49 protein-coding genes and 1 pseudogene (2 of these 50 running past the window's edge) are annotated in these 57479 nt (G+C 63.9%); 17 read left to right on the forward strand and 33 right to left on the reverse strand.

Features of this window, described 5'->3' with window-relative positions; genetic code table 11:
• A protein-coding gene (locus tag QQL24_RS15075; RefSeq protein WP_284313063.1) for a glycoside hydrolase family 3 N-terminal domain-containing protein crosses the window boundary here: on the reverse strand, positions 1-1921 show its 5' portion. The gene continues 209 nt to the left of window position 1, outside the view; the window shows 1921 of its 2130 coding nt (coding positions 1-1921); it begins with the start codon at positions 1919-1921; its stop codon lies off the left edge, out of view.
• Between the two features lie 149 nt (positions 1922-2070).
• On the opposite strand from QQL24_RS15075, the gene QQL24_RS15080 reads away from it, so the two are divergent.
• Positions 2071-3384: a glycoside hydrolase family 15 protein gene (locus QQL24_RS15080; RefSeq protein ID WP_284313064.1), complete on the forward strand. Its 1314-nt coding sequence runs from the start codon at positions 2071-2073 to the stop codon at positions 3382-3384.
• Positions 3385-3619: 235 nt separating this feature from the next.
• Here the strand turns inward: QQL24_RS15080 and QQL24_RS15085 are convergent.
• From QQL24_RS15085 to QQL24_RS15095, 3 genes and pseudogenes are all read right to left on the reverse strand, one after another.
• Positions 3620-5077 (reverse strand): annotated as a pseudogene (locus QQL24_RS15085) (DHA2 family efflux MFS transporter permease subunit); the annotation flags it as partial.
• A 105-nt stretch (positions 5078-5182) separates the two neighbouring features.
• Positions 5183-6400, reverse strand: a complete 1218-nt coding sequence (locus tag QQL24_RS15090) for an HlyD family secretion protein (RefSeq protein WP_431310690.1) — start codon at positions 6398-6400, stop codon at positions 5183-5185.
• Positions 6393-6857: a MarR family winged helix-turn-helix transcriptional regulator gene (locus QQL24_RS15095; RefSeq protein WP_284313067.1), complete on the reverse strand. Its 465-nt coding sequence runs from the start codon at positions 6855-6857 to the stop codon at positions 6393-6395. Before QQL24_RS15095 ends, QQL24_RS15090 begins: the two co-directional genes overlap by 8 nt.
• A 35-nt stretch (positions 6858-6892) precedes the next feature.
• Here QQL24_RS15095 and QQL24_RS15100 point away from each other — a divergent pair, with 35 nt between their 5' ends.
• Together QQL24_RS15100 and QQL24_RS15105 are read left to right on the forward strand one after the other, a co-directional pair.
• Positions 6893-7321: a hypothetical protein gene (locus QQL24_RS15100; protein ID WP_284313068.1), complete on the forward strand. Its 429-nt coding sequence runs from the start codon at positions 6893-6895 to the stop codon at positions 7319-7321.
• A gap of 223 nt (positions 7322-7544) precedes the next feature.
• Positions 7545-10208 (forward strand): caspase family protein, encoded by a 2664-nt coding sequence (locus tag QQL24_RS15105; RefSeq protein WP_284313069.1) that lies wholly within the window; start codon positions 7545-7547, stop codon positions 10206-10208.
• A gap of 59 nt (positions 10209-10267) precedes the next feature.
• Here the strand turns inward: QQL24_RS15105 and QQL24_RS15110 are convergent, their stop codons facing one another.
• The 5 genes from QQL24_RS15110 to QQL24_RS15130 form a co-directional block, all read right to left on the reverse strand.
• Positions 10268-10831, reverse strand: coding sequence for a cytochrome b (locus tag QQL24_RS15110; protein WP_284313070.1), 564 nt, complete (start codon positions 10829-10831; stop codon positions 10268-10270).
• Positions 10832-11047: 216 nt separating this feature from the next.
• On the reverse strand, positions 11048-12295 hold the full coding sequence (locus QQL24_RS15115) for a L,D-transpeptidase family protein (protein ID WP_284313071.1): 1248 nt from the start codon (positions 12293-12295) through the stop codon (positions 11048-11050).
• Between the two features lie 404 nt (positions 12296-12699).
• Positions 12700-13491, reverse strand: a complete 792-nt coding sequence (locus QQL24_RS15120; RefSeq protein ID WP_284313072.1) for an SDR family NAD(P)-dependent oxidoreductase — start codon at positions 13489-13491, stop codon at positions 12700-12702.
• 18 nt (positions 13492-13509) lie between these two features.
• A complete protein-coding gene (locus QQL24_RS15125) occupies positions 13510-14268 on the reverse strand; it encodes an SDR family NAD(P)-dependent oxidoreductase (protein WP_284313073.1) in 759 nt (252 codons plus the stop codon).
• A 50-nt stretch (positions 14269-14318) separates the two neighbouring features.
• Positions 14319-15827: a xylulokinase gene (locus tag QQL24_RS15130; protein ID WP_284313074.1), complete on the reverse strand. Its 1509-nt coding sequence runs from the start codon at positions 15825-15827 to the stop codon at positions 14319-14321.
• Between the two features lie 259 nt (positions 15828-16086).
• On the opposite strand from QQL24_RS15130, the gene QQL24_RS15135 reads away from it, so the two are divergent.
• The 6 genes from QQL24_RS15135 (at position 16087) to QQL24_RS15160 (ending at position 22335) form a co-directional block, all read left to right on the forward strand.
• Complete coding sequence (locus QQL24_RS15135; RefSeq protein WP_284313075.1) at positions 16087-16743, forward strand: bifunctional 4-hydroxy-2-oxoglutarate aldolase/2-dehydro-3-deoxy-phosphogluconate aldolase; 657 nt, start codon at positions 16087-16089, stop codon at positions 16741-16743.
• Positions 16740-17693, forward strand: a complete 954-nt coding sequence (locus QQL24_RS15140) for a shikimate dehydrogenase family protein (protein WP_284313076.1) — start codon at positions 16740-16742, stop codon at positions 17691-17693. Before QQL24_RS15135 ends, QQL24_RS15140 begins: the two co-directional genes overlap by 4 nt.
• 3 nt (positions 17694-17696) lie before the next feature.
• On the forward strand, positions 17697-18632 hold the full coding sequence (locus tag QQL24_RS15145) for an NAD(P)-dependent oxidoreductase (protein WP_284313077.1): 936 nt from the start codon (positions 17697-17699) through the stop codon (positions 18630-18632).
• A gap of 195 nt (positions 18633-18827) precedes the next feature.
• Positions 18828-19682 carry an MBL fold metallo-hydrolase gene (locus QQL24_RS15150; protein WP_284313078.1) on the forward strand — a complete coding sequence of 285 codons (855 nt, stop codon included), beginning with the start codon at positions 18828-18830 and terminating at the stop codon, positions 19680-19682.
• 56 nt (positions 19683-19738) lie between these two features.
• Positions 19739-20647 (forward strand): SIS domain-containing protein, encoded by a 909-nt coding sequence (locus QQL24_RS15155; RefSeq protein ID WP_284313080.1) that lies wholly within the window; start codon positions 19739-19741, stop codon positions 20645-20647.
• A 170-nt stretch (positions 20648-20817) separates the two neighbouring features.
• The gene (locus tag QQL24_RS15160) at positions 20818-22335 is read left to right on the forward strand and encodes a helicase HerA domain-containing protein (RefSeq protein ID WP_284313081.1); all 1518 of its coding nucleotides are present in this window, start codon (positions 20818-20820) and stop codon (positions 22333-22335) included.
• Positions 22336-22636: 301 nt separating this feature from the next.
• On the opposite strand, the gene QQL24_RS15165 is transcribed toward QQL24_RS15160, so the two are convergent.
• Complete coding sequence (locus QQL24_RS15165) at positions 22637-23203, reverse strand: methyltransferase family protein (protein WP_284313082.1); 567 nt, start codon at positions 23201-23203, stop codon at positions 22637-22639.
• A 230-nt stretch (positions 23204-23433) separates the two neighbouring features.
• Between QQL24_RS15165 and QQL24_RS15170 the strand changes: the two genes are divergently transcribed.
• Positions 23434-24855, forward strand: a complete 1422-nt coding sequence (locus tag QQL24_RS15170) for a mannose-1-phosphate guanylyltransferase/mannose-6-phosphate isomerase (protein WP_284313083.1) — start codon at positions 23434-23436, stop codon at positions 24853-24855.
• A gap of 175 nt (positions 24856-25030) precedes the next feature.
• On the opposite strand, the gene QQL24_RS15175 is transcribed toward QQL24_RS15170, so the two are convergent.
• Positions 25031-25813, reverse strand: coding sequence for an SDR family NAD(P)-dependent oxidoreductase (locus QQL24_RS15175; protein ID WP_284313084.1), 783 nt, complete (start codon positions 25811-25813; stop codon positions 25031-25033).
• A gap of 348 nt (positions 25814-26161) precedes the next feature.
• Here QQL24_RS15175 and QQL24_RS15180 point away from each other — a divergent pair, with 348 nt between their 5' ends.
• Positions 26162-26548, forward strand: coding sequence for a YkvA family protein (locus QQL24_RS15180; protein ID WP_284313085.1), 387 nt, complete (start codon positions 26162-26164; stop codon positions 26546-26548).
• 4 nt (positions 26549-26552) lie between these two features.
• Here the strand turns inward: QQL24_RS15180 and QQL24_RS15185 are convergent, their stop codons facing one another.
• The 8 genes from QQL24_RS15185 to QQL24_RS15220 form a co-directional block, all read right to left on the reverse strand.
• Complete coding sequence (locus QQL24_RS15185; RefSeq protein WP_284313193.1) at positions 26553-27335, reverse strand: SDR family NAD(P)-dependent oxidoreductase; 783 nt, start codon at positions 27333-27335, stop codon at positions 26553-26555.
• A 159-nt stretch (positions 27336-27494) separates the two neighbouring features.
• Positions 27495-28496, reverse strand: a complete 1002-nt coding sequence (locus tag QQL24_RS15190) for an ABC transporter ATP-binding protein (RefSeq protein WP_284313087.1) — start codon at positions 28494-28496, stop codon at positions 27495-27497.
• A 36-nt stretch (positions 28497-28532) separates the two neighbouring features.
• Positions 28533-29363: a carbohydrate ABC transporter permease gene (locus QQL24_RS15195; protein WP_284313089.1), complete on the reverse strand. Its 831-nt coding sequence runs from the start codon at positions 29361-29363 to the stop codon at positions 28533-28535.
• A 3-nt stretch (positions 29364-29366) separates the two neighbouring features.
• Positions 29367-30233 carry a carbohydrate ABC transporter permease gene (locus tag QQL24_RS15200; RefSeq protein WP_284313091.1) on the reverse strand — a complete coding sequence of 289 codons (867 nt, stop codon included), beginning with the start codon at positions 30231-30233 and terminating at the stop codon, positions 29367-29369.
• 133 nt (positions 30234-30366) lie between these two features.
• A complete protein-coding gene (locus QQL24_RS15205; RefSeq protein WP_284313194.1) occupies positions 30367-31641 on the reverse strand; it encodes an ABC transporter substrate-binding protein in 1275 nt (424 codons plus the stop codon).
• A 301-nt stretch (positions 31642-31942) separates the two neighbouring features.
• On the reverse strand, positions 31943-32899 hold the full coding sequence (locus QQL24_RS15210; protein WP_284313092.1) for a sugar-binding transcriptional regulator: 957 nt from the start codon (positions 32897-32899) through the stop codon (positions 31943-31945).
• A gap of 195 nt (positions 32900-33094) precedes the next feature.
• Complete coding sequence (locus QQL24_RS15215) at positions 33095-33541, reverse strand: MarR family winged helix-turn-helix transcriptional regulator (RefSeq protein ID WP_284313094.1); 447 nt, start codon at positions 33539-33541, stop codon at positions 33095-33097.
• Positions 33542-33863: 322 nt separating this feature from the next.
• Positions 33864-34637 carry a ferredoxin--NADP reductase gene (locus tag QQL24_RS15220; protein ID WP_284313095.1) on the reverse strand — a complete coding sequence of 258 codons (774 nt, stop codon included), beginning with the start codon at positions 34635-34637 and terminating at the stop codon, positions 33864-33866.
• A gap of 421 nt (positions 34638-35058) precedes the next feature.
• Here QQL24_RS15220 and QQL24_RS15225 point away from each other — a divergent pair, with 421 nt between their 5' ends.
• The gene (locus QQL24_RS15225; RefSeq protein WP_284313096.1) at positions 35059-36543 is read left to right on the forward strand and encodes a mannitol dehydrogenase family protein; all 1485 of its coding nucleotides are present in this window, start codon (positions 35059-35061) and stop codon (positions 36541-36543) included.
• A gap of 193 nt (positions 36544-36736) precedes the next feature.
• Here the strand turns inward: QQL24_RS15225 and QQL24_RS15230 are convergent, their stop codons facing one another.
• A complete protein-coding gene (locus QQL24_RS15230; RefSeq protein ID WP_348536457.1) occupies positions 36737-37594 on the reverse strand; it encodes a type 1 glutamine amidotransferase in 858 nt (285 codons plus the stop codon).
• A gap of 100 nt (positions 37595-37694) precedes the next feature.
• On the opposite strand from QQL24_RS15230, the gene QQL24_RS15235 reads away from it, so the two are divergent.
• Positions 37695-37937 carry a hypothetical protein gene (locus QQL24_RS15235; protein ID WP_284313100.1) on the forward strand — a complete coding sequence of 81 codons (243 nt, stop codon included), beginning with the start codon at positions 37695-37697 and terminating at the stop codon, positions 37935-37937.
• A gap of 326 nt (positions 37938-38263) precedes the next feature.
• Here the strand turns inward: QQL24_RS15235 and serA are convergent, their stop codons facing one another.
• From serA to QQL24_RS15270, 7 genes are all read right to left on the reverse strand, one after another.
• Positions 38264-39853 carry a phosphoglycerate dehydrogenase gene (gene serA / locus QQL24_RS15240; protein ID WP_284313101.1) on the reverse strand — a complete coding sequence of 530 codons (1590 nt, stop codon included), beginning with the start codon at positions 39851-39853 and terminating at the stop codon, positions 38264-38266.
• 97 nt (positions 39854-39950) lie between these two features.
• The gene (locus tag QQL24_RS15245; protein WP_284313102.1) at positions 39951-41147 is read right to left on the reverse strand and encodes a phosphoserine transaminase; all 1197 of its coding nucleotides are present in this window, start codon (positions 41145-41147) and stop codon (positions 39951-39953) included.
• 276 nt (positions 41148-41423) lie between these two features.
• A complete protein-coding gene (locus QQL24_RS15250) occupies positions 41424-42350 on the reverse strand; it encodes a carbohydrate ABC transporter permease (protein ID WP_284313103.1) in 927 nt (308 codons plus the stop codon).
• Positions 42351-42366: 16 nt separating this feature from the next.
• Positions 42367-43485 (reverse strand): carbohydrate ABC transporter permease, encoded by a 1119-nt coding sequence (locus tag QQL24_RS15255; RefSeq protein ID WP_431310691.1) that lies wholly within the window; start codon positions 43483-43485, stop codon positions 42367-42369.
• Between the two features lie 147 nt (positions 43486-43632).
• Positions 43633-45303, reverse strand: a complete 1671-nt coding sequence (locus tag QQL24_RS15260) for a type 2 periplasmic-binding domain-containing protein (protein WP_284313104.1) — start codon at positions 45301-45303, stop codon at positions 43633-43635.
• A 479-nt stretch (positions 45304-45782) separates the two neighbouring features.
• Complete coding sequence (locus tag QQL24_RS15265) at positions 45783-46844, reverse strand: ABC transporter ATP-binding protein (protein ID WP_284313105.1); 1062 nt, start codon at positions 46842-46844, stop codon at positions 45783-45785.
• A 212-nt stretch (positions 46845-47056) separates the two neighbouring features.
• Positions 47057-47797 (reverse strand): outer membrane protein, encoded by a 741-nt coding sequence (locus QQL24_RS15270; protein ID WP_284313107.1) that lies wholly within the window; start codon positions 47795-47797, stop codon positions 47057-47059.
• A gap of 152 nt (positions 47798-47949) precedes the next feature.
• Here QQL24_RS15270 and QQL24_RS15275 point away from each other — a divergent pair, with 152 nt between their 5' ends.
• A complete protein-coding gene (locus QQL24_RS15275) occupies positions 47950-48900 on the forward strand; it encodes an ABC transporter ATP-binding protein (protein ID WP_284313108.1) in 951 nt (316 codons plus the stop codon).
• Complete coding sequence (locus tag QQL24_RS15280) at positions 48900-49661, forward strand: ABC transporter permease (RefSeq protein ID WP_284313109.1); 762 nt, start codon at positions 48900-48902, stop codon at positions 49659-49661. Before QQL24_RS15275 ends, QQL24_RS15280 begins: the two co-directional genes overlap by 1 nt.
• A gap of 75 nt (positions 49662-49736) precedes the next feature.
• On the opposite strand, the gene QQL24_RS15285 is transcribed toward QQL24_RS15280, so the two are convergent.
• Complete coding sequence (locus QQL24_RS15285; RefSeq protein ID WP_284313111.1) at positions 49737-50213, reverse strand: hypothetical protein; 477 nt, start codon at positions 50211-50213, stop codon at positions 49737-49739.
• Between the two features lie 123 nt (positions 50214-50336).
• On the opposite strand from QQL24_RS15285, the gene QQL24_RS15290 reads away from it, so the two are divergent.
• Positions 50337-51125: a 2-keto-4-pentenoate hydratase gene (locus tag QQL24_RS15290; RefSeq protein WP_284313112.1), complete on the forward strand. Its 789-nt coding sequence runs from the start codon at positions 50337-50339 to the stop codon at positions 51123-51125.
• Positions 51126-51280: 155 nt separating this feature from the next.
• Here the strand turns inward: QQL24_RS15290 and glmM are convergent, their stop codons facing one another.
• The 5 genes from glmM to mnmA form a co-directional block, all read right to left on the reverse strand.
• The gene (glmM, locus tag QQL24_RS15295) at positions 51281-52621 is read right to left on the reverse strand and encodes a phosphoglucosamine mutase (RefSeq protein WP_284313114.1); all 1341 of its coding nucleotides are present in this window, start codon (positions 52619-52621) and stop codon (positions 51281-51283) included.
• A gap of 135 nt (positions 52622-52756) precedes the next feature.
• The gene (locus QQL24_RS15300) at positions 52757-53242 is read right to left on the reverse strand and encodes a GNAT family N-acetyltransferase (protein ID WP_284313115.1); all 486 of its coding nucleotides are present in this window, start codon (positions 53240-53242) and stop codon (positions 52757-52759) included.
• A complete protein-coding gene (locus QQL24_RS15305) occupies positions 53239-54276 on the reverse strand; it encodes a peptidoglycan -binding protein (RefSeq protein WP_284313116.1) in 1038 nt (345 codons plus the stop codon). Before QQL24_RS15305 ends, QQL24_RS15300 begins: the two co-directional genes overlap by 4 nt.
• Complete coding sequence (locus QQL24_RS15310; protein ID WP_284313117.1) at positions 54276-55265, reverse strand: flagellar motor protein MotA; 990 nt, start codon at positions 55263-55265, stop codon at positions 54276-54278. The genes QQL24_RS15305 and QQL24_RS15310 overlap by 1 nt, the downstream gene beginning before the upstream one ends.
• Before the next feature lie 386 nt (positions 55266-55651).
• Positions 55652-56815, reverse strand: coding sequence for a tRNA 2-thiouridine(34) synthase MnmA (mnmA, locus tag QQL24_RS15315; RefSeq protein ID WP_284313118.1), 1164 nt, complete (start codon positions 56813-56815; stop codon positions 55652-55654).
• Between the two features lie 305 nt (positions 56816-57120).
• On the opposite strand from mnmA, the gene QQL24_RS15320 reads away from it, so the two are divergent.
• Positions 57121-57479 carry the 5' portion of an outer membrane protein gene (locus QQL24_RS15320; RefSeq protein ID WP_284313120.1) on the forward strand. The gene runs 418 nt beyond the window's last position, so only the first 359 of its 777 coding nucleotides appear in the window; the start codon lies at positions 57121-57123; the stop codon falls past the right edge of the window.

Raw genomic sequence — 57479 nt, forward strand, 5'->3', positions numbered from 1 at the left:
GGGAGACGCTGGCGACGAGGTCGTGAGTGAAGAGGAAGACGGTCTCCTCCGCTTTGGCCTTGCCCGTATTCGTCACTGTTACGGTCACCTCGATCGTGTCGGTGGGGCCGAAGACCGGCTTGCTCACCGCCAGCCTCGACAGCGCGAACTCCCCATATGTCAGGCCATGGCCGAACGGGAAGTCCGGCGCATTGGGCGCGTCGATATATTTCGAGGTGTAGTGATCGTTCGGATTGAAGGGGCGGCCCGAGGGATATTGCGAATAGAAGAGCGGCGCCTGGCCCACGGCATTCGGCCAGCTCACTGGCAGGCGTCCCGAGGGGGAGACCTTGCCGGTCAACAGGTCAGCGAGCGCAGGGCCCGCCTGTTCGCCCGGAAACCAGGCCATCAGCACGGCCGAGGCCTTGGGGAAGAGCCAGGGCACGGCGAGAGGACGGCCGGCAAAGAGCACGACGATGACCTTCTTGTCCAGGGCCAGGATCGCCTCGGCAAGCTCACGCTGCTTGCCCGGCAGGTCCGGATGGGCGCGGCTTGCGGCCTCGCCGCTCATCGGCGCGGATTCGCCGAGACAGAGCACGATGGTATCCGCGCCCCGTGCCGTCTCGACGGCGGCTGCGATGCCGGAGGTGTCATTGCCGTCGATGCTGACGCCGGCGGCATGGCTGACGCTGCCCACCGCTTCGCTGAGGCCTTTCAGCACGGTGATGCTGTCCTCGGCCACCGACGCGCCGCCCCAGGGACCGCGCATGTCGGCCTGCGCTTCGGCGAGCGGGCCGATCAATGCGACGCGCTCATGGGCAGCGAGCGGCAGCGCGTCGTTGTAATTGGTGAGCAGCACGCAGGATTTGCGCGCCGCATCGCGGGCCACCTCATGGTGGTCGATCTTGCCGGCCAAGGCTGCCAGCGGGGCGGCGCCGCGCCGATAGGGCGCATCGAACAGGCCGAGCCTTTCCTTCAGCACCAGCACCCGGCGCACGCAGGCGTCGATCTCGTCCATGGTGACCAGGCCACGCGAGAGCGCTTCCGGCAGATGGTTGCGATAGGCGTTCGAGACCATGTCGATGTCGACGCCGGCCCGGATGGCGAGAGCCGCGGCTTCGGCAAGATCGGCTGCCACGCCGTGGTGGAGCAGTTCGGCAACGGCGTTGTAGTCGCTGATGATGACACCGTCGAAGCCGAGCTTGCCGCGCAGATAGTCCTTGAGCAGGGGCTCATGCACGGTCATGGGAATGCCGTCGAAGCTGGTGAAGGCAGGCATGATGGCGGCGACGCCGGCCTGCACCGCCGCTTCGAAGGGCGGCAGGTAGATTTCGTGGAGGCTGCGCTCGGAGACGTCCACGCTGGCATATTCGCGCCCGGCCAGCACGGCGCCATAGGCACAGAAATGCTTGGCGGTGGCAGCGAGCGACCCAACGGTCGAGAGGTCGGAGCCCTGGAAGCCCTTGATCTTGGCGGTCGCCATCTGCTGGTTGAGCCAGGGATCCTCGCCCGCGCTCTCGATGATGCGGCCCCAGCGGAAATCCCTGGAGACGTCGAGCATGGGCGCGAAGGTCAGCGCCACGCCGTCATTCCAGGCCTCGACTGCGGCGACGCGCGCCGTGCGGGCCCAGGCCACGGGGTCGAACATCGCCGCCTCCGCCAGCGGCACCGGGAAGGCGGTCTTGTGTCCGTGGATGATGTCGAAGCCGAGCAACAACGGGATGCCCAGGCGCGATTCCTCCACGGCGATGCGCTGGACCTCGTTGACATGTTCGGGGCCTACCATGTTGAGCAGGTTGCCGATATCGCCGGAGCGGATGGCATCGGGCGAATCGCCGCCGAGCAAGGGGCCGGTCACCGCATAGCCGGAGGCGACCATGTTGAGCTGGCCAAGCTTTTCGCGCAGCGTCATCTTGGCAAGAAGAGTATCGATCCGGCTCATGGGTTGTCCTTGCGCGTTGGTTCCTGGGACCGCAGGCGCTCCGCCTGCGGCCGCGGGAACGAAACTCTTCTTCCTGCATAACGCCTCATGTCTTCTGTTCAAGTCACGCTTGCGATAATCCTGCAGCCAGCCTGAATCGGAGAGACGCGATGAGCGAGACAGAAAGCCTGGAGCGCTGGATCGAGCGGCAATATCCCATCGCCGTCGCCAATATGCTGCGCAGCATTTCTGCGACTGGTATCACCAAGCCGCGCCCCGGCTTCGGCCAGACCGTCGTGCCGGCGAGAGGCTCTGTGGTGGCTTCGCCCGTGCCCGCCTCCTACGATCCCGACCCCGATTATTTCTTCCACTGGTACCGTGATTCGGCCGTGGTGATGGATGCGCTCAGGCTGGTGGAGACCGAGGAGGCCAGCGAGCATTTCTGCGATTTCGTGAATTTCAGCCTCAACCTGAACGAGCTGCGCGGCGCCGATCTCGTCGATGACAAGAGCTGGCGCGACGGCGTTGCCGAGGATTTCCGGCAGTTCGTGCGCGAGGACCATGACCTCGCCGCCGTATCGGTGCGGGGCGAGACCCGCGTCAATCCCGATGGTTCGCTCGACATCTCGCGCTGGAACCGGCCGCAATATGACGGCATTGCCGCGCGCGTGCTGACGGTGCTGCGCTGGGCCAGGAGCCGCGGCCCGTTCGGCGGCCTGAAAGACGATGCCGTTTCCGAACTGCTGGATGAGGATATCCGCTTCGTGCTCGCCCATTGGCGCGAGCCAAGCTACGACATCTGGGAAGAGGAGAAGGCGCATCACTACTATACGCTGCGCCTCCAATGCGCCGCGCTGGAAGAAGGGGCGGCCTGGCTGGCGGGGCAGGGCGATCCGGAGGCGGCGCACCAGGCCCGCGCGGCGGCCCTCGATATCCGTGGGCGGCTTGACCATTACTGGCAGCACGAGCCCGGTTATTACCGCTCCCGCCTCACCGAGGACGGCAAGCCGACGCCGAAGGATCTCGACATCGCCGTGATCCTCGCCGCCATCCACGCCGCCGATGCCTCGCCCGCGCATTCGCCGGCCGATGCCAAGGTGGAGAGGACGCTCGACGCGCTCGATGCCATCTTCGAGGCCGACTACGACATCAATCATGACAGGCCGGCGCGGCGCGGCCCGGCGCTCGGTCGCTACCGGGGCGACGAGTATTACTCGGGGGGTGCCTATTATTTCTCCACCCACGCCGCGGCCGAGTTCTGCTATCTGCGCGCCGCCGTGCTGAAGGCCGAGGATCCCGAAGCCGCCGCCCGTCTCAAGGCCCGGGGCGATGGCTATCTCGAAACCATCCGAGCCTTTACGCCGGAGGATGGCGAGATGTCCGAGCAGTTCGACCGCAAGACGGGCGAGCACACCTCGGCCAAGCATCTCGCCTGGAGCTATGCGGGCTTCATCAGCGCCGTGGAGGCGCGGGCGGCAGTTTAATTCCCGGGTGCGCGGACGTCTCGTCCGCATCTTCCCCTCCCGCAACCGTTGCAGTTCAAGATGCGGACGAGACGTCCGCGCACCCGGGATTCTGCCCGAGACGTCCGCGCTCCCAGCACTACTCCATCACTGCGCTGTGGTCCATCTTCGGCACCTGCTTGGCTTTCTTCAGCAGGAAGACCAGCGGCATCACCGCCAGCGACATGATCATCATCAGCTTGAAGTCATCGATGAAGGCGATGACGGTCGCTTGCTGGGTGATCATGCCGTCGATTGCGGTCAGGCCGCTGGTCGAGAAGGGATGCATGGCGTGGGTCGACGCCATTTCGCGCATGGCGGGGTTGTAGCGCGTGACATAGGTGGCGAGGTTGGCGTGGTTGACCTGCGTGTTCTCGGTCAGCAATGCCGAAACCACCGAGATGCCGACGCTCGAGCCGATATTGCGCGAGAGATTGTAGAGCCCGGTGCCGTCGCCGCGGAGCGACGCGTTGAGGGTCTCGAAAGTCACGGTGGTCAAGGGCACGAACAGGAAGCCGAGGCCGGCGCCTTGCACGAAGCCGGTGACGACGATGCGGGTCTGCGACACATCGGGCGTCCAGGCCGTCATGTCGTACATGGCCCAGGCCGTCAGCCCCAGGCCGATCAGCAAGAGTATACGTGTGTCGACCTTGCCGATCAGGCGGCCCATCAGGAACATGCAGATCATGGTGCCGACGCCGCGTGGGCCCATGACCAGGCCGGCGGTGACGACGGGATAGCCCATCAGCGTCTGCAGATAGGGCGTCATCAGCGCCATCGAGGCGAGATAGGTCACGCCTACGACGAAGATGAAGAGCATGCCGACCGAGAAGTTGCGGTCGAGGAACAGGCGCGGTTTGACGAAGGTGTTCTCGCCCGTGAAGGTGTGCACCAGGAAGATATAAAAGGCGCAGGCGGCGATCAGCGCCTCGATCTGGATCTCACCCGATGAGAACCAGTCCTTCTGCTCGCCGCGGTCGAGGAACATCTGCAAGGCGGCGATGGCGACCGAGAGCATGCCGAAGCCGAGCCAGTCGAGCCTGGCGAGCATGTTGCTCTTGGTCTCGGTCACGAAGGCCATCACGCCCAGCATGGCGGCAAGGCCGATCGGCAGGTTGATGTAGAACACCCAGCGCCAGGAAATATTGTCGGTGAGCCAGCCGCCAATCACGGGGCCGAGCACCGGTCCGACCATGACCGAGACGCCGAACAGCGCCATGGCCGAGCCGCGTTCCTCGGGCGCGTAGATGTCGAGCAGGATCGATTGCGACAGCGGCACCAGCGAGGCACCGAAGAAGCCTTGCAGCAGGCGGAAGCCAACGATCTGGTTGAGCGACTGCGCCATGCCGCAGAGCATGGAGGCGACCACGAAGCCGATGATGGCCGACAGCAGCACGCGCTTGCGTCCGAACCGGGCGGCCAGGAAGCCCGATGGCGGCGTCATGATCGCGGCGGCGACGATATAGGAGGTCAGCACCCAGTTGATCTGGTCGGCGCTGGCAGCGACGTCGCCCTGGATATGGGGCAGGGCGACATTGGCGATTGTGGTGTCCAGCGCCTGCATGATCACCGCGAGGATGACGCAGGCCGTGATGGCGCCGCGATTGGCGACCGGCACAAAGGCGGGGATCGCGAGCGGCGCCCTGCCGGGGGCGGCGGTAGCGGACGCACTCATGGCGGGCTGTCCTTGAAAAGATCTTTTAGAAAAAGGGTTTGTCCGTAAAACCTACTGTAAAATGTCATGGATGCGCGAGGCGGCAGAATCGCTCCGCGCCGCCTTTCAGCCCTTGGCGGGCTCGGTCTTCTTGCCTTGCCAGCGGTCGATGAGGCCCTGCACGAAGTCGGGCAGGCCGCGGGCATGGCCGGTGTCGACACTGACTTCGGCGCTCATGCCCACGCGCAGCGGCGGCTTGTTCGGATCATTCTCGATCGTCACCCGCATCGGGATGCGCTGCACCACCTTCACCCAGTTGCCGGTGGTGTTCTGCGCCGGCAGCAGCGAGAAGCTGGAGCTGGAGGCCGGGCTGATCGTCTGCACCTTGCCCTTCCATTCGACGCCCGGATAGGTATCGACGGCGATGGTCACCTCCTGGTCGGGCTTGACATAGGTCAGCTCGGTCTCCTTCGGGCTGGCATCGATCCACATGTCGGTGGTCGAGACCAGGTTGAAGGCCTGCTGCGAGGCCTGGAGATAGGCGCCGACCTGCAGGCTGTCGACATTGGTGACGATGCCGTCGAACGGCGCCTTCACCACGGTGTCGTTGAGGTCGCGCTGGGCATTGTCGACCGCCGATTTCGCCTGCAGGTAGAAGGGGTTCTGCTCTACCGTCTGCGAGGCGTCGCCGCCGAGCTGGGCCAGCATCGCCTGGGCCTGGGCCTGCGCCACCAGCACCTTCTGGTTGGCGGCGTCGAGGTCATGCCTGGCCGAGTCGAAAAGGGCCTTGGAGGCCGCCGAACTCGATTGCAGATCCTGCTGGCGTTTGTATTGCGCCTCGAAGAAGGGAATGTCCGCCTTGGCCTGCTCGATCTGGGCGAGAGCCAGCGTGTAGCTCGCCTGCAGCGTCACCACCTGGTTGCGCACCGTGCCGAGCTGGGCCTGCGCGCCGGCGAGCGCGATCTTGTAGGTGTCCGGACGCAGGCGATAGAGCAGATCGCCCTTCTTCACCGTCTGGTTGTTGTGCACGTCGATCTCGATCACCGTCCCGGCGACATCGGTGGAGACTCCCACGGTGGCCGCGCCGACATAGGCATTGTCGGTCTCCATCACCTGGCCGCCCGTGACGTAATAATAGCCGCCCGCCACCACGGCGACCGGCAGGAGCAGGAACAGGAGCGGACGCAGCAGCGAGCGCTTCTTCTTAGGGGCCGGAGTGGCGGCCGGCGCCGCAGGAGCCGGCGCCTGGGAAGCGGGGGTGGCTTCGCCGGGCTGCTCTACTGCGGGTTTGTCGGGGGCGACGCGATTTTCGATACGCGTAACATTGTTACTTCCGTCAGCCATGACTTGCCTCTTTGCCATCGACCGGTAAGCGGCAGGCCTCCAGCAGATTGGACTTCATAATTGTTAAGGTGTTGAGCAATTGAACACGTTCCTGGTCCGATATGCCGGCCAGGGCCTCTCCACGGGTTACCTCGCCGATACCCCGGATTTCGGTGAGAAGGGGGTAGGCTTCGGGCGTCAGAAAAAGCAGCCAGATCCGCCGGTCAGCCGCATGCTGGCGCCGCTCGACCAGGCCGCGTGCCTCCAGTTTGTCGAGGATGCGCACCAGCGTGATGGGCTCGATTTCCATAATATCGGCGAGCCCGCCCTGATGGATGCCTTCATTCTGCGACAGATAAGCGAGAGTCTGCCATTGCGAACGGGTCAGCCCGAGGTCGCGCGCCCTTTGCTCGAAACGCTTGCGCAGGAGGCGGGCCACGTCATGCAGTACAAAGCCAAGGGTTGGTTGTGTGAGCATGATCAGGACAGACCGTGTTGATAATGAGGTTGCTTATGATCCATGTTATCTATAACAAGGTAGCCGGGATTGCAATCGCTGAAATGGCTCGGGTGAAGGAAATGGGCCGCTATCACATGAAATTTGATCACCAAATGATGTTTTTCGCCGTTGGGGCCGCCTCGGCGCTTGCCGGTTTCATGGCACTGGGGGCGGAAACGGCTCGCGCGGCGCCCAGTTTCGTAAGCTGCGGTGGGGCTGCCATGCTGGGCGGTGCCCAGCTCAACTGCAGCCATCTCGCGCCGAAGAAGCCGGCGCAATTGTGCAATTTCAGCTGGAGCCTGCTCCTGCCGAACAATGTCCCGCAGGTGGTGAGCGGATCGTTCCTGCTGCCGCAGGGCGCCAATAATGCGATCGTGTACCAGGGCACTGGCTTTGTGGGTTCCCTGACCGCACCTGTCATCCTGTGTGCCGATCAGCATTGAGTGCCCTTTCGTAATCCTTTGGGCCTCTGCTGAGATTTCCACAAAAGCTTTGCGGTATGGCCGCAAAGCTGCCTCTTTTCGTTCAGCCTTTATACAAGCAAGGCGCGTTATCCATGTCGGTAGCGTGCAGAAATTGGCTGGGAGCCGCATCGCCTGCTGTATGTGCCACCTGGCGCGCAGGCGAGCCCGGTAAGGAAACGAGGGCCAGGATATGATCGCAAGAATGAGGGCTGCCATCGGAACGTTGCTTGTTCTGATGGCGGTGACGATGCTGCTTCCGCCGGCCAGGGCCCAGGATGCCCAGGCGCCATCGCCCCAATCGCAACAGGAAAAGCGCATTGCGCTGGTCATCGGCAATTCGTCCTATGCGGGGGGCGCCTTGCCGACGACCGCCAATGATGCCGGGCTGATCGCCCAGACGCTGCAGGCCGCCGGCTTCGACGTTGTCGGCGCCCGCGATCTCGACCAGGATGCCCTGCGTCACGCCTTCCGCGACTTCCTCGACAAGGCCCAGCAGTCCGGCCCCGATACCGTCGCCTTCGTCTATCTCGCCGGCTACGGCGTCCAACTCGAGGGGCAGAACTACTTCGTGCCCGTCGATGCGAAGCTCGCGACGCCGGCCGCCATTCCCTCCGAGGCCATCCGCCTTTCCGATTTCATCCAGCCTTTGGCCGGCCTGCATCTCAAGGCGAACATGGTCGTCATCGATGCCGCTCGCGCCAATAATTTTGCGCAGGGCGACCAGCCGCTCGCCGGCGGCCTCGCGCTGATGGACGCCAATCCCAATTCGCTCATCGCCTTCAACGCGGCGCCGGGCACGGTGGCGCCGCAGGAACAGGGACCCTATGGCGCCTATGCCCAGGCTCTCGCCGAGACGATACGGGTGGGCGGCCTGCCGGTTGCCGACGTGTTCGACCGCGTGCGCCTGCGCGTCAATGAGCAGACGCAGGGCGGCCTGCTGCCCTGGAGCGTCTCGCGCATCAGCGAGCCCTTCGTGTTCTTCGACCGTGGGCAAGGCGCGCCGCCGCCCCAGGCGACCTACTACCAGGACAAGTCTTTGCAATCCAAGCGCATCGCCGACTTCGGTGCGGGGGATGCCTATGCCGCCGCCGTGGCCCGTGACACCCTGCCGGCCTATCAGGATTTCATCACCGCCTATCCCCGCGATCCGATGGCCAAGCGCGTGCGCGCCATCATCGCAGCCCGCCGCGAGGCCATTACCTGGCGCGAGACCTGGACGCGCGACACGCCGAATGCCTACTGGTCCTATCTCAGGCGCTATCCGCGCGGGCCACATGCCTGGGATGCGCGCCGCCGGCTCGACTATCTCTCGGCCGCGCTCGAGCCGCCGCCCACCTTCGACGTGATCGACTATGACGTGCCGCCGCCGGAAGAGGACGAGATCGTCTATGTCGATCGCCCCGTCTTCATCTTCTCGGACCCGGATTTCGACCTGCCACCACCGCCTCCGCCGGCAATCATCTTCCTGCCGCCGCCGCCGCGTGACTTCGTGGTGCTGGCGCCGCCGCCGCCGCCGCTCGATCCCTACCTCCTGCCGACTCCCCCCTTCGTGGCGGTGCCGGAGTGGGTGAGGCCACCGCGCTATGTCGAGCCGCCGCCGCAGAATTTCATCTTCGACAACATCCACGACGCGCGGGTGATCAATGAACGGATCAACGAGCCGCCGCGGCAGGAGGGCCTGACGCCAGGCGAAAAGACGGGAGCCGCGCTTGCCATCGGCGCCGGCGCCGCCGCCGTTGCCCTGCCGATGTTCCTGCGCAACCGCGCCAACCGTCCGCCGCCGCAGGGGCAGCCCGGTGTCGGCGGGGCTCCCGTGCTGCCCGGTGCCGTGCCGCAGCCGGGGCGCCTGCCGCCGGCGCAGACCCTTCCCGGCCTGAACGGGCAACCCCTGCCGCTCAACAAGGGCCGTCAGCCTCTGCCCCAGCCTGGCATTCTTCCTGGCCAGCAGCCGGGCGGAAAGCTCCAGCCGGGCCTGCAGCCGGGCAACCAGAACCAGCCCGGCACCTTCCTGCCGGGGCAGCAAAATCAGCCGAACCAGCTCAACCAGCCCGGTGTCGGGGGCACGCCCGGAGTCGCAGGCCAGCCGGGGCAGAAAGGAACCCCTCGTTTCCGCAAGCAGCAAGGCAATGCACCCTTGCAAGGCGGGCAGGTCCAGCCGAATGCACAGACCGGCCAGCCCGTGCCTGGTGTGGCCCCCGGCCAGCCGGGGCAGAAGGGGAACCCCCGTTTCCGCAAGCAGCAAGGCAATGCACCCCTGCAAGGTGGGCAGGTCCAGCCGAATGCACAGACCGACCAGCCTGGGCCTGGTGTGGGCCAGCCCGTGCCTGGTGTGGCCCCCGGCCAGCCGCAAGGCGGCCGCAAGCGCCTGCCCGGCCAGCAACTGGGGACGCCGGGCGGCGCTGGTGCCGGGCAACCGTTGCCTGCCACGCCGGTTCAGCCTGGCGGGCGCAAGCCTCGCCTGCCGGGTCAGCCTGCCTTGGAGCCGGGTGCCACGCCGCAAGGCGGTCAGCAGCCATTGCCGCGGGCCAAGCGCTTTAACCAGGCACCGCTGCCGCAGGGCGGCCAGCCGCAGACCAACAATCCTGCGCCGCGCTTCAACCCGCAGAATGGTCAGAGGCCGCGGATGCAGTTCCAGCCTCCGGGGGGCGAACAGGCGCCTCGCCAGCAAGTGCGTCCGACGCCGCAGTTCCAGCCGCGTCCGCAGCCCCAGATGCAGCCGCGTCCGCAGCCTCAGATGCAGGTGAGGCCGCAACCGCAACAGCAGATGCGTCCGCCGCCGCAGGCACGTCCGCAGCCACAGCCGCGTGCTCCCGCTGCGCCGGCCGAACGCCGCTGCGGCCGTCCGGGCCTGCCGCCCTGCCAATAAGCTCTGCCGCCTCGTCGACAGGCTGAACAGCCGCCCGGTCCGCAAAGGCCGGGCGGTTTTTATTTTCCGGGCAGCATGCGCTCGAGCACCTCGTCCTTTCTGACGAGGACGTGCCATGCCACCGCCAGCACATGCAGCGTCAGCACCGCACCGATCGCCCAGGCGCCCCAGTAATGCAGGCTCTCGCCCAACAGGGCCCTGGCCTTGTCGAGCGGCAGCAGGCGGGGCCAGGAGAACAGGCCGAACCAGGGCAGGGAATAATTGCCCGAGGCCGAGAACAGATAGCCGGTGAGGGGCATGAAGAACATCAGGCCGTAGAGCGCGAGATGGGCAAGGCGGGCGGCAAGATGGGTGAGCGCCGGCGGCGCATTGCGGTAGAGCGGCTCGCCGGCCAGCAGCCGATAGACGAGCCGGAGCACCACCAGCACCAGGGCGGTCATGCCGAGCGACTTATGGATATCGAGAATCTCACGCCTCGGTGAGGTGCCGGGCTCCAGGAAGGCGGCCCAGACGCCGAGGCCGATGGCCGTGAAGATGATCGCCGCCATCAGCCAGTGGAAGAGGCGCTGCTGGCGGTCGTAATGATAGCGGTCGGGGGCGGTCGGCGTTGCGGTCGAGGACATGCGCGATACTTTCAAAAGCCCCCCGCAACGCGGGATGGCCTTCGATCGGGGCCGAATTGGGGCGGGTTGCTGCGGTGCAATAAATTTGGGCGGGCCGCGGTTTGGAGTGTCGATCACCGATCGACATCTTCCTTGCCGGCAAAGATATCGTTCCCAGAATGTCGATCTCAGCCCCTTCTGCCATGCTGAAAGGGGCGGGATCGACACTCCCATCCTTCACCCGTTGTCGTCGTTCGTCACCACGGCCAGGTTCGCATAGCCGTCCTTGTTGTAGACGTCGTCGCGGAACTCGACGAGGCCTTCGGGCGTCGCCCAGGCCGTGACGTAGATCCAGAACACCGGCACCTTGGCAGTCGGGGTTGCCGTGGTGCGGGCGCCGGAACGGATCACCTCGTCGATGCGGTCGCGCGTATATTCGGTGCCCTGCAGGATCCAGGCGCAGAGATCCCGCACGTCCTGCACGCGGGCGCAGCCGGAGGAATCGAAATGATACTCGGAGCCGAACACCGACTTTTCCGGCGTGTCATGCATGTAGACGCCATACTGGTTGGCGATGTTGATGCGCACCTGGCCGAGGGAATTGTCGAAGCCAGGGTCCTGGGTGAAGCGCATGCGCGTCGCCTCGTCGGTGTTCCAGTCGATCTGGCTCGCCAGGATCTCCTGGCCGGTCGGCGTGTAGATGCGGATGTGGTGTTCGGTCAGATATCCCGGATCCTTCTGCATCAGCGGGATCAGGTCTTTCTTGATGATGGAGAGCGGCACCGTCCAGAAGGGATTGAAATTCACGTTCTGCACGACGGTGGAGAGGATCGGCGAGGGGCGGTCCGGCTTGCCGATCACGGTGTTGTGGCGCTGTTCGACCACGCCATTGCTGACGGCCTCCACCTCGGTCGCCGGGATGTTCATCATCATGTAGCGGCTGCCGAGACTGCCCATCTCACGCAGGCGCACGATGTTCATCTGGAGTTGTTTGACGCGCACGTCGATGGGAATGGCGAGGGCGGCGCGCGAGGTATCGCCGACCACGCCGCTGGCCTCGATGCCATGGCGGGCCTGGAAGCGCATCACGGCTCCGTCGAGATAGGAATCGAACACCGGTGAGCGCCCAAGCGAGGGGGCGAGGTCGCCGGACGCCACGAGGCGCTGGCGCAGGGAGACCACATCGGCATTGTCGTCGCCGAGCTGCAGGCGCTCATTGCCGGTCACCTGCGGCCAGCCGCCCTGTGCGGCGAGTTCCTGATATTTCGCCAAGGCTCGTTCGGTTGCCTCGATCGTGCCTGATGACAGCAGCGGAGAGGAACTCATGGCCGCATCGAGCGGGCTGGTGATCGAATCGTAGCCCTCCTTCATCTCCATCTGGCCGAGGCCGAGATTGTTGGACAGCGAGGGGCGCGACAGGGCGGTTGATGCGGCACCGCCGGCCAGGAGGGCAAGGATGTGACGACGTGTGAGCGGCAGGGACATGTCTACAGGCCTGTTCAGCACCAGGCCTCGGCCCGGTTGGATTGGAAATCTGCGCGAGATGAAAAACCCCTCTCCTTAAAGAAAAGCGCAGAAATGAGCCGAGCTACCAACCCTGAGGCGAAGTCACCGAGATTTGAGGGAACGTTATCGGGAGTGAGGAGGATATGCAGTTACCTACGCCAAGGATTTCTACCCCAAGGCGTTGAAGTAGAGCCATTCGCGTCAATGGAGTCACAGCCAGCGCATACGCCGCCGTCATTCCGGCCGTAGCGAAGCGAAGAGCCGGAATCCAGGAACACAAACCTTTCAAGGACAGTGTTCGTGGATTCCGGGTCTCCTTTCAGTCGCCCGGAATGACGTCGTGTGTCCGGCGCCTTCTCGTTCGGCACTTTCCTGGCCGACCATCACACCGTCTTCAGCATGCCGCCATCGACGTAATAGGCCGAGCCCACCGAATAGGTCGCCTTGTTCGAGCACAGGAAGACGAAGAAATTCGCCATTTCCTCGGGCGAGGAGAAGCGCTTGATCGAGGCATTCTCATGAGCGACGCCGTCGAGATAGCCCTGCCAGTCGCCGCCCTTGCCGGCGGTGAGCTGCTTGGCGGTCTTGATCCAGTCCGGCGTCAGCACCAGGCCGGGATTGACCGTGTTGACGCGGATATTGTCCTTGATCACCTCCTCGGCCAGCGTCTTGGAGAACATCATCAGCGCTGCCTTGGTGACGTTGTAGATCGGCTCGTACCAGAGCGGCTGCAGCGCGCAGATCGAGGCGTTGTGCAGGATCACCCCGCCGCCGCGCTGGCGCATCATCGGCACGAAGCCACGGGCAAGGCGCACCGCCGCCATCACATGCAGGTCCCAATAGGCCTGCCATTTCTCGTCCGGGGCCTCCATGATGGTCTCGTTGGAGCCGGTGCCGGCATTGTTGATCAGGATGTCGGCGCCGCCGAAAGTAGCCCTGGTCTGGTCCACCAGTTCGCGGATGCCGTCCACGCCGGCGACATCGCAGGAGACACCGAGGGCGCGCACGCCGAACTCGGTCTCGATGCGCTCGGCCTCGACGGTCACGCGCTCGGCCTGCCGAGCGGCGAGCACGACATGGGCGCCCTCGGCGGCCAGGCCCTCAGCGATGGCGAGGCCGATGCCCACGCTCCCGCCCGTGATGACCGCTACCTTGTCCTTCAGCCCGAGATCCATGGCCCGTTCCTTCCCTTGTCAGAATCCGCCGACAACATAGCCGCCATCCACGGGTAATGTCGTGGCTGTCACGAACATCGAGGCGGGGGAGGCAAAGAAGATGGCGGTGCCGACGAGATCGTCCACCGTGCCCCAGCGCTTGAGGGCGGACTTCTGGGCGATCTTCCCGGCGGGCACGGGGTCGGTCCACAGGGCCTTGGTCATGTCCGTCTTGTGGTAGCCGGGCGCGATGGCGTTGACGCGGATGCCTTCGGGGCCGAATTTATGGGCGAGCGCCCGGGTGAGGCCCATGATGCCGGTCTTGGAGGCGCAATAGGCGGGGACGCTGTCATCGGCGAGATAGCTCAGCATCGAGGCGATGTTGATGATCACGCCCTGCGAGTTCTTCAGGAGTGGATGGGCGGCCATGGCGAGGCGCATGGCGCTGTTCATGTTGACATCGACGACTTCGAGATAGGTCTCTTCCGTCCATTCCGCGTCCGGGCGGGCGATGCCCTGGGAATTGACCAGCACGTCGAGCTTGGGCAGGGCGGCGAAGAAGGCGTCGACGGCCTTTTTGTCGCGCACGTCGAGCTGCTCGAAGCGGATGCCGCTTTCCCCATTGGCGGCCTTCGCCGCGGCAAGGCGCGCGCTGGTCGAGCCGGTGGCGATCACCGCTGCGCCAAGGCGGGCAAAGCCCTGCGCGAGGGCAAGGCCGATGCCGCTGGAGCCACCCGAGACCACCACGGTCTTGCCGGCGAAGAGATCGGGACGGAAGGCGGAGAGAATGTCCTGCATGGGGATTTCCTTGGGTGTTTTCGTTTGGGCTGGCGCTGAGCCGGCCGGAGTCATCTCTGCTCCAGCCGATCCAGGTCGTCGTAGAGCGCCTGCGAATGGCGGTAGAGCTTGTCGAACACCGGCTGCATGCGGGCATAGGTCTCGGCCCAGGCCGGGTCGGGCAGGACCTCATGTTCGTAGTGCACGAAATGACCGATGGCGTCCTCAACCTTCGCGAAGCGGCCGAGCGCCGTTGCCGCCATGGCGGCGCAGCCGACTATGCCGCATTCGGTCTCCCGCGGCACCAGGATGGACACGTTATAGGCGCTCGCCTTGATCTTCAGCCAGAACTCGCTCCTGGCGCCGCCACCTGATGCGACCACGCGTTCGAGCTTCTGGCCGGTGGACGCCTCCATCACGCGGATGTGCCGGTTCACCGCGAAGGCGACGCCTTCCAGCGTGGCGCGGTGGAGATGGGCGAGGCCGTGCTTGGCGCCGATGCCGAAGAACTGGGCGCGCGCATTGCGGTGGGCGCCGAGCCGCTCGCCCGCCAGGAAGGGCAGGAAGAACAGGCCTTCGGCGCCGGCCGGTGCCTCCGCCGCCTTGGCGACGATGTCGGCATAGGAGAGCGACTTTTCATGGAAGGCGCGGCGCGCCCAGCGCATGGCGTCGCCTCCGGTTTCGAGCAGAGTGAACGGCCCCCAATGGCCCTCGACCGTGCGCACATTGCAGATTTCCGGATCGAGCAAAGGCTGCGGCGTAATCAGGGTGATGATGGAAGAGGTGCCCATCACGTCCGAGGCGGTGCCAGGGCTCACAACGCCCGAGCCGAGCACCGCCACGGGATAATCGGCGCCGCCTACCAGGACGGGGATGCCTTCCGGCAGGCCGGTCTCGCCGGCTGCCTCGGCGGTGACATGGCCGAGAATGTCGAGGGGCGAGCGGATCGGCGGCAGCTTGGCGGCGTCAAGGCCGAGGCGCTCGATCATGGCTGATGACCATCGGCCCGTCCGCGGGTTCATCAGGAAGCTGCAGGAGGCATCGCCCTCGTCCATGGCGATCTCGCCTGTGAGGTGCAGATTGATATAATCCTTCGGCATCAGCACGGTAGCTGCTGCCTGGTAGGCCTCGGGATCGTTGTCGCGCAGCCAGGCGAGCTTGAAGCCGGGCCAGGCCGGCGTCGGCGGATTGCCACTCTCGGCGAGATAGGAGGAGGGCGGATTCGAATGCTCGAACCCGGCAACCAGACCGACGGTGCGTTTGTCGTTCCAGAGGGGGGCGGTGTCGCGGGTGAGCCGGCCCTGGCTGTCGACCAGCACGGTGCCGTGCATCTGGCCGCAGGCGGCGACGGCGGCGATCCCGGTTTTCGAACCGGCATGCTTGCCGAGGACCGTGCGGATGGCCACCACCGTACCGGACCACCAGTCGGCCGGGCGCTGTTCGGCCCAGCCGAAGGCCGGCACGATCTGATCATATTCGCTCGCCGCGATTTCGAGGATGGCGCCGCTGCCCGCATCGACCAGGGCGGCGCGGGCGCTGCCGGTGCCGACATCGATGGCAAGGATCAGGTCCCCGGTCATGCCAGGTCTTTCGGTTCTCGGTCCTTCGGCTCTTGGCCTTTTCGGTTCTTGCTCATGCGCGCATCCTGCCTCGAAGGAAGACATATTTCCGGAGTGATGCTACGCGTACGCATGCCAGTCAACCGCAAATTCAGCGCATTTATGCTGCGACGCAGCAAATATATTCCATATCTTGTGACCTTTTGCCCTGATATGTAGCATTGCTACAGAATTTCAGTGATAGGGGGTGGCTCCGTGCCAGCCCCAGGAGAATCGAGACATGGCCGCCAACCCCCTTGAAACGATCGAGAAGATCGGCGTCGTGCCAGTTATCGCAATCGAAAATCCTGCTCATGCCCTGGCGCTTGCCGATGCGCTGGCGGAGGGCGGGTTGCCGATCGCCGAGATCACCTTCCGAACCAAGGCGGCCGCCGAAGTGCTGGCCATCCTGAAGGACAAGCGCCCCGACTTCCTCGCTGGCGCCGGCACGGTGCTCGATCTCGAATCCGTGAGGGCATGCAAGGACAATGGCGCGAAGTTCGCGCTCTCGCCAGGCTTCGATCCGCAGATCACGGCGGCTGCCAGAGATATCGGCCTGCCCTTCGCCCCCGGCATCATGACACCGACCGACCTGACGCTGGCAACCCGCGCCGGATTTCGCCTGTGCAAATTCTTCCCGGCCGGCATCGCCGGTGGCCCGAAGGCGCTGGAGGGCATCGCGGCGCCCTTCAACCATCTTGGCGTGCATTTCATCCCCACCGGCGGCGTCAGCTTGGAGACGATGGGCGACTGGCTGAAGCATCGCTTCATCGCGGCTGTCGGTGGCACCTGGATCGCCAGGCCCGAGGACATGCGCGAGGGCAAATTCGCGGAGATCACCGCCAAGGCAAAGGCCGCGGTCGAGCGCGCCAGGGCCATTCGCGCGGGTGAAGCATGAGCGCCTATCGGCCCGCCACCCAGCCGACGCTCTATTTCATCGGCGTCACCACCACCAAGAGTTCGATCATGCGGGTGTTTCCGGCCTGGGCCAAGCATCTCGGTCTCAAGGATGCGGTGATCAAGGGCATCGACTTTCCGCTCCATGCCGATCCCAGCGCCTATCGCGAGGCGGTGGCCTTCATCAAGGCCGATCCGCTGTCGATGGGCGCGCTGGTCACCACCCACAAGATCGATCTCTACAAGGCCTGCCGCGACATGTTCGAGGTAATAGATACCTTCGCCCTGCGCATGGAGGAGACGAGCTGCATCTCCAAGCAGGGCGGCAAGCTGATCTGCCATGCCAAGGATCCGATCTCCTCAGGCCTGTCGCTCGATGGTTTCATCCCCAAGGGCCATTTCGAGAAGACCGGGGCCGAGCTCTTCTCGATCGGCGCCGGCGGCTCCACCATCGCGCTGACCTGGCATATGGGCCGGCAGGAGCGCGGCGCCGACCGGCCCTCGCGCATGATCGTCTCCAATCGCAGCCAGCACCGGCTCGATGAGATCGAGCGGATTCACAAAGAGATCGGCCTCACCGTGCCGGTCGACTATGTCCTGGCTCCCACGCCTGCCGACAATGATGCCGTCACCGCTGCACTCAAGCCGGGCTCGGTGGTGATCAACGCCACGGGTCTGGGCAAGGACGCGCCGGGCTCGCCGCTCACCGAGGCGGTCGTCTTTCCCGACCACGGCATCGTCTGGGACCTCAATTATCGCGGCGACCTCGTCTTCCTCGACCAGGCCCGCAGGCAGCAGGCGGCCCGCCATCTGCAGATCGAGGACGGCTGGACCTATTTCATCCATGGCTGGACGCAGGTGATCGCGGAGGTCTTCCACATCGACATCCCGACCTCCGGTCCGGGCTTCGACAAGCTCGGCGAGATCGCCATCGCGGCGGCGAAGGGCTGAGCGATGGAACGCATCCTCGTCACGCCGCGCTCGCTGACATCGACGCCCCATCCGCGGATCGAGCAGTTGCGCGACCAGGGCCATGAGATCGTCATGTCCACGCCCGGCAAGTCGCCCGACGAGGCCGAACTGCTGGCGCTGGTGCCCGGTGTCACCGGCTGGCTCGCCGGGGTGGAGAAGATCTCGCCACGCGTGATCGAGGCCGCCGGCAGGCTCCGGGCGATCAGCCGCAACGGTACGGGCGTCGACAATCTGCCGATCGAGGCGCTGCTCGAGCGCCGGATTGCCGTGCGCATCGCCGCGGGCGCCAATGCGGCCGGGGTGGCGGAACTCGCCATCGGGCTGATATTCGCGGCACTGCGACAGATCCCGCTCTGCGATGCCGGTATCAAGCAGGGCCAGTGGCCACGCCGGCTGGGCGCCGAGATCCGCGGCCGCACGGTCGGGGTGATCGGCTGCGGGGCGATCGGCGCCGAGGTCGCGCGCCTGGCCGCCGCGCTCGGTGCCCGCATCCTCGCCTTCGATCCCCTCCGTCCGAATGTGAATGTCGGTGAGCGCGAGCTCACCTGGGCGGAGGTGCCGGAGATCCTGGCGCAGGCCGATATCATCACGCTGCACTGCCCGGCGCTGGCGGATGGCAGGCCGCTGATCGGTGCCGTCGAGCTTGCCTCGATGCCGAGCGGCGCGATCCTGATCAACACGGCGCGTGCGATGCTGATCGACGAGGCGGCGGTGCTTGCCGCCCTCGATGCCGGCAGTCTCGGCTGCTACGCCACCGACGTCTTCGACGACGAACCACCGACGAGCCTCCTGCTCGCCGCTCACCCGAGGGTGATCGCCACCAGCCATATCGGCGGCTTCACCCAGGAAAGCGTCAACCGGGCCACCGAAGTGGCCATCGCCAACCTGATGGATGCCTTGCGGGCGGGGAAGGGGTGATGGTCCGAGTATTCGAAGCGCCACTAACAAGGGCGCGAGGAACGTCATTCCGGGCGACCGTGGGGAGACCTGGAATCCATGAACACCGTCCTCGAAGGATTGTGTTCATGGATTCCGGCTCTTCGCTGCGCTCCGGCCCGAATGACGAACATTGCCGTTTCTGCCTTTCTCAACAAGACATCGGAGTTCCCTGAGATGGCCTTTGCGGCATTGCGGTTTTCCGGGACACTGGCGCACAAGCTTGCTGCTTCGCGTCCCGAAACGGGCGTCTCGCTCTACTGGCTCGGCCAGGCCGGCTTCCTGGTCGATACTGGCCGCCTGCGTATCCTGATCGATCCCTATCTGTCGGATTCGCTGGCGCAGAAATATCGAGATCGCGGCTTTTCGCATGAGCGCATGATGCCCCCGCCCATCGAGATCGCCGACCTCCCGCCGATCGATTTCGTGGCCTGCACGCATTTCCATACCGACCATATGGATGGTGCGACGCTGGCCCCGATCGCCGAGCGCTTTCCCGCCGTCAGTATCCTGGTGCCGAAGGCTTCCCTGAAGGTCGCCGCGGAGAAGACCGGTCTCGGGCCGAATAGCTTCATCGGCGTCGATGCCGGCGAGACGCTTGTCCTGGGCGAGGGCGCCGAAGTCACCGCCGTGCGCGCGGCGCATGAGGAGCTCACGCGGGACGAGGCCGGCCACCACCTCTTCCTCGGCTATGGCTTCAGGCTGGGCCATGTCAGAATTTTCCATTCGGGCGACACCATCCCCTTCGAGGGACAACTGGCCGAGATCGAAGCCCTGAAGCCTGATATCGCGCTGTTTCCGGTGAATGGTAGGTCGGAAGCGCTTCGCTCGGCCGGTATCGTCGGCAATTTCACCCTGGACGAGGCTGTCGAAGTCGCCGAGGCCTGTGCCATCCCCATTCTTCTGGCGCATCATTTTGGCATGTTCGCCTTCAACACGGTCGCGCCCGAAATTATCGATGCCAGGGCGGTGGCCATGACCGGCAAGACGAGGCTGCTTCGGGCCAGGGAAGGAATCGAGTATAGGCTATGAATCCCGCCTGACGCTGCGGATTCAGCCCTCCCGCCAAGAGAGGGAACCTAAGAAGGGTGACTAAGGCTATGGCCTCGCCGGATTCTGTCGTTTCCTCCCAGCCTGCTCCCCGAGCCACGATCCAGAATGTGCTCGAAGTCGTCCGCGTGATGCTCGGCGAATTGCGCAAATCCGACCGCAAGGTCGCCGATCTCATCCTGGCCGATCCCCATCGCATCCTCAACGCCACGGTGGCGGAGACGGCGCTTGCCGCGGGCGTGAGCGAGCCGACGGTGATCCGTTTCTGCACCGCCATCGGCTGCAGCGGCTTCCAGGATTTCAAGCTGCGCCTCGCCCAGAGCCTCGCTTTGGGCACGCCGGCCACCCATTCGGTGCTGCTCGACACCGATCCACCGGAAGCCGTGGTCGAGAAGATCTTCGACTACACCATCACCAGCCTCGACTGGGCTCGCCACCATCTCGACAAGGAGGCGTTGAAGCAGGCAATCGGCATCCTGGAGCGCGCCAACTCTATCGAGTTCTTCGGCTTCGGCGCCTCCGGCATCGTGGCGCGCGACGCCCAGCAGAAATTCCCCCTCTTCGGTGTGCCCTGCGGCGCCCAGCTCGATTCCCACCAGCAGATCATGGTCGCCTCGATGATGAAGCCGGGCGATGTCGCCGTGGTCATCTCCAACACCGGACGTACCCGCTCCATCATCGAGGTAGCGCGCACGGCCCGGGAAAACGGGGCCAGGGTGATCGGCATTACCGGCTTCGAAACCTCGCTCGCCAGCCATTGCGACGTGACCTTGCTGGTGGAGACGCTCGACAACACCAATATCTATACGCCGACCATCTCGCGCATCGCCGCGCTGGTGGTGATCGACGTACTCTCCACCGCCGTGGCGCTACGCCGCGACGAAGCCCATGTCTGTCGCTTCCAGCGTATGAAGCGGCGGCTGGCGGAGTATCGGACCGAGGAGTGAGGGTCCTTCTACGCCCTTATTTATACCTCACCGCCACGATCAGGTTCGGCATGGCCGCAACGCCTGCCCGCCCGCGCATGTGGGAAATCCGCCCCCGCTCGACACCGGGGGTTGTTGGCGGAGGCGTTCAGATTGTATGGCTGGAAGCTGAACCGGAATCACTGCTTGCGATGAAGATCGAAATCGACATGGGCACCGCCTCCGCGGCCGGCGGTGCGCCTGCAATGCTCGATGTCGAGGAATTGCTGGCGACGCGCCTGTTGGTGCAGGGCAATTCCGGCTCCGGCAAGTCGCATCTCCTGCGCCGGCTGCTCGAACAGAGCGCGCCGCATGTGCAGCAGGTGATCATCGATCCCGAGGGCGAGTTCGCCAGCCTGTCCGACCGCTACGGCCATGTCGTCATCGATGGCGAGCGCAGCCTGGCTGAACTCGAGCATATCGCCCAGCGCGTGCGCCAGCACCGTGTCTCCGCCGTGCTGGTGCTCGAGAGCCTCGATGCCGAGATGCAGATGAAGGCGGCGGCCGCCTTCCTCAACGCCCTCTTCGACGCCGAGCGCGATTACTGGTTCCCCATGCTGGTGGTGGTGGACGAAGCCCAGCTCTTCGCCCCCGCCGCCTCGGGCGAAGTCTCGGAGGATGCGCGCAAGGTCTCGCTGGGCGCCATGACCAACCTGATGTGCCGCGGCCGCAAGCGCGGCCTTGCCGGCATCATCGCGACGCAGCGCCTGGCCAAGCTTGCCAAGAATGTCGCGGCTGAAGCCTCCAACTTCCTGATGGGGCGCACCTTTCTCGATATCGACATGGCGCGTGCGGCCGACCTCCTCGGGCTCGACCGCCGCCAGGCCGAGACCTTCCGCGAGCTACAGCGCGGCCAGTTCGTGGCGCTGGGCCCGGCCTTGTCGCGCCGTCCCCTGCCGATCAGGGTGGGCCCGGTGGAGACGCGTCCGCGCGTGGCGACGCCCAAGCTGACGCCGCTGCCGGAAGCGGGCGAGGCGGCGCGCGACCTGATCCTGGCGCCCGTGCCCGTCGCCGCGCCGCGCGCCCGTCCGGAACGCCGGGTGGTGACGCCAGCGCCGTTGTCCACCACCGAGATCCTCGAACAACTGGTGCGCGACAAGCCGGCCGAGGGTGCCGGCGAGGAGGCTGTGCCGGCCATGCCGCCAGCCGAGCTGCAGCGCGCCTTTGCCCGCATCGCCTTCGCCATCATGCGGGAGCCGGATGCGACCTTCCGCACCGAGGCGGTGCTCTACCAGGATTTCATCGTGCGCTGCCGTATCGAGCGGCTCGGCGGCACGCCGCCGGCGATGGCGCAGTTCAAGTTCCTGCTCAACGCCGCCCGCGCCGGCCTCGATCCCGAGACGGTGGATGCCGAGGAATGGCAGCGCGCGCTCGACCAGGCGCGGCTGGTGCCCGCCGACCTGCAGGCCGTCTTCCTCATCCTCGCCGGCGCGGCGATGACGGGCCAGCCCTGTCCGCCGGACGCCGAGATCGCGCGGCGCTGCGGCAGCCATTCGAGTGGGCGCGCCCGCAGCCAGATCCGCCATCTGCAGAACGCCGATTTCGTAATGACGCGGGTGGACATGCGCGGCTCGCGCATCGCCGTCATCCCGGATCTCGGCTGGGAGACGGCGCCGGGCGATCCCAACGGGCCCGTCCAGGACGAGCGCGGCTTGGCGGCGGCCGAGTAGGCAACTGCAGCGTTTGGGCGAGACTGGACGTTGCAGGATCAGGTGAGCCGATTGCGTCCCCTCGCCCCGTTCTTACGGGGAGAGGATAGAGCTGCGCTGCCTTCCCAAGGTAAATTTTATCAGTTATATCAATAAGATAATAGAGTTTTATTGCATTTGTTTCTACGGTGCCGCCTCTCAAAACGCTTCTCCCTTGAGTTTGCGCTGCCCCTCACCTCTATCCTCTCCCCGTAAGAACGGGGCGAGGGGGCGCAACCGGCGCGCTCTACGCAGAATTGCCTCATCTCGCCCAGCTGTGGCTTCACAACCACCAGAACGGCACAAGCATCGGCACGCGTCGGGCATAGGCATCATAAGCCTGCGGACCCAGGTCACCACGCAGCACGTTCTCCTCCAGTCTCGCCTTCATCACGATGCCGACGAGGATGATGGCGACGCCGATGAAACCCACCAGTGTGCCCTTGATCAGGGCCGTCGCCAGCAAGGCCAGGATCAGTCCGCTATAGATGGGATGGCGTACCAGGCCGTAGGGGCCGGTATCGACGATATGATGGTCGGCCTTGATGGTGACCGAGCCCGACCAGAGCGAGCCGAGATGCAGGCGGGCCCACCAGCAGAAGGCAAAGCCTGCAAAGGCGCCGAGAACGCACAGCCAGGCGCCGGTGAAATCGGGCCACCACAGATGCACGGCCCAACTGGTGCGGGCCGGCACGGCGAGGATGAGGCCGCCGATCAGCATCAGCAGGCGGTAAATCAAGACCTCCCGGCCACCCTCTACGCGCAGGGCCTTGCTGGACCAGCGCGCCGCGATGATCCAGGATATCGCCCAGGCGAGCCAAAGACCGATCAGAACCAGACCAGGATACATGCGACCTCTCCCTGCCCTTCAGCATGGCAGGCATCGCCCCGATTTATGGCAGAATTTCAAGGATTACCTAAGGTAATCTATCCGGAAGCATTAGAAATTGTCGTATCAGAATCCCAATAGGGGAGTATGGTAGTCTAAAGCGGGCCTGAAATTTGCATGTCCGCGGCGGTATAAATATGGCATAGCAAGCGCCGAAACGGCTCCCCTTTTTCTCCAAGCAAGAGCGGATGATGTCTTCCCTGATCGTTCCCCTGATCGTCTGTGGTGGTTCCGGCACCCGGCTTTGGCCCGCTTCGCGCGCCAGCCGCCCCAAGCAGTTCCTGCCGCTTTTCGGTGATCTCTCCACCTTCCAGGAGACGGTCCGCCGTGTCAGCGACGTCAGCCTGTTCGGCCGTCCGGTGATCGTCACCAACCAAGACCATCGCTTCCTGGTGGCCGACCAATTGCTGGCGGTTGGCATCGAGGCCGATATCCTGCTCGAGCCCGAGGCCCGCGATTCCGGCCCGGCCATCGCCGCCGGTACGGCCTATATCGTCCAGCGCAACGGCGCCGAGACGCCGGTTCTTTCGCTCGCGGCCGATCACCGTGTCCGCGACGTCGAGGGCTTCCGCGCAGCCTGCGTTGCAGCGCGCCATGGCGCCGAGATGAACGCCATCGTGACCTTCGGCGTGGCGCCGGATCATCCGGCCACCGGCTATGGCTATATCGAAGTGGGCGAGCCCCTCACCGAGGGCGTGCTGCATGTGCAGCGCTTCGTCGAGAAGCCGGATGCGGAGACGGCCACGCGCTATGTCCGCGAAGGCTATCTGTGGAATTCCGGCAACTTCCTCTACCAGGCCGGAAAGTTCCTTTCCGAATATGCCGAGCGAGAGCCACGTACGGTGGAAGCCGTGAAGGAGGCCGTCGCCAAGGCGAAGGTCGACCTCGGCTTCATCCGTCTCGATGCCGCCGCCTTCGGCCATGCCGACAAGCGCTCGGTCGACTATGCGGTGATGGAGAAGACCAAGGTCGCCGCCGTGGTCCCCGCCAGCTTCGACTGGTCGGATGTCGGTTCCTGGAGCGCGGTGCGCGAATTGTCTCCGCAGGACGAGGCTGGCAACGCCAGGTTGGGCGAGGGCGTTTTCGTCAATGCCCGCAACAATCTGGTCTCCACCGAGCGGCCAGTGGTCTGCGTCGTCGGCCTCGACGATCTCGCCGTAATCGCCACCGGCGATGCAGTGCTGGTGGCCAGGCGCGACGACGCTGCCGGCATCAAGGCGTTGGTCGAGAAGCTGAAGCAGAAGCACAACAAGCTCACGCAGGAACATCTGCAGTCCTTCCGCCCCTGGGGGTCCTATCAGTCGCTGGATCTCGGCTCGCGCCACCAGGTCAAGCGCATCATGGTCAAGCCCGGTGGCCAGCTTTCGCTGCAGAAGCATCACCATCGCTCCGAGCACTGGATCGTGGTGCGTGGCGTGGCGACCGTCACCATCAACGCCAACGTCAAGACGCTGCATGAGAACGAGTCGATCTATATCCCGCTTGGCGCCACCCATCGCCTGGAGAATCCGGGCAAGATCGACCTGGAACTGATCGAGGTGCAGACCGGCAGCTATTTCGGCGAGGACGACATCATCCGCCTCGAGGACGTCTACAACCGCGCCGCTTCGTGAGGCAGCGCAAATTGGAGTGGCGATCTCCGATCGCCATTCTTGGAAACGAGGCGCCCTGGGTCAAAAGAAGATGGCGGTCGGAGACCGCCAATCCGTGTTTCGAGCGATCTACTGTCTGAAGAGGCCTTCCATGCCCGCCATGGAAGGCCTTTTTGTTTGATGCGGATCGGCCGCTTTACCAGCAGGTATAGCCGCCGTCGGCGAGCACGATCGAACCCGTCAGCAGGCTGGCGGCGTCCGAGGCCAGGAACTGCACGGTGGAGGCGATTTCGTCGACCTCGCCCATGCGGCCCATCGGCGTCATCTCCAGCCAGGTCTTGAACATGTCTGCATTGTTGGGGTCATTGGCGGCGAAGGCGGTCAGCGGCGTGTTGATATAGGTGGGCGCCACCGAGTTCACGCGCACGCCGCGCGAGGCCCATTCGGCCGCCAGCGACTTGGTGAGATGGTGCACACCGGCCTTGGAGGCATTGTAATAGGACTGTTCCTGCGGCTTGTTGACGATGAAGCCGGACATCGACCCGATATTGACGATCGACCCCTTCTTTGCCGCCAGCATATGCTTGCCGAAGGCACGGCAGCACCAGAACACGCCGTTCAGGTTGACGTCGATGACATTGAGCCAATGCTCGTCCGTCACCGTTTCGGCCGGGGTCATCGAGCGGGCGATGCCGGCATTGTTGACCAGGATCTCGACGGTGCGGCCCTGGCTGGCGAGGTCGTCGGCCACCTGCGTGACCTGTTCGGACTTGGTCACGTCCATCTGCACGATCTCGGTGGTGTAGCCCTTGGCGGCGAGGGCGGCCTGGCCCTCCTCGGCGACCTTCATGTCGAAATCGGCGATCACCACCTTGGCGCCGAACTCCACCAGCGCCTCAGCGCAGGCGAGGCCGATGCCGCGGCCGCCGCCGGTGACCAGCGCATGGCGGCCGGTGAGGTCGAGCTTGTTCCTGTACATTCCAGACATCCTCTCGTGCGTTTCGTCCCTGATCCGATAGGGGCGGCGCAGTCGGGCTGTTCTTATCGGACCACGCGCCGGGCGTGCAATCTAAGGCGCGACCGTGATTCGCCGAAGCCCATCCGGGCCTCTTTGTTGGAAATCAGCACAAATAGGAGATTGAGAACGCCGGCGATTCTTAGAGCAAAGCGCGTTTAGGCGCAAACGCTGCTTTGCTCTAACTCTTTGTTTCGACGCGTCTTTGCGATTCTTGCCGATTCCGTCAAATCGCAAAACGCTTTAGAGCTGGTCTTGCCGATGCCGTAAAGCCTCGCCACCGTAACGAGAGAACGGCCGAGGAGAGAGGCGATGGAGCGGTTGCGACACTGGGCTCGGGCACTCAAGCGCGACGTGCTGACGCTCTGGATCGCCGCCCGCGATCCCAGGACGCCCTGGAGGGCGAAGCTCGTAGCCAGCGCGGTGGCGGCTTACGCGCTGAGCCCGATCGACCTCATTCCCGATTTCATTCCGATCATCGGCTATCTCGACGATCTCGTCATCGTTCCTCTGGGGATTGCCCTCGCGATCCGGATGATACCGGCTGGGCTGCTGGACGAATACAGGCGGATGGCTGCTTTGCATGACAGGCGTCCGCGCAGCATCGGAACGGCCGTCCTGATCGGGGCGATTTGGCTGGCGGCAGCGGCCCTGGTTGCCTGGTGGGCGCTGGGTTTCTTGACTCGCGCCTCGGCGTAACGTCTTACCAGCAGGTATAGCCGCCGTCAGCCACGACAACGGAGCCGGTCAGCAGGCTGGCGGCATCCGAAGCGAGGAAATGCACGGTGGAGGCGATTTCGTCGACCTCGCCCATGCGGCCCATCGGCGTCATCTCGAGCCAGGTCCTGAACATCTTCTTGTTGTCGGGGTTCTGGGAGGCGAAGGCAGTAAGCGGCGTGTTGATATAGGTCGGCGCCACCGCATTGACGCGCACGCCGCGCGAGGCCCATTCGGCCGCCAGCGACTTGGTGAGATGGTGCACCGCTGCCTTGGAGGCGTTGTAGTAAGCCTGCTCCTGGGGCTTGTTGACGATGAAGCCCGACATCGAGCCGATGTTGACGATCGAGCCCTTTTTCGCCGCCAGCATGTGTTTGCCGAAGGCACGGCAGCACCAGAACACGCCGTTGAGGTTGACGTCGATGACATTGAGCCAATGCTCGTCCGCCACCGTCTCCGCCGGCGTCATCGAGCGGGCGATGCCGGCATTGTTGACGAGGATCTCGATGCCGCGACCATCGGCGGCGAGGTCGTCGGCGAGTGCGGTAACCTGGTCCGGCTTGGTAACGTCCATCTTCACGATGGTGGTCTCGTAACCCTTGCCGCGCAGTTCGGCCTGGGCATCCTGCGCGACCTTCATGTCGAAGTCGGCGATCACCACCCGGGCGCCGACTTCCGCCAAGGCCTCGACGCAGGCAAGGCCGATGCCGCGGGCGCCGCCGGTGACCAGCGCATGCCGGCCGGTCAGCAAATATTTCTGCATATACATCGACATGGCCTTTCAAGAACAGCGAAGGCATGGCGGCGCCGTTCCGGGGCGAACCCAGGTGCCGCATGTCCGGGCGAGGGGAGGCGCGCCGGGCCGGCCGGCGCGCCTCATCGCCCATGCTGAGACGAAACGAGGCGGGACATGCCCGCCTCGCGCTCGTCACCGAATGGCCAGCCCCTTGTCATCGAAGCGATGCAGGCGCTCGGGTTGTGGCGTCAGATAGATGGTATCGTTGGTGCCCAGGCTGAACTCGCCTGGGGCACGCGCCGTGATGCGGGTGCCGTCATCGAGGTCGATATGGAAGAAGGTGTCCGAGCCCAGATGTTCGGAGATGATGATCTTGCCCTTCCACGTACCCGACGTGGCCGAGAGATCGAGATGCTCGGGCCGGATACCGACCGTGGTTACATTATAAGAGGCCGCCTGGCTGCCCTTGACCAGGTTCATCTTCGGCGAGCCGATGAAGCCGGCCACGAAGACATTGCGCGGCTTGTTGTAGAGCTCGAGCGGAGAGCCGACCTGCTCGACATTGCCGGCATTGAGCACCACGATCTTGTCGGCCATGGTCATGGCTTCCACCTGATCATGGGTCACGTAGATCATCGTGGTCTTCAGGTCCTGATGCAGCTGGGTGATTTCCAGACGCATGTTGACGCGAAGGGCGGCGTCCAGATTCGACAAGGGCTCGTCGAACAGGAAGGCCTTCGGGGCACGCACGATGGCGCGACCGATGGCGACACGCTGGCGCTGACCGCCGGAGAGCTGGCGCGGCTTACGGTCGAGATAGCTGGTCAGGTTCAGCGACGCCGCCGCCTTGGCGACCTTGGTGTCGATGACGTCCTTGGGTTCACCCGCCATCTTGAGCGCGAAGGCGATGTTGTTGCGCACGCTCATATGCGGATAGAGCGCATAGGACTGAAACACCATGGCCAAGCCGCGCTTGGCGGGCGGAGCGTTGGCCATGTCGACGCCGTCGATCTTGATCTCGCCGGAGGTGGTGTCCTCCAGGCCGGCGATCAGGCGCAGCAGGGTGGACTTGCCGCAGCCCGACGGACCGACGAAGACCACGAACTCGCCGTCGCTGATGTCGAGGTCAAGGTCCGGGATGATGACGACGTCACCGAAGGCCTTGCGCACGTTACGAAGGTTGAATTGCCCCATTTTACGCAACTCCCCAATTAATAGTGTTGTTTTGCATCATTTCACCGCACCGAATGTCAGGCCACGGACAAGCTGCTTCTGCGAGAACCAACCAAGGACCACGATCGGCAGAATGGCGAGTGTGGAAGCGGCTGACAAGGTCGCCCAGAACAAGCCCATCTTGGCCGAGTAGCCCGCGATGAACTGCGGCAGCGGCGCGGCGTCGAAGGTGGTGAGGTTCAGGGTCCAGAACGCTTCGTTCCAGGCGAGGATGGTGTTGAGCAGCAGCGTCGAGGCGATGCCCGGCACGGCCATCGGCGTGAGGACGTAGATGATCTCGCGCCATAGAGAAGCACCGTCCATGCGGGCCGCCTCAAGGATCTCCCCAGGGATTTCCTTGAAGTAGGTGTAGAGCATCCACACCACGATCGGCAGGTTGATCAGGAAGAGCACCACCATCACGGCCCAGCGGCTGTCGAGCAGCCCCCAGCTGTTGAAGAGCAGGAAGAGCGGCATCAGAGCGCCGACCGCCGGCATCATCTTGGTGGAGAGCATCCACATCAACAGGTCCTTGGTCTTCTTGCCCGGTGCGAAGGCCATGGCCCAGGCAGCGGGAACGGCGAAGAGCAGGCCGAGGATGGTGGAGCCGAGCGACAGGAAGATCGAGTTGAGCGCTGCCCGGATATAGTTCGATTCGATGAAGATGTTGCGGTAGTTCTCCAGCGTCCAGGTGAAGAAGATGAACTTCGGCGGCAGGACGCCGGCCTCGCCTTCGGTCTTGAAGCTGGTGATCACCATCCAGAGAATCGGGAAGAAGATCAGGAAGCCGACCAGCCAGGCGGCAGCGGTCACGACGGCCTTGCGTTGAGTAGAGACTGCGCGCGCCATTTCTCAAGCCTCCAGATTCTTGCCGATCATGCGGATAAGGAAGAAGGCGACTATGTTCGCCAGCACGACCGCGACGAGAGCGCCAGCCGAGGCCGAGCCGATGTCATGGTCGCCCGCCTCGGTGAGGTAGACCAGGAAGGGCAGGTTGGCCGTGTTCAAACTGCCATTGGTGGTCACCTTGATCTCGGCGAAGATGTTCAGAAGGAAGATCGTCTCGATCAGGATCACCACCGTGATGGCACGCGAGAGATGCGGCAGCACGATGTAGAAGAAGTAGGACAACGGCTTGGCGCCGTCGAGCTGGGAAGCTTCCTTCTGCTCTTCATCCAGCGATTGGATGGCGGTGAGCAGGATGAGGGTGGCGAATGGCAGCCACTGCCAGGCCACGATGATGATGATCGAGATCAGCGGATAATTGGTGAACCAGACCACGACGGGCAGATGCAGCACTTGCGAGACCCAGGTCAGCAGGCCGCCATCGGCGTTCATGAAAAGGTTCTTCCAGATCAGCGCGGCCACGGTCGGCATCACGAAGAAGGGTGCCAGCACCATGAGGCGCACGATACTCTGGCCCGCGAAGGGCTGGTCCATCAGGAGAGCGATCAGGATGCCGCCAACCACGGTGATGACCAGAACGCTGATCACGATCTCCAGCGAAGCCACGAAGGATTTGACGAAGGCAGGATCGGTCAGGAAGAACTTGTAGTTCGCAAAGCTGTTCCAGTAGAAGTTCGTCGGATCATCGAGCGTGTAATTGTTCAGCGAATAGTAAATCGTCAGGACGAGTGGCACGATCATCCAGATGAAAAGCATCAACACTGAAGGTGCAACGGCGACCCTGGCGAGCACACGCGTTTGCTGCGTTGCCATCTCTTGGTCCTCCCCATAGACCGAAACCTTGGGCGATTTCTAATTGATATTGAAAGAGGCTGCCCCGGTTATGAGAGATCCGGGGCAGCCCAGTGTCAGGAAGGTCAGAAACTGGCCGTCCTGGGAGGAAGTCTTACTTGATGTAACCGGCCTTGGTCATGGTGCGGGTCACATCGGTCTGAGCCTGCGACAGAGCATCGTCGACCGAGGTCGAGCCAGCCAGAGCCGAGGAGAACAGGCCGCCCACTCGGGTGCCCATGCCCTGGAACTCGGGGATGGCGACGAACTGCACGCCGACATAGGGAACAGGCTTGACGGTCGGCTTGGTCGGGTCAGCCGACATGATGGAGTCGAGCGTCAGCTGAGCGAAGGGAGCCGCCTTCTGGTAGTCCGCATTGTCATAAAGCGAGGTGCGGGTGCCGGGAGGAGCCTTGGCCCAGTCGCCCTCGGTCTTGGCGACGAGAGCGGAGTAGTCCTTGTTGGTCGCCCAGGCGATGAACTTCTCGGCCGCCTCGGTCTTCTGCGAACCGGCAGGCACGGCCAGCGACCAGGCCCACAGCCAGTTGGCATTCTTGCCGAGGCCCGTGTTCGGAGCCAGCGCGAAGCCGACCTTGTCGTACACCGTCGACTGACCCTTGTCGGTCACGAAGCCCGCGGCCACCGTGGCGTCGATCCACATGGCGCACTTGCCCTGATTGAACAGGGTCAGGTTCTCGTTGAAGCCGTTCGAGGAAGCATCCGGCGGGCCGGCGTCCTTGAGCAGGTTCACGTAGAAGGTGAGGGTGTTCTTCCATTCCGGGGAGTCAAACTGGGGCTTCCAGTTCTCATCGAACCAGCGGGCGCCGAAGGAGTTGGACATGGCGGTCAGGAAGGCCATGTTCTCGCCCCAGCCGGCCTTGCCACGCAGGCAGATGCCGTAGGTGTCGGCGGTCTTCAGCTTCTTGGCGGCGTCAGCCACGAAATCCCAGGTCGGGCTTTCCGGCATCTTCAGGCCGGCTTTGTCGAACAGGTCCTTGCGATACATGATCATCGAGGACTCGCCGTAGAACGGCGCCGCGTAGAGCTTGCCGTCGGAAGACAGGCCGTCGCGGATCGGCTTGATCAGATCGTTGACGTCGTAGTTGTCGCCGAGCTTGTCGAGGGGAACCAGCCAACCCTTCTTGGCCCAGATCGGAACCTCATAGGTGCCGATGGTGAGGACGTCGAACTGGCCGGCTTTGGTGGCGATGTCCTGGGTGACCTTCTCACGCAGCGCGTTTTCTTCGAGCGTGACCCAGTTGAGGGTGATGTCCGGATTGGCCTTCGTGAACTCGGACGAAAGCTTCTGCATCCGAACCATGTCGCCATTGTTGACCGTGGCGATCGTCAGCGTTTCCGCCGAAGCGAAAGAAACGCTGCAGGCGAGCATGCCCGCCAATGCAATTAGGGTATTTGCAGTCTTCACCAAAACCTCCCGTGAGAAAGTGCGATGCCGTTTGATCGGCTTATTGGGCATTGAGCAGACGCCCAAGACGCGGGCATGTTCTCAACGGTTAGGGAGAATGTCAAGCGGTTGCATGCAACAACATTGTATGCACTGCAGCAAAATCAGGGCAGGGAGGGCAAGGCTGGGCATTCGCCCAAAGGCTCTATCGCGCGTGCACCGGCCACCATCGCGCGTGCGCGTTGGCGGTATCCCGGTATGGCTCAAACAGAGGATGGCAGGCTGGTCAGGGCTGTTCGAGCAAGGCTGCGGCGGTCTGCTCGTCGGTGATCAGACCGGAGAGGAGATCGCCCTTCAGCGCGGCGCGGATCGGCATGATCTTGCGCTGGCCGGCGGCGACGCCGACCACCGGGACGAACCGCGCCAGCCGGTCTGGCCGGAAGCCCGGCAGGCGGTCGGTATAGTCGTTCTGCAGGATGCGGCCATCCTTGTCATAGGGCCAGGCGGCGATTTCGCCGATGGCGCCGTTCTCGATCAGGTAACGCATTTCGGACTCCAGCACGAAGCCGTCCTGCTGGATCGGCGAGCCCCAGGTGACGTCGCTGACGCCGACATAGACGGCGCGTGCCGTCTCTACCATTTCGCGCAGAAGCTTATGAACCGGCTGGCTTTTCAAGGCTTCGCAATGTTCGACGGTGGCAGCGAGCACCGGCATCTGCAGGGGGTAGCATTTTGCTCCCAGCTTGTCGGCGAGGCGCATGGCGATCTCGAAGGGGCTGACGCAACCGTCGCGCGCCGCATTGCCGACGATCGAAACCATCTTCAGTTCCGGGCGCGAACGGGCCGAGATCTCCCGCACCATGCGCAGCAAGGTGCGGCCGGTGGAGAAGCCGAAGACGCCCGAACCGCGCTGGCCGAACTGGGTTTCCAGGATCTGGGCGGCGGCCAGGCCCACCGCGCCGAGGGGGTCGTGCAGGCCGTTCGGCACCACCTCGCAGATCGACAGGCCGTAGCGCTGGCGCAGCTGCTGGGCCAGCGCCGTACACTCGGCGACCGGGCTCTGGATGCGGAATTCGATCACACGCTCCGATACCGCCATGGCGATGAGGCGCTGCACACTCTGGCGGGAGATATCGAACTGCGTGGCGATCTCATCCTGCGTCGCGCCATCGATGTAGTACAGCCACGCCGCCCTGGTCGCGAGGTCGAGCTTGCGGCTTTGCAGATCGCCCAGGTCGCTCATTCCAGTCCACCCTTGTGAGTATTTGCCCAGGTCGCACGCGAACGCCCAGTTTTGCCCAATAGAATGCATTCATCAGAGCACAGCGCAAGCGGAGGATTGGCGGGGGCAATCGATTTATTTCCGCTTTGGGGCAAAAGCCCTGCCCTGGCAGGGCCTTGGGACCTCATGGCGACTGCCCGTTTTTCAAGGGCTTGATCAGCGCAGCTTCTTCAGGAGGCCGAGAAGCGCCTGGCGCTCCGCCTTGTCGAGCGGTTCCAAGGTCAGATGCGATACTTGCCTCGCTACGGCTGCAAGGCGGGCGTAGAGATCCTGCCCTTCGGGGGAAAGGAAGAGCACCAGGCGGCGGCGGTCGTCCGCATCCGGCCTCGCCTCGATCAGGCCGCGCCGAGCCAGTCTCTCGACCACGCCCTTGACGGTCGCCACGTCCATTGCCGTCAGGCGGCCCAGCATGTTCTGGCTGCAAGTGCCGAGCTCGGCGAGCTTGGCGAGCACGGCCCATTGCATTGGCGTGAGGTCTTCCCCCAGCCGCTCGGCGAAGAGGGCGGCGTGGCGCTGGTAGACCTGCCTGAGGATGAAGCCGACCTGGTCATCCAGCACGTAATCCGCTGCCGCTTCAGGCAGCTTGGTGTCGAATTCAGCCACGTTGTCTTCCGCAAGAGAAAGGCGCCGGCATCGCCGGCGGTACGTCGATCTATACCGTCAGCTCTTGGCTTTGACCTGGCATCCCCGAAAGGACTGAGACCTTTGGCCTCCACATCCCCTTCCCACGGCCTTCGGCCCTGCCGGGAATGACAGCGCTATTCCACGCTAATGAGCCAATAACGAGAGCTGATGGTATTCACTCGGGGCAAGGCTAGCCTGCACGAGAGCAAAGCGCTTTTAAGCGTAAACGCTGCTTTGCTCTAGCTCTTTGTTTCAACGCGTCTTTGCGCTTCTTGCCGATGCCGGCAAATCGCAAAACGCTTCAGCGGTCGACGAAAGCCTTTTCGATAACGAAATCACCGGGTTCGCCGTGATTTCCCTCCACCGCACCGCGTTCTTCGAGCAGGGCTTTGAGGTCGCGCAGCATTTCCGGGCTGCCGCAGATCATCACCCGGTCGAGCGTGACGTCGAGCGGCGGCAGGCCGATATCCTCGAACAGCTTCTCGGACTTGATGAGGTCGGTGATGCGACCGGTGTTGCGGAAGGCCTCGCGCGTCACGGTCGGATAGTAGATCAGCTGGTCGCGCACGCTCTCGCCGAGGAACTCATGGGCTGGCAACTCATGGGTGATGCGCTCGCCATAGGCGAGTTCCTGCACCTGGCGGCAGCCATGGATCAGGATGATCTTCTCGAAGCGCCCATAGGTCTCGGGATCCTTGATCAGGCTCATGAAGGGGGCGAGGCCGGTGCCGGTGCCGACGAGGTAGAGATAGCGGCCTGGCTTGAGATTATCGAGCAGCAGCGTGCCCGTGGCCTTGCGGCCGACGATGATGCTATCGCCTTCCTTTAGGTGCTGCAGGCGGGAAGTAAGCGGCCCGTCCTGCACCTTGATGGAAAAGAATTCCAGCGTGTCCTCGTGGTTGGCGCTGACAAGGCTGTAGGCGCGCAGCAGCGGACGGCCGTTCACCGGCAGGCCGATCATGGTGAACTGGCCATTCTCGAAGCGAAAGCCGGGGTCGCGCGTCGTGGTGAAACTGAAGAGGGTCTCGGTCCAGTGATGGACGCTCAGGACCTTTTCCTCGTTGAAATTGCTCATGCTGGCTGCCTCGCCACTCGCTCGTCTCTCATATCGCAGTGCAGATATACGCTAACAATCTGGCAATCAAATAAATAAACGTGAATTTGCGTGAATTAGAACCGATCCACGTTTGCCGGTTCCACCCATAGCAGAAATTCGTTTGTGTACAAACGAGTTTGACAGGCGATTCGTGCCAAGGCTGCGAACAAGCTCTTGCAAAACGGCCGAAAGAAGGAGCATCTAGAGAAGCTTGCGGGCCGAGGCCTCAGGTCACGGACACGGCCAAGTGCCGTCCGGCATGCCGCGGAGAGGAGGGGCAGCTCCTTTCCCGGTATTGGAAGAATCACTGAAACGAAGAGGCTGCGGCCGGCATTCGCCGATGCCATCAGACCTCGTGACCGTTGCCGGCTTGCCGGCATTTGTCATCATGGAGACTGTCTTGAAGAAGCTTTCCCAACTGTCCCTTGGAAGCCTCGACGCTTCGATCGCCATTCCCAAATATGACCGCTCGGCCGTGCGCCCGGGCATCGTGCATTTTGGACTGGGCAATTTCCACCGCGTGCACCAGGCCGTCTATGTCGACCGCTGCCTGCACCGGCCCGGCAATGAAGGCTGGGGCATTTGTGGCGTGGAACTGCTCGATAATCCCGGTACGCAGGCCAAGGCCGAAGCCTATCGCGGCCAGGACTGCCTCTATTCCGTGACCGAATATGCGCCCGATGGATCCGCCTCCACCCGCGTGATCGGCGCCATGGTCGAATATCTGCACGCCCCTGTGGATCCGGAAGCAGTGCTGGCACGCCTGACCAATCCCGGCACCAGGATCGTCTCCCTCACCATCACGGAAGGCGGCTACAATCTCGACGAGACCACTGGTGTCTTCAAGCTGGACACCCCCGACGTGGCGCACGACCTTTCCGGCGGCCCGCTGCGCACGGCCTTCGGCTACATCGTGGAGGCGCTGCGCCGGCGCCGCGGTGAGGGCATCGCCCCCTTCACCGTAATGTCTTGCGACAATCTCCGCCACAATGGCGACACGGCGCGCAAGGCCATCGTCTCCTTCGCCAGGGGCAAGGACGCGGCGCTGGCCGATTGGATCGACGCCAATGTCGATTTCCCCAATTCGATGGTCGACCGCATCGCGCCGCAGGTCCCGCCAGCCGCGCGCGACCGCCTCAACCAGCGCAGCGGTATCGACGATGCCGTCCCGGCGCTCGGCGAAACCTTCATCCAGTGGGTGCTGGAGGACGATTTTCGCGCCGGCCGCCCGCCCTTTGGCGAAGTCGGCGTCGAGCTGCGCAACGACGTACCGGCCTTCGAGTTCATGAAGGGCCGCATGCTCAACGCTTCGCACATCCTGCTGGCCATGCCCGGCATCATGCTGGGCCACCGCATCGTGCATGAGGCGCTCGGCGACACCCGGCTCTATCGCCTGCTCGAGACCTTCCTCGACCGTGACGCCATTCCACGCATCGAAGGGCCGAAGGGCGTCTCGCTGGAAGCCTACAAGAAGGCCGTGCTGGAGCGCTTCTCCAACCCCGCCATCAACGACCAGCTCCTGCGCATCGCCTTCGACACCACGGCCAAGATCCCGGTCTTCCATTCCCGGACGATCGAGATGCTGGTCGAGGATGGCGGCGACATCCGCCGCGAGGCCTTCTTCCTGGCCTGTTTCGGTGCCTATCTCAAAGGCAAGGACGACAAGGGCGAGTCTTTCGAGGTGGTCGAGCCGCGCCTGACCGAGAATGACTGGACGCTCCTTCGCGGCGGCAACCCCATCGACCTCCTGCGTACCAGCCCGTTCGAGAAGCTCGGCCTTGCCGATCACGCTGCCTTCGCCAAGGCCTATGGCGGCTATGTCGCCTCGATCCAGGCGACTTCGGTGGGCCAGACGCTGGAAGCGCTGCTCGCCGAGACGGCTTGAGCGGGGAGCGTTTTCCTGGAGCGCGGACTTCCAGTCCGCTCTTGAAACGAAGGCATTTCAAAAAGTTGCGGCGTCCGCGTCGAGCCGCAACCTAAAAAGGGCGCTGCCAAAACCACTGGCAGCGCCCCTTTTTTTTATCGGTGTCGTTTCGAGAGCGGACTGGAAGTCCGCGCTCCCAGGGAGCGCTCCCAGATCAGGCTCTTCCGCGTTCCGACAGCACCGGCTTGACGCGGAACTCGATGAAGTTCTCGATTTCCTTCAGCCGCCGGCTGGAATCCAGGATGTCCGGGCCGATGCCGTAGCGCCAGGAGATATCGGTCCGGCGCTTGTCGGCCACCAGTGCCTCCAGATCCGTGAGATAGCGGTCCACCGTCTCGCCATCGCGGAAGAAGCCCTCGGAGAGCAGCGTCGGCTTGTAGCGGCGCAGAATCACCGTCAGCTCGTTCAGCGAGAATTCCGGGTGGTACTGGATGCCCCAGAAGCGTCCGCCATCATGGCTGATATCGACGGCCTGCACATCGCTGACCGTATTGGCGGCGAGCACGATGGCGCCATCGGGCAGGGCTTCCACCTCGTCGCCATGCACGCAGGGGCTGGTGAAGATGGGTGCTTTGCCCTGGTAGAGCGGATGGTCGCGCCCTTCCGGCGTCAGCGTGATGTCGCGGGCGATGCCGACCTCGCGGCCCCTCGGATTGGCGCGCACCGAACCGCCGGCGGCCACCGTGGCGACCTGCAGGCCCCAGCAGGAGCCGAAGAAGGGCGTGCCGGACTTGTAGACCTCGCGCGCCAGCTCGACCTGGCGCATCGATTCGGGCTCGGCCTTCCAGATATTGAGGCCGGAGCCGGTGATGACGACGCCGTCATAGCTCTCGAGGCCCGAGGCGTCCGGCAGGTTGGCGCCCTCGTCCGCCGGCAGCGCGATGTCACAGATCGCATCGGGAGCAAGGCTCTTGAGCACGGCCGAGTAGGATTCGGAGGGAGTGAGGCCATAGGTTGCGCGGTGACGTTCACGCGCAGCACGCACATTGCCTTCGACGACGAGGAGACGCATCACACACCTGAAATCATGCTTTGTTGTGGAAGGCTTTAGCAGCCCGCTCCACGCGGGAAAAGAGTAATGCTCCATACAAGATAGGCATGGAGGCATGAAAATGAAGCGTTTGCTATCAATTGTCGCGGCAGCTGTGGTGGCCGCAGTCGGCGTGGTCGGCTACCAGTGGTATGGCTACATCTCGAACACGCAGTCGCCCTTCGACGAAATCGGCATCGACCTCAACAACACGCTGCCCGGGCCCTTGCATGATTACGGCTGCGGTCGGCTGAAAGAAACCTTCGGCGGCAAGACTCTGCCACCCTATGGTTGCGCCGACGAGTCGGGTCGGGGGTGGAAATAGGGCTGCGCCGATTCTTCGTGGCGGGCCCGCCTTGGCATTCGGCAGGATTGCGGTGGCTGAGGTAGGAAAGAAGGGCGCGACATCGGAGAGGTTCCTGGGACCGCAGGCGTCTCGCCTGCATCTTGAACCACAGCGTTTCCAAGGGCAGGCGAGACGCCTGCGGTCCCAGGAACGCCTTTTGTGCCCCGCCTTGTCTGGAGAAGCGCGATTTGGTGTGCCGACCTCCAGGTCGGCATGTAAGCGGCGCGTTTGAGGATAGGGTGCCGATCTGGAGGTCGGCACACCAAGGGCGCAGCCTTGCTCGGTGCTCCGGTCTTCTTCGCCCCTCAGAAGGTCAGCGCCTTCACCTGCACCACGTTGGGGATGGTGTTGATCTCCTTAAGCAGCGGCTCGCTTACCGCCTGGTCGATGCCCACCAGCGCGATGGCATTGCCGCCCTCGAAATCGCGGCCGAACTGCATGTGGGCGATGTTGATGCCGTTCTCGCCCAGCACGGTGCCGATGCGGCCGATGAAGCCGGGGCGGTCGTGATTGGTGATGTAGAGCATGCGCGGCAAGAGGTCCGCTTCCACATTGATGCCCTTGATCTGCACGATGCGCGGCTTCGTGCCGGCGATGATGGTGCCGGCCACCGCGCGGGTGAGGGCCTCGGTCTCAACCTCCAGCGTGATCAGCGAATCATGGTCGCCGGTCTTCTCGCGCGTGGTCTCCTCGATGACGATGCCGCGTTCGCGGGCGACGCTCGGGGCCGCCACGATGTTGATGTCGGCGAGCATCGGGCGCAGCAGGCCGGCCACCGCGGCGCTGGTGAGGGCCTTGATCTTCATGTGGGCGACGTCGCCCTCATAGATGATGCGGATGGTCTTGATGTCGGTCTCGGTGAGCTGGCCGGCAAAGGAGCCAAGCTTCTCGGCAAGCGAGATGAAGGGCTTCAGGCGCGGCGCTTCCTCGGCCGTGATGGAGGGGAAGTTCACCGCGTTTGAGATGGCGCCGCGCAGGAGGTAGTCCGACATCTGCTCGGCCACCTGCAGGGCGACATTCTCCTGCGCCTCGGTGGTGGAGGCGCCGAGATGCGGCGTGCACACGACATTGGGCAGGCCGAACAGCGGATTGGCGTTCGCCGGCTCCTCGACGAAGACGTCGAGCGCGGCGCCGGAGACATGACCTGATTTCAGGAGTTCGGCCAGCGCTTCCTCGTCGAGCAGGCCACCCCGGGCGCAGTTGATGATGCGCACGCCCTTGCGCGTCTTGGCCAGGGCCTCGCGCGACAGGATGTTCCTGGTCTGCGGCGTCATCGGCGTGTGCAGCGTGATGATTTCGGCGCGCGCCAGGAGATCCTCGAGCTCGACCTTCTCGACACCCAGCTCCAGTGCACGCTCGGCGCTGAGGAAGGGATCGAAGGCGATGACCCGCATCTTGAGGCCGACCGCCCTATCGGCGACGATCGAGCCGATATTGCCGCAGCCGATGATGCCGAGCACCTTGTTGGTGATCTCGACACCCATGAAGCGGTTCTTCTCCCATTTGCCGGCCTGGGTGGAAGCATCGGCGGCAGGGATCTCGCGGGCCAGCGCGAACATCATGGCGATGGCATGCTCGGCGGTGGTGATGGAGTTGCCGAAGGGCGTGTTCATCACGATCACGCCGCGCGCCGTGGCCGAGGGGATGTCGACATTGTCGACGCCGATGCCGGCGCGGCCCACCACCTTGAGATTGGTGGCCTTTGCCAGGATCGCCGAGGTGACCTTGGTGGCCGAGCGGATGGCGAGGCCATCATAATTGCCGATGATCTCGGCCAGCTTGTCCTTGTCCTTGCCGAGATTGGGCTGGAAATCGACCTCGATGCCGCGATCCTTGAAAATCTGCACGGCGGCGGGGGACAGGGCGTCGGAGATGAGAACCTTGGGGGCGGGCATGGGGAGCTCTCTACTGGGAGCGCGGACGTCTCGTCCGCTCTTGGAAACGATGTCGGTGAGGGAAAGGAAGAGCGGACGAGGACATCCGCGCTCCCAGTTAGCCCAACTGGGCAATCGCCTTCTGGAACGACCATTCCAGCCAAGGCATAAGGGCCTCGACATCCGAGGTCTCGACCGTGGCGCCGCACCAGATGCGCAGGCCTGGCGGGGCGTCGCGATAGGAAGCGATGTCAAGCCCGGCCTTCTCAGCCTCGATGGCCGAGGAGAGCACCTTGGCAAAGGCCGCCTGGCCGTCGGCGTCGAGCGCCGCCACCTTGGGATCGACCACCTTGAGGCAGACCGAGGTGTTGGAGCGGGTAGCCGCATCCTTGGCGAGGAAATCGATCCAGGGCGTCTTCTCGACAAAGCGCTCGATGGCGGCGAGATTGGCGTCGGCGCGGGCGATCAGCCCGTCCAGGGCGCCCACGGCCTTGGCCCAGTTCAGTGCGTCGAGATAGTCTTCCACGCAGAGCATGGAGGGCGTGTTGATGGTCTCGCCCTTGAAGATGCCCTCGATCAGCTTGCCGCCCTTGGTGAGGCGGAAGATCTTCGGCAGCGGCCAGGCCGGCGTATAGCTCTCCAGGCGCTCGACTGCACGGGGCGAGAGGATGAGCATGCCATGGGCTGCCTCGCCGCCCAGCACCTTCTGCCAGGAGAAGGTGACGACATCGAGCTTGGGCCAGTCGAGGCGCTGCGCGAAGGCCGCCGAGGTGGCGTCGCAGATGGTCAGGCCCTCGCGGTCGGCGGGGATCCAATCGGCGTTGGGCACGCGCACGCCGGAGGTGGTGCCGTTCCAGGTGAAGACCACGTCACGCGTCCTGGTATCGACCTGGCTGAAGTCGACGAGATCGCCATAGCCGGCTTTGAAGACGCGGGCATCGGCAAGCTTGAGCTGCTTGACGACATCGGTGACCCATTCGGACCCGAAGGATTCCCAGGCCAGCATGTCGACGCCGCGGGCGCCGAGCAGGGACCACAGCGCCATCTCCACGGCGCCGGTGTCGGAAGCCGGCACGATGCCGATGCGGTAATCGGCAGGCACGCCCAGCACGTCGCGCGTCAGTTCGATGGCCTGCTCGAGCTTGGTCTTGCCGATCTTCGCACGGTGCGAACGGCCAAGAGCAGCGGATTTGAGGGCGTCGGGGGTCCAGCCAGGGCGCTTGGCACAGGGGCCGGAAGAGAAATTCACCACGGCAGGCTTGATAGCGGGCGTCGTGGCAACAGCGGTCTCGGCCGCCGGCATAGGCATAGTCATCGCGATGTCTCCATCCTCGCAGATGGGCGTCCCTCGTTGGGGAGGAATGTCCCGCCGCCCGTATGCGCGCTGCCGAGGATGACGTCAAGAGACTTTCGATGGTCGGGTGCAGGATATTTTTCTGGGAGCGCGGACGTCCTGCGACACTCAAGTGAGTGTCGCAGGACGTCCGCGCTTGGAAACGCGTCGCCTGCAGGAAGGGAAGAGCGGACGAGACGTCCGCGCTCCCAGATCACACCGGCACCAAGAGCAGGCTGGAAGCCTGCGATCCCAGGGTTACTTCACCGAGCCGGCCGTCAGGCCCTTGACGATGTAGCGCTCCAGGAAGATCCCGATCACCGCCAGCGGCGCGATTGCCGTCGTCGACAGGGCGGCCATCGACCACCAGTTGATGCCCTGCGAGCCCGTCTGGCTCGCCACCATCACCGGCAGCGTCTTGGCGTCCGAGGAGGTCAGCAGCGCCGCGAAGAAATATTCGTTCCAGCACAGCACCAGCGAGAGAATGAAGGCGGCCACCATGCCGGGCAGGGCGATGGGCAGGATGATGTGCCAGAAGGCGCCCCAGAGCGAGAGACCGTCCACCAGCGCCGCCTCGTCGAGTTCGGTCGGGATGGTGTCGAACTGGTCGCGCATGATCCAGATCACGATCGGCAGCACGGTGAGCGTGTAGAGCAGGATCAGGCCTATCCTGGAGTCGAGCAAGGCAAGCTCGCGATAGAGCACCAGGAAGGGCAGGGCCAGCACCACGGGCGGCAGGATCAGCTGCGACAGGAAGAAGAAGGAGATGTCGCGGTTGCGCATCCAGGCGAATTTGTACTGGAAGCGGCTGAGGCCATAGGCGGCGAGCGAGCCGATCACCACGGCGAGGAAGGAGGCGCCGAGCGAGGTGATCACGCTGTTGGTGAAGCGGGCGAGGAATTCATCGCGCGCCGTCGAGGTGGCGAAGATCGTATCGGGCGACAGGCCGAGCGAGCGCCAGCCCTTCCAGTCCGGCTGGAAGTCGAGCCATGGCAGAAGATGGCCCTGCGTGACATCGACGGCCGATTTCATCGAGGTGGACAGCGTCCAGTAAATCGGGAACAGGCAGATGAACGCCCACAGGACCAGCGCGCCATAGATCAGTACGCGGCTGAGGACGACGGTCGCCTTGAAGGCGGTGTCGCGGGGCGGGGCGATTGGAGCTGCGGCAGCGGTATTGGCCATGATCCATCCCTCCCGATCAACTGCTGCGCTGCATGAAGCGGCTGGCGAAGTTCAGCAGCATGGTGACGAAGAGGATGATCACCACGAGATAGAACATCGCCAGCATGGTGCCGTAGCCGACATTCGAGCGATCCCGGTATTCGCGATAGATGAAGCTCGACACCGTATCGGTGGCGCCGCCCGGGCCGCCGGAGGTGGTGTTGATCACGATGTCGGCGAGCTTCAGCTTGAAGATGATCCTGAGCACGATGGCGGTGACGCTGACGGGCAGCATCAGGGGGAAGATCATCTCCTTGAACTGCTGCCAGCCCGAGGCGCCGTCGATCTTGGAGGCCTCCATCACCTCCTTGGGCAGGGCCTGGAGGCCGGCGAGCAGCAGGATCATCAGGAAGGGAATGGAGACCCAGGCATCCATCGCCTCGATGCTGAGACGGGCGATCCAGGGGTCGGTGAAGAAGGAGGGGCTCTTCCAGCCGATGTCGCGCATCAACCGGGCCACCGGGCCGTAGCGATATTCCATCATCGACTTGCCGACCATCCAGCTCACCGCCACGGGGCTCAGCATGAAGGGCAGGAGGAAGGCGACGCGGAAGAATTTGCGTGCCTTGATTTCGGCATTGAGCAGCAAGGCAAGGCCGAAGGCGATGGCGTATTCCACGAACACCATCAGCACGTAGAAGACCATGTTGAGCAGCGCATTCCAGAAATCGGCGTCGTGAAAGAGCGTGACGAGATTGTCGATGCCGTTGAAGCGTTGACCGGCAAAGGAACTGAGGTTCCAGTCTGTGAAGGCGATGTAAAGCCCGAACAAAGTGGGGAAGATCACCATCGCCACGGTGAACAGCACCGCCGGCAGGATGAAGAGCGCCTGCTCGCCCGCCTCCCCGCGCATGAGCACCTGGCCGACACCGAGCGCGATCGACCACAGCACGAAGACGTAGAGCACCGGGCGCCAATTGGCGAAGCCGAAGGCAAGGCCCTGATTCTCGTGCAGGAATTGCAGGAGGGCGGCGGCGATCAAGAGGAGAGAGGCGCCGCCGATGAGGGCGCGCCCGGCCATCAGGCGCCCGCTCGAGATCGAGGAGGGGATGTAGGTCGAAGACTGCGACATCGAGTTCCCTGGGAGTGCGGACATCCTGTCCGCTCTTGGAAACGGAGCGTTCGGAAGAAAGGGTGGGCGCTGATATCGTGGCTGCGCCCACTCTCAAGTGTTTGAGGCATCAGCGAGGAAGAGCGGACATCGCGACATGCGAGCATGTCGCTGTGATGTCCGCGCTCCCAGCTACATCCCCAGCGAGGCCTTGTAGAGCGCGATCTGCTTCTCGCGGCCGATCTGGTCGGTCAGCTTCTCCCAGGCCGCGGCGATCTGGTCGGCGCCTTCCTGGGCCTTGAGCTTGCCGGCGAAGGTCTTGGCGAGGATGTCCTCGGCAAGGCTGTAATATTGGAAGATGCCGGGAATGCGCGGTTCGATCGCCCCGTTCGGATGATTGTACGAGTTGAACTGCGAGGCGAGATAGTTGGAGATGAAGTCCTTCTCGTAGCCGGCCGACACCCACTCGTCGATGTGGCCCTGGCTGTTGCGGTAGCACTGGAAGCCGGAGGGATAGACGGCCGTCCACAGGGCAAGGTCCTTGCCGCCGAGATGAGCCGCGGCGCTCCAGGCGGCCTTGTGCTTCTTCTCGTCCTTGTCGACGCGGGCCATGACATAGACGCCCCAGCCGAGATAGGCCAGATTCGGCGCATAGTTCGGGCCGCTCGGCAGTTTCTCCCAGGCACCTTTCTTGGAATTGTAGACGTCGTCGGAGCCCGGCAGAATGTCGAAGCCGCATTTGTCGCCAATGACGGACGAGTCGTTGGTCTTGGCGTTGGAGCCGATATCGCCCCACCACGCGCACATCGAACCCGTGCCGCCGAGGAACTGCTGGAAGCCGGTGGTGTTGGGGTCGGCATTGAGCTGGTCGGCCGGTTCCGACGGTAGGGCGTCGATCACGTCCTGGATGGCGCGCACCCAGGCTGGATTGTTGACGCGCGGCTTCATGGTGTCGACGTCGAACAGCCAGGCCTTGTCGTCGGGATGCTTGGCATAGGCGCTGGCGCGGCTGCCGAGGAAGTAGAAGCCGAACCCGCCCCAGGCCTTGCAGGCGTCGAGATAGCCATAGGCATCCTGGCCGCCGATCTGCTTGCCCTTGAGGAATTTCGTTACCGCCTGCACCTGCTGCCAGGTCTTGGGCACCGTCCATTCGGTGGTGTTGCCGGCATCCTTCCAGGCCTTGGCAAGCGCCTCGTCCTTGAAGTAGTCGGTGCGGTAATTGAAATTATGCGTGTCGCCGTCGATAGTTACGCGATATTGCTTGCCGTCCCAGGTGCCGACGGGGGGCTTGAGATAGTTGACCAGATCGTCCATGTCGATCTGTTTCTTGACCCAGTCCGGCATCTCCGAGGCCAGGCCCTTGCCGCAGACATCGCCTTCGAAGGGTGCGCCCATTTCGAGGATGTCGAAATCGACCGTGCCGGTAGCGATGGACTGCTGCAGGCGGGGTGTGTAGTCGGCCTGCGCAAGGTCGATCCAGGTGATCTTGGCGCCGGTATAGGCCTCCCAAGGCTTCAGGAAGCCGCGAAACAGCAGATTATGCAGGTTCTGGTTGTTGAGGCCCATGAAGGAGAGCTCGACACCCGCGAACTCGCCTTCCTTGATATTCGCCTTGGTGGCGCCGAGGCAGAGTTCACCGACTTTCTGCCAGTCCGCATCCGTGGGCGAACCCTTGCCGACACCCGGGATCTGCAGGATCTTGGTGCGCAGGTCGCTCGCCTCGTCCGCCATGGCGGGGGCTATGGCACTGCCTGCACCCAGACCGCCAAAGGCCGCGAGGGCTCCGGCGCCGGCGGCTCCCTTCAGGAGCGAACGGCGGCTCGCCTGGAGGGCGAGGAAACGTTTGTAATCATCCAGTCTCATGTCAAATCCTCCCGTTTCGATACAGCTCGTTCTTGTTATTGGCCGCACTTGACACGGCAGGCGGCTTTGAGCCGCGATCCCTGGTGTTTTTCGAGCGCGTGGATGCTAGGAAGCAGCCTCCGCCGCTGTCAACAAAATAGTACGCGCTTCTCAGTAAATCTGCGACTGGCAATTGCCGGGTCGCTCCAGGCGCTGAATTGGACAGCCCGGTATATTTCAATCTCTCTTATAGAGAGGGATGCGATACGTACGAACAATCTGTCGAGATCGTGGATCACGCGAGATTATTCGGCTTGTATCCCAGTAAAAGCTATCGTCAGATGAAGGGTATTCCGCCATTTTCTTGCAGGTTATCTCGATAGTTGTAAGGCGCCGGCATTTGAACTTCGGCGTTCATCGCTCCCTATGCAGGATAACATCAGCGATAGGTCTGACCAATGTATCGAAGGGGCATCCGCCCCATTGCCCCTTTGCCTGCCTCAGTTCAAGCGCAGGCCCGTCTCCGCGTCGAACAGATGCACCGCTTCCACAGCCGGCGTCAGCGCCAGCACTTGGCCCGGTCCGACCGTCACGCGCTCGCGGAATACGCCGAGCAGCTTCTGTTCGCCGATATGGGCGAAGACCTGCGTCTCCGAGCCCGTCGGCTCGACGACAACGACCTTTGCCTGCAGCGAGCCGCCGAGCGTGAAATGTTCGGGGCGGATGCCATAGATGACGCGCTTGCCCTCGCCACCGGCGGGGATGCCGGCAACCGGCAGCTCCATGCCGTCATCGGTGACGAAATGGGGCGAGGGGCTGGACTCAAGCCGGCCCTTGATCATGTTCATGGCAGGCGAGCCGATGAAGCCGGCGACGAACAGGTTGGCCGGCCGGTCATAGAGCTCGAGCGGGGAGCCGATCTGCTCGATGATGCCGTCATGCAGCACCACGATGCGGTCGGCCATCGTCATGGCCTCGATCTGGTCGTGGGTGACATAGATGGTCGTGGTCTTCAGGCGCTGGTGCAGTTCCTTGATCTCGGCCCGCATCTGCACGCGCAGCTTGGCGTCGAGGTTGGAGAGCGGCTCGTCGAACAGGAAGACCTGCGGCGCGCGCACGATGGCACGGCCCATGGCGACGCGCTGGCGCTGGCCGCCGGAGAGCTGGCGCGGATAGCGGGCGAGATAAGGGCCGAGGTCGAGGATCTCCGCGGCCTTCCTCACCCGCTCGTCGATCTCGGCTTTCGGCGTCTTTCGGATCTTGAGGGCAAAGCCCATGTTCTCCGCCACCGTCTTGTGCGGATAGAGCGCATAGCTCTGAAACACCATGGCGATGTCGCGGTCGCGCGGCGGCAGGTCGTTGACGAAGCGCTCGCCGATCTTGAGGCCGCCCTCGGAAATCGGTTCCAGCCCGGCGATCATGCGCAGCAAGGTGGACTTGCCGCAGCCGGACGGGCCGACCAGGGTGACGAACTCGCCATCCTTGATGGCGATCGAGACCCCATGAATGACCTTCTGGGCCCCGTAGGATTTCTTGACGTCGATGACATCCACGGAGGCCATAGTGTGTTTCCTTGTAAGGCAAATTCGTCAGACAAGGGATTGGTAGCCGAAGAGTTCGCCATCCGGCAAGGGTATGCAGATCGAGCGCAGGAACCACCGGCCGATTCCTGGGACCGCAGGCGTCCCGCCTGCTCTTGGAACCGGAATGCCCGCCGGATGGGAAGAGGCAGGCGAGACGCCTGCGGTCCCAGGAAGGCCTCCCCCGTCCACGCTCAATTCAGCTTGTATCTCAAGCTGATGCGCAGCTCGTTGTCCCAGATCGTGTCGGCCGCGACACTGCCTGTGGCCGTCGAGCCGGCACCTGCCTTACCCAGATCGAGCAGGCGGTAGTCGGCGTCGACCGTAACCTTCTCGCTCACCGCATAGCTTACGCCCGCGCCGACCTGCCAGGCGAAGCGCCAGTGGCCCTCCCCCGAAGCGGCGGGGCAGGGACCGTTGCACTGGCCTGCGAGCTTCAGGTCGTCCCAGTGCAGGTGGGCCACGCCGAGCCCCGCGCCGAGATAGGGCGTGAGGCCCTTCCAGGTGCCGATGTCGTAATAGAAATTGGCGAGCACGGGCACGGCGCTGAACTCGCCCTTGAGCGTGCCGCTGCAACCCGTGCCGCAGGCGCCGGTGAAACGCTCGGAGAAGTCGCGGCGGCCGAGATAGTCGAGCGAGATGTCGCTGCGCAGCCAGCCCCATTGATAGCCGACGGCGCCGCCCACGGCCCAGCCGGCATGCAAAACCTCGCCCCTGGTGGCGACGCCCGGCACGGTATAGGGCCGCAGCGAGGGGCTGGCGGGCAGGCTCACGCCGGCGCTGCCACGCAGATACCAGTTGGCGCCGCTATCGCCGTCATCGAGACTGCCGGTCTCGTCGAGCGCCGGCAGGGGCGGCAGCAGGCCGGCCTGTGCCAGCGTCGGCGCGGCAAGGACGGCAAGAGTGGCGAGGAAGGGCCAGGCGAGGCGGCGCATTCGGGGGTTCCCAGCCGCCCTTGTCGGCGACTCACTTCACGTGTTTGAACACCACTGTGAGCGAGATTTCTTAAACCTTTGTTAACCCTAATAAATCGTGAATGAGGTTGCGTTCGCGCGCGAAAGACGCCACATCCGCGCGGGGAGGCACCATGAAAGCCAATAATACCCCGTCCGCCGAGGACGCCATCGTCCGCGTTTCGGGCGTCAGCAAGACTTACAAGACGGGTTTCCGGGCCCTCGGGAACATCGACCTGACCTTGCGGCGCGGCGAGATCTTCGCTCTGCTTGGCCCCAATGGTGCCGGCAAGACGACGTTGATCTCGATCATCTGCGGCATCGTCAACCCGTCGAGCGGTACCATCATCGCCGACGGCCACGACATCATTCGGGACTACCGCGCCGCCCGCACCAAGATCGGCCTGGTGCCGCAGGAATTGTCCACCGATGCCTTCGAGACGGTGTGGGCCACCGTGAATTTCAGCCGTGGCCTGTTCGGCAAGCCGCGCAACCCGGCCTTTCTCGAGAAGATCCTGCGCCAGCTCTCGCTGTGGGACAAGAAGGACAGCAAGATCAATACGTTGTCGGGGGGTATGAAGCGCCGTGTGATGATCGCCAAGGCGCTCTCGCACGAGCCGCGCATCCTGTTCCTGGACGAGCCGACGGCGGGCGTCGACGTCGAGCTGCGCCGCGACATGTGGGAGATGGTGCGGGGCCTGCGGGAGAGCGGCGTGACCATCATCCTCACCACCCATTACATCGAGGAAGCCGAGGAGATGGCCGATCGCATCGGCGTCATCAACAAGGGCGAGATCATCCTGATCGAGGACAAGGTCGAACTGATGCGCAAGCTCGGCAAGAAGCAGCTGACGCTGACTTTGCAGCAGCCGCTGGAGACGGTGCCGCCGGCGCTCGCCTCCTACCGCCTCGACATCGCCGATAATGGCAACCAGCTCATCTACACCTTCGACGCCAAGGATGATCCGGAAGTGCTCGCCCGCCTGCTCCACGATGTCGGCGAAAGCGGCATCGGCTTCAAGGATCTACAAACCAGCCAGTCCTCGCTGGAGGATATCTTCGTCAGCCTGGTGGGGGCGCATTGATGAATTTCCACGCCATCCGCGCGATCTACATCTTCGAGATGTCGCGCACTTTCCGAACGCTCCTGCAGAGCATCGCCTCGCCGGTGATCTCGACCTCGCTCTACTTCATCGTCTTTGGCTCGGCCATCGGCGCCCATATGAACCAGGTCGATGGCGTCAGCTATGGCTCCTTCATCGTCCCCGGCCTGATCATGCTGGCGATCCTGACGGAGAGCATCTCCAACGCCTCCTTCGGGATCTACATGCCGAGATTCATCGGCACGATCTATGAAGTGCTGTCGGCGCCCGTCTCGGTGGTCGAGATCGTCGTCGGCTATGTCGGTGCGGCCGCCTCCAAATCCATATTGCTCGGTCTCATCATCCTGATCACCGCACGGCTCTTTGTCGGTTTCTCGATCGAGCATCCCGTCTGGATGATCGCCTTCCTGATCCTGACCTCGGTGACCTTCAGCCTGTTCGGCTTCATCATCGGCGTGTGGGCGGACGGCTGGGAAAAGCTGCAGATCGTGCCGACGCTGATCATCACGCCGCTGACTTTTCTCGGCGGCAGCTTCTACTCGATCTCGATGCTGCCCGAACTCTGGCAGAAGATCACGCTGTTCAATCCGGTGGTCTATCTCGTCAGTGGCTTTCGCTGGAGCTTCTACGGCGTCTCGGATGTCGATGTCGGCGTGAGCCTGGGCATGACGCTGGTGTTCATGACGCTCTGCGTGATCGCCATCGTGGCGATCTTTAGGACGGGGTACCGCATCAAGGCGTAGTCTAGACTTATCCAAGAGCAGATGGATCAAGACCCGAGAGCGATCGCATTGTCGCTTTCGGATCTACTCATCGGTCTACTGCACTGTAACTGCTCGGACATGTCGAATGAAGACCCCAGGAAGATAAGCGGTGGACGTGGAGTTTTCCTTCGCAGCCATCTGATAGGCGAAATGATCCCACCCGGTATAGCCAGGTGCCGGAGTATATTCCACGAGGATTCCCTCGACAGGTTTGCGATAACATGCAGGCTGAAGCGCGTCATAAGGCGGAGCGGTTGGCACGTCCTTGGCTTTGCGGATCGTGAGGGTGCCATGCGAAGGCTGTTCTGTGACAGTGACGGGCGGGTAATCTCTGAAAGTGCAATCCGGTTTCATGTCCTCGATGAAAATGACCTTGTTGGTTCTGTCAGCGTCGGCTTTGAAGTCCGTCGTGAGAATGAAGGAGCCATTTGGCAACTGCTGCAGCGGGCCGTAAGTGGTCCCGGTGGTTTCGCAGCTGGCGACGCCGAGAGCCAATGCCCCCATGGTTACGATCTTATATACAAAATTCACGCGCAGCTCCCCGCCGAATGTTAACGTAACGTAATGTTACTGGCAGAAGGCTGCGAGGGATGCAATGGCTTGTTGGTTATCATAGACAGAGCGGGCTGAACAAAAGCAGGTAGACCAGACGACATGCCATCCATTGCCCAACGCTTTCACGTCGCCCGCCGGGACGCTCGCCCTCTCCCGGATTTCCCCGGCACCCTGCCCGACACCCTCGCTGACGCCTACGCCATCCAGGAAGAGGCGATCGGCCTGTGGCCCGACGCAGTCGCCGGCTGGAAGGTCGCCTCCATCCATCCGGATCTGCGCGAGCGCTTCCTCGCTGCCCGGCTGGCGGGGCCCGTCTTTTCCAGGGGCGTCTACCGCGTGGCGCCGGGCGCCGTTGCGCAAGTGCCGGTCATCCGCGGCGGCTTCATCGCCGTGGAAACCGAGATCGGCCTTGTCGTCGGCGCCGACATCGCGCCCCGGCCGGCGCCCTGGACACTGGCGGAACTGCTGCCTTATCTCGCCAGCGCGCATGTGGCGATGGAGATCGCCGGCTCGCCCTTGCCCACCATCAACGATATCGGCCCGATGGCGGTCATCTCCGACTTCGGCAACAACACCGCCATCGCGATCGGCGCGGAAATCCCCGGCTGGAGAACAGACGGTTTCGAAGGCCTGAAGACGCAGATGCGTATCGACGGCAAGCTGATCGGCGAGGGTGCGGCTGTTGGCGCCAATGGCGGGCCGCTCGATGCCTGCCTCTTCCTGGCCAATCATCTTGCCACCCGTGGACGGGGCCTGGGAAAGGGCGATGTGATTTCGGCTGGCGCCACCACCGGCGTCCATCCGCTGGAGATCGGGCAGGTGGCGGAGGCGGTTTGCGTGGGCGTGCCGCCGCTGACAGTGCTGCTGGGAGCGCGGACGGCGGCGTAACCTTCCCGGGTGCGCGGACATCTTGTCCGCCTCTTGGAAACGAAATGATCAACAGAAGGGGCGGGATCATGCGGATCCGCCCTTTGCCTTTTTCTGAGATGTCGAGGTTCAAGGTGCGGACAAGATGTCCGCGCACCTGGGGGGACTCCCAGCAGCTACGCCGCCGTGGAGATCGCCTCGATGACATCGTCCACCGCGCTCTCCACGCGCTTCCTGTCATCGCCCTCGGCCATCACGCGGATCACCGGCTCGGTTCCGGAAGGGCGGATGACCAGGCGGCCGCTATCGCCGAGTTGCTTGCGGGCGCCGTCGATGGCGGTGACGACCTTGGGATCATCCAGCACCTTGCCGCCGCGCGTGCGCACATTCTTCAGGATCTGCGGCAGCGGGTCGAAGCGGTGGCAGACTTCGCTCACCGGCTTGTCGGCCTTCTTCAAAACCGCCAGCACCTGCAGCGCGGCGACCAGGCCATCGCCCGTGGTGGCGAAGTCGGAAAGGATGATGTGGCCGGACTGCTCGCCGCCGACATTGTAGCCCTGCGCCCGCATGCGTTCGAGCACGTAGCGGTCGCCGACGGCGGTGCGCTCCAGCATCAGGCCGAGGCCGCCGAGATAGCGCTCGAGGCCGAGATTGGACATCACGGTGGCGACGATGCCGGGCTGGGTGAGACGCCCGTCATCCTGCCAAGCCGAGGCGACCACGGCCATCAACTGATCGCCATCGACGACATGACCCTTCTCGTCGACGATCACCACGCGGTCGGCGTCGCCGTCGAGGGCGATGCCGATATCGGCGCGCAATTCGCGCACCTTGCGGGAAAGAGCGTCCGGCGCGGTGGAGCCGACGTCCTTGTTGATGTTGAAACCATCAGGCTCGACGCCGATCGGGATCACGTCGGCGCCAAGCTCCCACAGCGCCTCGGGGGCGACCTTGTAGGCGGCGCCGTTGGCGCAATCGACCACCACGCGCAGCCCATCGAGGCGCATCTGGCGGGGAAGGGTGCGCTTGGCGAATTCGATATAGCGGGCACGCACGTCGTCGATGCGGCGGGCGCGGCCGAGATCGCGCGAGCCAGCGAGCCTGGCGGCAAGATCGGTGTCGATCAGGGCCTCGATCGAGCGTTCGGTCTCGTCCGAGAGCTTGAAGCCGTCGGGGCCGAACAGCTTGATGCCGTTGTCGTCATAGGCGTTGTGGGAGGCGGAGATCATCACGCCGATGTCACAGCGCAGCGAATTGGTGAGCATGGCGACGGCCGGCGTCGGCATCGGGCCGAGCAGCATCACGTCGACGCCGACGGCAGTGAAGCCGGCGACCAGGGCATTCTCGATCATGTAGCCGGAGAGGCGGGTATCCTTGCCGATGACGACGCGATGGCGATGCTCGCCGCGCTGGAAGGCGAGGCCCGTGGCCATGCCGACCTTCATGGCGAGTTCAGGCGTGATGAAACTGTTGGCTCGGCCACGGATACCGTCCGTGCCGAAATATTTGCGACTCATCGATCAACCTCGAGGTTTCCTGAACCAATTATGCCAGAAGCCTCTCACCAAATGTTTCAAAATTTATTTGCAAGCGTAACAGGGGCTGGGACCGCCGCCACTCATAGTCATAAGTCGTCAGCCCGGAGGCGACGTTCACCCCGCTGGCGGTGCGCACGAAACCCTCGCGCTCATAGAAGCGGATCGCCCTTTTGTTGAAGGCAAGGCGACGTTCACCCCGCTGGCGGTGCGCACGAAACCCTCGCGCTCATAGAAGCGGATCGCCCTTTTGTTGAAGGCATTCACCGACAGCTTGAGGAGCGAGGGGGTCTTCTGCTTGGCGATGGTCATGAGGAGATGGGCCGTGCCGGAGCCTTGCTCGGTGAGTGCCAGGGTGATCTGTTCCAGCAGGAGGACTTGTTCGCTCACCGGTGCCAGCACCAGCAGGCCGACGATGTCGCGGCCCCGCGCGGCGACATAGATCTCGGCCTTCAGCTCCTGCCATTTCAGCCACATAGTCGGCCAGCGCACCTTGTAGTCGAAGGCGGGGTAGGTAGCGGCCCAGGTGTCGCACCACAGGGTCCGCAGGGCTGGTTCGTCCTGGGGCTCCGCCGCCCGGAGGGTGACGAAAGACTGTGTCATCGCTCCGTCAGCTTCAATTCGATGCGTCGGTTGCGGTTGCGGGCTTCGTCGGTACCGGAGGTGTCGATCGGCTGGAATTCGCCGAAACCGGCCGCCACCAGCCGCTGGGCCGGGATGCCCTTGGAGATCAGATATTGCACCACCGCGATGGCGCGGCTGGCCGAAAGCTCCCAGTTGGATGGGAATTGCGGCGAGTTGATCGGCCGGTCGTCGGTATGACCATCGACCCGCAGCACCCAGGGAATGTCGTTGGGTATCTTGTCCTGCAGGTCGAGCAAAGCGGCGGCGATCTTGTCGATCTCGGCCTTGCCCTCGGGCTGCAGCGTGGCCTGGCCAGCCTGGAAGAACACCTCTGACTGGAAGACGAAACGGTCGCCGACGATGCGGATGTCGGGCCGGTTCCCGAGCACGTCGCGCAGGCGCCCGAAGAAGTCGGAGCGGTAGCGCGAAAGTTCCTGCACGCGCTGGGCCAAGGCCGCATTCAGACGCGAGCCGAGATCGGCGATCTTGGTCTGGCTTTCGCGGTCCTTGGATTCGGAGGCGTCGAGCGCCTGTTCCAGCGCAGCGATCTGGCGGCGCAGGGCCGAGATCTGCTGGTTGAGGAGGTCAACCTGCGCCAGGGCCTGGCCTGACAGGCGCTTCTGGTTGTCGAGCTCGCCCTGGACCTGCTGGACCTGCCCGCTATTGGCGTTGGCAGCGGCCGCGTCGGCCTGCGCAACATCGAGCAGGCCTTGCAACCGGGTCTTGTCGCTGTTGGACTTGTCGAGGCTGGCGTTGAGCGCGGACAACTGCTCCTGCGCATTGCGCTCGTTCGAGCGCTCCAGTGCCAGGAGCTGCGAGAGCTCGGCCACCTGGGCATTGAGCTGGTTGAGCGCCTCGTCCTTGCCGGTGACCTCCTGCGACAGGAAGAACTGGCCGAGCACGAAGATCGACAGGATCATGATGATCGACAGGAGCAGCGTCGACAGGGCGTCGACGAAGCCCGGCCAGTAATTGATGCCTTCGGTGCGACGGCGGCCGCGACTGAGCGCCATCAGTTCCTCTCACGCTCTTGCGTCAGGCGCTGCAGCACGGCCTTGATGTCGCGCTGCTGCTCGGCCTGGCTTTCCACCCAATCCCGGATCATCTGCTGCTCGGAGCGCATATGCTGGACGAGGCCCTGGATGCCTTCGGCAAGCTGCGCCATGGCGGCAGTGGCGTTGCGGCCGGAGCCGCCGTCGCGCGAGCCGTCGGCCATGCGCTCGATCGCGGACTTGATCGCCGCCATCTCGGCATCCGAGCCGCCGCGGGCGAGACCCTCGGCCTCGATATCCGTGACGGTGGCGGCGAGCCAGTCTTCAAGCTCGGTATAGAAGCGGTTCTGCGCCTGGCCGGCCTGCAGGTCGAGGAAGCCGAGGATCAGCGAGCCGGAAAGACCGAAGAGCGAGGACGAGAACGACACGCCCATGCCCTTGAGCGGGGCGGAGAGGCCGCTTTTCAGGCCTTCGAACACGGTGGAGGCATCGCTGCCGCCCACCGACATCGAATTGATGACATTGCCGACCGATCCCACGGTCTCGATCAGGCCCCAAAAGGTACCGAGCAGGCCGAGAAAGACGAGCAGGCCCGTGAGATAGCGCGAGATCTCGCGCTGCTCGTCGAGGCGCATGCCGATCGATTCGAGGATGGAGCGCAGGGTCGAGAGCGAGATGGAGCGCCGGCCGATCTTGTCGCCGAGGAGGGTTGCCATCGGCGCCAGCATCACCGGCTGGTCGCGCAGTTCCAGGCCGGGATCGCGCAGGCGGTAGGCGTTCACCCAGCGCACCTCGGGGATGAGGCGAATGACCTGCCGGAAGCCGAAGGCGATGCCGAGCAGCATCGTGAAGATGATCAGGCCATTGAGGAAAGGATTGGCCATGAAGGCGATGAAGAGCTGCTGGTAGAGCGGCGTCACCACGCATGCTGCCAGGATCAGGAAGACCAGCATACGGACGAAAAAGATCCGTGGGGAAGACAGCTTGTAGGGATCAAGGTCTCTTGCCATCGCACCACGCCGCTCGAACTCGTCTCATTCAATGCCTTCCCTAGCAGGGACGGTTATGTCTTGCCAGACAATACCCTAATGCAGGGTTTCGCACACGCCATCAATGTGGGGAGCGGCGCGCTGGCGCGGTAGGGGGCTGTGGAACCTGCAAGTCTCCGGAGCCTGAACAAAAAAGGGCAATGAAGCCGAGAGAGGCGATCGAAACACCGTCATTGCCCCGACCAACCCTTTGGTTTGGTCGGGCAGCGAAGCACTCCGGGGGCTGTAGACACCGCCCCTTTGGCCCCTGGATTGCTTCGCCGTGCTCGCAATGACGAATTCAGGTCCCGCCTCCCGCGATTTCTCACCGAGCCGGTATACTGCTCAGAGGACCATGTTCGCTCCGATCACGCCGCCTGGCCGCCATAGGCGAAGACCGTCTGCGGCCGGGCGCCCCTGATGAAGCCGCCGCCGAGCACGCGGGCCTGGCCATCCGCATGGTCGTAGAAGACCGCGGCCTGGCCGGGCGAGACGCCATCCTCGGCCTCGGCGAGCTCGATCGACGGACCGTCCGCGCCGAAATGCAGCAAGGCCGGCTTGGGCGCCCGGGTCGAGCGCACGCGCACTGCGATCTCCAGCCCCTCGGCCGGCAACGCCTCGAGCGCTCCGTCACCGATCCAGTTGACGTCGCGCAGGGCGACATTGCGGGTCGCCAACGCCTCGCGCGGGCCGACGATCACCCGTGCGGCGTCGGCTTCGAGCCTGATCACATGCAGCGGCTCGCCGGTGGCGACACCCAGGCCCTTGCGCTGGCCGATGGTGAAATGGATCACGCCCGCATGCTGGCCGAGCACGCGGCCGTCGAGATGCACGATCTCGCCGGGGCGCGCGGCGCCGGGCTTGAGCTTCTCGATCACCTGTGCGTAGCGGCCTGACGGTACGAAGCAGATGTCCTGGCTGTCGGGCTTGGCCGCCACCGACAGGCCAAAGCGCTCGGCCGCTTGGCGCGTCTGCGGCTTGGTCATGTCGCCGAGCGGGAAGCGCAGGATGTCGAGCTGCTCCCTGGTGGTGGCGAACATGAAATAGCTCTGGTCGCGTTCGGCATCGCGCGGGCGATAGAGCGCCCGGCCGTCGGGCACGGCCCGGCTGGCGACATAATGGCCGGTGGCGAGCACATCGGCGCCGAGATCGCGGGCAGTGCCGAGGAGATCGCGGAACTTGACACGCTGGTTGCACTCGACGCAGGGGATCGGCGTCTCGCCGGCTACGTAGGAATCGGCGAAGCGGTCGATCACCGCCTCCTTGAAGCGGCTCTCATAGTCGAGCACGTAATGGGGAATGCCGATGCGATCGGCGACCTCGCGGGCGTCATGGATGTCCTGGCCGGCGCAGCAGGCGCCCTTGCGATGGACGGCGGCGCCGTGATCGTAAAGCTGGAGCGTCACTCCGATCACGTCATAGCCCTGCTCCTTGAGAAGGGCGGCGCAAACGGAGGAGTCGACGCCGCCGGACATGGCGACGACGACGCGGGTGTCCTGCGGCCGGCGCGGCAGGTCGAGCGAATTCAACATGGCAACCTCGGTGCAACAGAGGGTCAAGGTCTCTGCAACGGCGCTCCTTTACGCGATTTTAACCGATAAGGGAACGGCGTTCTTGGCCCGCTGGAATGCGCGCCGGAGCAGTAAATGGCCCGGTATCGGCACAATAAAGAGACAAATCGGTGTTCAATTAACTCATTAACTATGTTCGTTAAGTATAGGCCTTGTGTTTCAATTAAATAAACGCCCACTGTTGCATTTATATCATAGGAATTTCGTTGGATCGGGCGTATCCCAGGGCCAAGCAGCAATAAGTACCGAGTGCTGAGGAAGTTAAAATGCAAGCGTTAAAGAATGTTCTGCTTGTCGGCGCAGTTGTCTTCATGCCGGCAGCGGCATTCGCCTCAGATCTGGCGCCCACGCCAGTGGAGCCGGTGCCGCCCGTCGTGGAGCCAACCTTTACCTGGACCGGGTTCTTTGCCGGCGCCAATGCCGGCTGGGCGCGCGGTAGTCTCGATACGGATCTGACGGCCATTCCACCAGCCCCGCCTGCCCCTCCACCGCTTGCGGCAGCTCTGGGCGCCACCACCACTCTTGTCGCTGGCCATGGGCATTTGAAGGACACAGCCAATAGCGTCGTTCTCGGCGGCCAGATCGGCTACAACTACCAGTTCGATCCGCATTGGGTCGTCGGAGC

The organism is Labrys miyagiensis (assembly GCF_030160835.1).
In the GTDB taxonomy this organism is placed as follows: Bacteria; Pseudomonadota; Alphaproteobacteria; order Rhizobiales; family Labraceae; genus Labrys; species Labrys miyagiensis.

Coding starts and splice junctions, on each gene's coding strand:
- QQL24_RS15080 (WP_284313064.1), top strand. CDS start 2,071: ATGAGCGAGACAGAAAGCCTGGAGCGCTGGATCGAGCGGCAATATCCC.
- QQL24_RS15090 (WP_431310690.1), bottom strand. CDS start 6,400: ATGGCTGACGGAAGTAACAATGTTACGCGTATCGAAAATCGCGTCGCC.
- QQL24_RS15095 (WP_284313067.1), bottom strand. CDS start 6,857: ATGCTCACACAACCAACCCTTGGCTTTGTACTGCATGACGTGGCCCGC.
- QQL24_RS15100 (WP_284313068.1), top strand. CDS start 6,893: ATGATCCATGTTATCTATAACAAGGTAGCCGGGATTGCAATCGCTGAA.
- QQL24_RS15105 (WP_284313069.1), top strand. CDS start 7,545: ATGAGGGCTGCCATCGGAACGTTGCTTGTTCTGATGGCGGTGACGATG.
- QQL24_RS15110 (WP_284313070.1), bottom strand. CDS start 10,831: ATGTCCTCGACCGCAACGCCGACCGCCCCCGACCGCTATCATTACGAC.
- QQL24_RS15115 (WP_284313071.1), bottom strand. CDS start 12,295: ATGTCCCTGCCGCTCACACGTCGTCACATCCTTGCCCTCCTGGCCGGC.
- QQL24_RS15120 (WP_284313072.1), bottom strand. CDS start 13,491: ATGGATCTCGGGCTGAAGGACAAGGTAGCGGTCATCACGGGCGGGAGC.
- QQL24_RS15125 (WP_284313073.1), bottom strand. CDS start 14,268: ATGCAGGACATTCTCTCCGCCTTCCGTCCCGATCTCTTCGCCGGCAAG.
- QQL24_RS15130 (WP_284313074.1), bottom strand. CDS start 15,827: ATGACCGGGGACCTGATCCTTGCCATCGATGTCGGCACCGGCAGCGCC.
- QQL24_RS15135 (WP_284313075.1), top strand. CDS start 16,087: ATGGCCGCCAACCCCCTTGAAACGATCGAGAAGATCGGCGTCGTGCCA.
- QQL24_RS15140 (WP_284313076.1), top strand. CDS start 16,740: ATGAGCGCCTATCGGCCCGCCACCCAGCCGACGCTCTATTTCATCGGC.
- QQL24_RS15145 (WP_284313077.1), top strand. CDS start 17,697: ATGGAACGCATCCTCGTCACGCCGCGCTCGCTGACATCGACGCCCCAT.
- QQL24_RS15150 (WP_284313078.1), top strand. CDS start 18,828: ATGGCCTTTGCGGCATTGCGGTTTTCCGGGACACTGGCGCACAAGCTT.
- QQL24_RS15160 (WP_284313081.1), top strand. CDS start 20,818: ATGAAGATCGAAATCGACATGGGCACCGCCTCCGCGGCCGGCGGTGCG.
- QQL24_RS15165 (WP_284313082.1), bottom strand. CDS start 23,203: ATGTATCCTGGTCTGGTTCTGATCGGTCTTTGGCTCGCCTGGGCGATA.
- QQL24_RS15170 (WP_284313083.1), top strand. CDS start 23,434: ATGTCTTCCCTGATCGTTCCCCTGATCGTCTGTGGTGGTTCCGGCACC.
- QQL24_RS15175 (WP_284313084.1), bottom strand. CDS start 25,813: ATGTACAGGAACAAGCTCGACCTCACCGGCCGCCATGCGCTGGTCACC.
- QQL24_RS15180 (WP_284313085.1), top strand. CDS start 26,162: ATGGAGCGGTTGCGACACTGGGCTCGGGCACTCAAGCGCGACGTGCTG.
- QQL24_RS15185 (WP_284313193.1), bottom strand. CDS start 27,335: ATGTATATGCAGAAATATTTGCTGACCGGCCGGCATGCGCTGGTCACC.
- QQL24_RS15190 (WP_284313087.1), bottom strand. CDS start 28,496: ATGGGGCAATTCAACCTTCGTAACGTGCGCAAGGCCTTCGGTGACGTC.
- QQL24_RS15195 (WP_284313089.1), bottom strand. CDS start 29,363: ATGGCGCGCGCAGTCTCTACTCAACGCAAGGCCGTCGTGACCGCTGCC.
- QQL24_RS15200 (WP_284313091.1), bottom strand. CDS start 30,233: ATGGCAACGCAGCAAACGCGTGTGCTCGCCAGGGTCGCCGTTGCACCT.
- QQL24_RS15205 (WP_284313194.1), bottom strand. CDS start 31,641: ATGCTCGCCTGCAGCGTTTCTTTCGCTTCGGCGGAAACGCTGACGATC.
- QQL24_RS15210 (WP_284313092.1), bottom strand. CDS start 32,899: ATGAGCGACCTGGGCGATCTGCAAAGCCGCAAGCTCGACCTCGCGACC.
- QQL24_RS15220 (WP_284313095.1), bottom strand. CDS start 34,637: ATGAGCAATTTCAACGAGGAAAAGGTCCTGAGCGTCCATCACTGGACC.
- QQL24_RS15230 (WP_348536457.1), bottom strand. CDS start 37,594: ATGCGTCTCCTCGTCGTCGAAGGCAATGTGCGTGCTGCGCGTGAACGT.
- QQL24_RS15235 (WP_284313100.1), top strand. CDS start 37,695: ATGAAGCGTTTGCTATCAATTGTCGCGGCAGCTGTGGTGGCCGCAGTC.
- serA (WP_284313101.1), bottom strand. CDS start 39,853: ATGCCCGCCCCCAAGGTTCTCATCTCCGACGCCCTGTCCCCCGCCGCC.
- QQL24_RS15245 (WP_284313102.1), bottom strand. CDS start 41,147: ATGACTATGCCTATGCCGGCGGCCGAGACCGCTGTTGCCACGACGCCC.
- QQL24_RS15250 (WP_284313103.1), bottom strand. CDS start 42,350: ATGGCCAATACCGCTGCCGCAGCTCCAATCGCCCCGCCCCGCGACACC.
- QQL24_RS15255 (WP_431310691.1), bottom strand. CDS start 43,485: ATGTCCGCACTCCCAGGGAACTCGATGTCGCAGTCTTCGACCTACATC.
- QQL24_RS15260 (WP_284313104.1), bottom strand. CDS start 45,303: ATGAGACTGGATGATTACAAACGTTTCCTCGCCCTCCAGGCGAGCCGC.
- QQL24_RS15265 (WP_284313105.1), bottom strand. CDS start 46,844: ATGGCCTCCGTGGATGTCATCGACGTCAAGAAATCCTACGGGGCCCAG.
- QQL24_RS15270 (WP_284313107.1), bottom strand. CDS start 47,797: ATGCGCCGCCTCGCCTGGCCCTTCCTCGCCACTCTTGCCGTCCTTGCC.
- QQL24_RS15275 (WP_284313108.1), top strand. CDS start 47,950: ATGAAAGCCAATAATACCCCGTCCGCCGAGGACGCCATCGTCCGCGTT.
- QQL24_RS15280 (WP_284313109.1), top strand. CDS start 48,900: ATGAATTTCCACGCCATCCGCGCGATCTACATCTTCGAGATGTCGCGC.
- QQL24_RS15290 (WP_284313112.1), top strand. CDS start 50,337: ATGCCATCCATTGCCCAACGCTTTCACGTCGCCCGCCGGGACGCTCGC.
- glmM (WP_284313114.1), bottom strand. CDS start 52,621: ATGAGTCGCAAATATTTCGGCACGGACGGTATCCGTGGCCGAGCCAAC.
- QQL24_RS15300 (WP_284313115.1), bottom strand. CDS start 53,242: ATGACACAGTCTTTCGTCACCCTCCGGGCGGCGGAGCCCCAGGACGAA.
- QQL24_RS15305 (WP_284313116.1), bottom strand. CDS start 54,276: ATGGCGCTCAGTCGCGGCCGCCGTCGCACCGAAGGCATCAATTACTGG.
- QQL24_RS15310 (WP_284313117.1), bottom strand. CDS start 55,265: ATGGCAAGAGACCTTGATCCCTACAAGCTGTCTTCCCCACGGATCTTT.
- mnmA (WP_284313118.1), bottom strand. CDS start 56,815: ATGTTGAATTCGCTCGACCTGCCGCGCCGGCCGCAGGACACCCGCGTC.